This window comes from Gordonia prachuapensis (assembly GCF_036350515.1).
Classification (GTDB): domain Bacteria; phylum Actinomycetota; class Actinomycetes; order Mycobacteriales; family Mycobacteriaceae; genus Gordonia; species Gordonia prachuapensis.
Window position 1 is genome coordinate 57,672 of record NZ_JAZDUE010000011.1, and the last position, 57,671, is coordinate 115,342.

The following is a 57,671-nucleotide window of genomic DNA, read 5'->3' on the forward strand; positions in this document are numbered from 1 at the left end:
GGATGCAGCCGCACCGCCACCTCGGCGTCATCGCCGAACTGTTCGGCGATCTGCGCGGCGAACGTGGGGTCTTGGGTGAGGCGAGCGACCTCGTACTCGTCCTTGTAGGCCATGAGCTTGTAGAGGTTACGGGCGACGGCATCGGTGAACGCCGTGCCGTGGCCGGCGCGATGGACTCTGGTCACGAACTCGAGATACTCACGCGCATAACCCTCGTCCGCGTAGGCGATCAACTCGTCGTAGCGGATCGCGATCGTCCGGGCGAGATCGACGTCGAGCGATCCGATACCGGCCACCACGGACTGCGCCCGGCTGCTCGGCTCGACTTCGCCTGGTGCGGCACCGTGCAGTTCGGTGAGCGTGTGTGCCACCGCGTCGGGATTGTCCACCACCTGACGTCCACGGCGGAATGCTTGCGTGTTGGCCTCGACCGCAACGCCGTTCAACTCGATGGCCCGCTCGATGGACTCGGCCGAGATCGACAGCGCTCCTGCCTGATACGCGGCGCCGACCATCAGCATGTTGGCGTACTGCTCGTCACCGAACAGGTCGGTCGACAGCACGCCGGGATCGAGATAGACGGCTCGGCGAACCTTGTCGTCGATCGCCGAATGCACCTGCGTGTCCGCCGGGAAACCGACGGTGGTGTCGATGACCATCGCGCCCGTCGGGATCTTGGTGGTGGACACGACCGCAACGGTCTTCTCCGCCCCCGCGACCTTGAGGTTCGCGGGATCGGTGCCGACCAGCGGATCGCACACGAGGTAGAGGTCGCAGTCGTCGGAGGCGACCTTGCCGGCCTGCTCGACGATGTGCGGGGTGATCTTCACGTCGCTCACCACGGCGCCACCCTTCTGCGCCAGGCCGGTCATGTCGACGGTGCGCGCGGCGTGTCCGTCGAGGACCGCGGCCGTGGCCAGGACCTGGGACACCGTGACGACACCGGTACCGCCGATGCCGGTCACGCGGATGGCGAAGGAATCGCGCACGGCCGGAACCGGGGGAGTGGGCATCGTCGTCGACGCGATGTCGTCCGCGCGGCGACGTTGCCGCTTCGTGCCCGGCGTGACGGTCACGAAGGACGGGCAATCTCCCTTGAGGCAGGAGAAGTCGAGGTTGCACGAGCTCTGGTCGATGTGGGTCTTGCGTCCGAACTCGGTCTCGACCGGATGTACGGAGAGGCAGTTCGACTTCTCGCCGCAGTCGCCACATCCCTCGCAGATCCGTTCGTTGATCATGACGCGCTGATTCGGGGTGTCCATGGTGCCGCGCTTGCGTTTCCGACGCTTCTCGGCGGCGCAGTGCTGGTCGTGGACCAGCACGGTCACACCCGGAACCGAGGCGAGTTCGGTCTGGACGTCGAGCATCTCGTCGCGATGGCGGATCTCGACGGACTTCGGGAGGCCGAGCGACCGGGTGCGGCCGGGGTCGTCGGACGTCACGACGATCTTGGCGACGTTCTCGTCGATGAGCAGCGACGTGAGCCGGGGCAGGCTCATCGCACCGACGGGGTCCTGGCCGCCGGTCATCGCGACGGTCCCGTTGTAGAGCAGTTTGTAGGTGATGTTCTCGCCCGATGCCACCGCGGCCCGCAGGGCCAGGGAGCCCGAGTGCATGAAGGTGCCGTCGCCGACGTTCTGGACGAAATGCTCGGCGGTCACGAACGGTGCCATCCCGATCCATTGCGCGCCCTCGCCGCCCATCTGGGTGACTCCGGCGATGTCGCCCACCTGACGCGGATCCATCAGCAACACCATCGCGTGGCAGCCGATGCCCGCGCCCACGAGAGTGTCGTCGGAGACCTTGGTGGAGCTGTTGTGTGGACAGCCGGAGCAGAAGTACGGCGTCCGGACGGCAAGGGGCAGTTCGATGCGTCCGCGGCGCTTCGCTTTCCGATCGAGCCAGTCCTGTGCGGCGTCGACGTGATGATGGTGTGCCAGGCGGTTCGCGAGTCCGCGCGACACCGCATCGACGTCGAGCTCGCCGAAGCGGGAGAACAGCGTGGAACCGTCCTCGTTCGTCTTGCCGACGATGCGCGGTGCCCGCGGGTGCCGGAAGAGGATGTCGCGCATCATGGTCTCGATGAAGTCGCGCTTCTCCTCGACCACGATGACCTCATCGAGGTCGCCGGTGGCGGTGTCGAACATGAAGCGGTCCAGGACGTCTCGATCCAGCGGATACACCATGCCGAGCTTGAGGATGCGGATTCCCAGCCGGTTGAGGTCGGCGTCATCGATCCCGATGAGCCGCAATGACTCTCGCAGGTCGAGGTAGGTCTTGCCGGCTGCGACGATGCCGATCCGGTCGTCGGGGCTCGACGTGACGATCCGGTTGAGACCGTTGAGCCGTGCGTATTCGAGCGCTCGCGGGAGGCGGATGGTGAGCTGATTTTGTTCGAGCTCCATCAGGCTCGCGCCCAGCAGGCGTCCGCTGGGGATGTGCGGGCTGCGTCCGAGGTCCCCGTAGACGGGCATGATCCGGTTCGGGTCGACCTCGGCGGTCGACGCGCCGTCGGCGACGTGCGCCGAGATCTTCATCGACGTCCAGAGGCCGCTGACGCGGCTCATCACCGCGGCGTGCACGCCGAGGTCGAGGATGTCCTGGGAGTCGGCCGGGTAGAGGATCGGCATGTACAGGTCCGCCAGGGCCATCTCCGACGCGCACGGGATGGTGGAACTCTTCGCGCCCGGGTCATCGCCGACGATGGCGACCGCGCCGCCGGACGGGTGGGTGCCGATCATGTTGGCGTGTCGCAGGGCGTCGGTGGCGCGGTCGAGGCCGGGCGCCTTTCCGTACCAGTAGCCGACGACGCCGTCGCGAGCGACACCGTCGGTATCGGGAGACAGTTCCGCCACCTGCCCCGCCACCTGGGAGCCCATGACGGACGTGGCGGCCAGTTCTTCGTTGAGGCCGGGGCGGTGGACGATGTCGAAGGGTTCGAGGTAGGCGCGGCGGCGGGCGACCTCCAGGTCGTAGCCCGCGAGCGGGGACCCCTCGTAGCCGGAGATGAAGGACGCGGTTCGCAGATTCTGGCGGCGATCGATGCGGGCGCGGTCGCGCACCATGCGCACGAGCGCCTGGATGCCGGTGAGATAGATGGTCCCCGTCTCGCGCGTATAGCGGTCGTCGAGGGAGAACGAGGCACCGGAGAACGAGGTGGGTTCATCGGGCTGCGCACCGAGGCGGCGCGCGCGGTCGTCTGCGAGGGTCATGGGGTTACCTGGCCTTCTGTCATATGTCGGTCCGCCGTCACCGTGGGTGTGGGTGCGGCGGGCATCGGTTATAGGGGCCCGAGGGGTGGTGGGCCTGCCTTCACAGTACGCAAAGCACGTGAGGTGCGTCACGTTCGCTGCGACAATGAGATGGCGAGTCGACCGAGGCGTGACAAGTGACCCGGGAGTGACGTACGATTCGTTCAGTTAATGACCGCTAACTGAAAGGTCGATGGTGACCAGCACGTTCGGTACCGACGCGTCGACGGAAGTCGACGGCGAAGCAGGATTCCGGGCCGTCCACACCTCCAACGTGGCGGAGTTGAACCAGCGGTTGGCCCGAGCTCGTCGCGGTGGCGGCGACAAGGCCCGAGAGCGGCACATCTCGCGCGGCAAGTTGCTCCCTCGCGACCGGGTGGACCGGTTGCTCGATGTGGGCTCGCCGTTCCTGGAGGTCGCCCCGCTCGCGGCCCATGCGATGTACGACGACCGGGTCCCGTCTGCCGGCGTCGTCGCCGGAGTCGGTCGGGTGGCCGGACGCGAATGCATGATCGTCGCCAACGACGCGACCGTCTCCGGCGGCACCTACTACCCGATGACCGTCAAGAAACACCTCCGCGCGCAGGAGATCGCGGCGGCCAACCGGCTACCGTGCATCTACCTGGTCGACTCCGGCGGCGCGATGCTGCTGCAACAGGACGAGGTGTTCCCGGATCGCGAACACTTCGGCCGCATCTTCTACAACCAGGCCACCATGAGTGCCGCCGGCATCCCGCAGATCGCCGCAGTGCTCGGCTCGTCGACCGCCGGTGGTGCCTACGTCCCCGCGATGAGCGACGAGACCGTGATCGTGCGCAACCAGGGCACCATCTTCCTGGCCGGACCGCCGCTGGTGAAAGCGGCGACCGGCGAGGACGTGACGGCCGAGGAACTCGGCGGCGGCGCCATGCACTCCTCGGTCTCCGGCGTCACCGACCACCTCGTCGACAACGACGAACAGGCCCTCGCCAAGGTGCGCGAGATCGTCGCCACCCTGGGCCCGCGTGAACAGCCGCAGTGGGACACCGCCCCCGCCCGCGAACCGGTACGGCCACAGACCGATCTCTACGACGTGGTACCCACCGACTCGCGCACCCCCTATGACGTCCGCGAGGTCATCGAGATCATCAGCGACGGCGGCGAGTACACCGAGTTCAAGGCAAACTACGGCACCACACTGGTCACCGCGTTCGCGCACGTGCACGGCCACCCGGTCGGCTTCATCGGCAATAACGGCGTGCTGTTCAGCGAATCAGCCCTCAAGGGAGCGCATTTCATCGAGCTGTGCGACCAGCGGCGGATTCCACTGGTGTTCCTGCAGAACATCACCGGCTTCATGGTCGGGCGCGCCTATGAGGAGGGCGGCATCGCCAAGAACGGCGCCAAGATGGTCAACGCAGTGGCCTGCGCCCGGGTACCGAAACTGACGGTCATGGTCGGCGGATCGTTCGGCGCCGGGAACTACTCCATGTGCGGCCGCGCGTATTCGCCGCGCTTCCTGTGGATGTGGCCCAACGCGCGGATCTCCGTCATGGGCGGACCGCAGGCCGCAGACACCCTGGCGACGGTGCGACGCAACCAGATCGAACGTTCCGGCGACGACTGGTCGGCCACCGACGAGGAGGCGTTCAAAGCACCGATCCGCGAACAGTTCGCCGAGCAGTCCGACGCCTACTACTCCACGGCGCGGCTGTGGGACGACGGCATCATCGACCCCGCGCAGACCCGCACCATACTCGGATTGGCCCTCGAGTCATGCCGATACGCACCACTCACCGACCCCCGCTACGGCGTCTTCCGGATGTGATGAACGTGAACAGAACAGCCCCGACACCCGGCCGTCCCATTCGCAGCGTGCTGATCGCCAACCGCGGCGAGATCGCCTGCCGCGTCATCGACACGGTGCGCCGCATGGGAATCCGCAGCATCGCGATCTACTCCGATGCCGACGCCGATGCCCGCCATGTCCGGGAGGCGGACGTGGCCGTGCGCATCGGTCCGGCCGCCGCCACCCAGAGCTACCTCGACATCGACGCGGTGATCCGCGCGGCCCGCGACACCGGGGCCGATGCGGTTCACCCCGGCTACGGGTTCCTCTCGGAGAACCAGAAGTTCGCGGCCGCCCTCGACGACGCCGGCATCGTGTTCATCGGTCCGCCCGCCGAGGCCATCGCGACCATGGGCGACAAGATCACCGCCCGGGCCGCGGTCACCGAACGCGATGTCCCGGTGGTGCCGGGACTGTCGCGGCCGGACCTGTCCGATGACGACCTGATCGCCGCCGCCCCCGACATCGGCTTCCCGGTGCTGATCAAGCCCAGCGCGGGTGGCGGTGGCAAGGGCATGCATCGGGTGGAGGACGCAGCCGACCTCCCCGCGGCCCTGCAACGGGCACGGCGTGAGGCCGGGTCTGCATTCGGCGACGACAGCTTGTTCCTCGAGCATTTCGTGGACACCCCCCGACACATCGAGGTCCAGGTCCTCGCCGACGAGCACGGCAACGTCATCCACCTCGGTGAACGGGAATGCTCGCTGCAGCGCCGGCACCAGAAGGTGATCGAGGAGGCGCCGTCGGCGCTGCTCGACGCCGAGACCAGGGAACGGATCGGCGCGGCGGCCTGCGACGCGGCGCGCAGCGTCGGCTACACCGGCGCCGGCACCGTCGAGTTCATCGTCTCCGCCCACCGGCCCGAGCAGTTCTTCTTCATGGAGATGAACACCCGGCTCCAGGTGGAGCATCCGGTCACCGAACTCGTCACCGGCGTCGACCTCGTCGAACAACAGATCCGGGTGGCCCGCGGCGAGCCGATCGCCCTGACCCAGAACGAGATCACCCTGACCGGGCACGCCATCGAGGCCCGCGTGTACGCAGAGGATCCCGCCAACGGCTTCCTGCCGACCGGCGGCACCATCGCGCGTCTTGCGCACCCCGACACCGGTCCGGGCAGCGGCATCCGGGTGGACTCGGCGATGGCGGAGGGCCTCGTGGTCGGCAGCGACTACGACCCGATGCTGGCGAAGGTCATCGCGCACGGCAGCGACCGCGAAGAAGCCCTGGAGCGACTCGATCAGGCGTTGGCGCACACCCGCGTGCTCGGGGTGATCACCAACGTCGACTTCTGCCGGTTCGTGCTGGCGCGACCCGAGGTCCGCGACGCCGACCTCGACACCGAACTGCTGGACCGACTGGTCGGGGACTACGCGGTCGGCGAGCCGGATCCGGAAGCGCTGGTGCTGGCGGCCATCGCCCGCATCGGACCCCGCGATCGCGGCGACGTGTGGCAATCGGCCGTGGGCTGGCGAATCGGCGAAGTGGCCCCGGTGATCACCCGACTGACCTGGGGTGCGCAGCATTTCACCGTCTCGGTGGCCGTCGCCTCGGCAACCGAGGATGCGGTGACCGGTCGGGCGACGGTGACCTACGAGAACGAGGATCGCCGCCCGTGGCAGGCTGACGTCGAATACCGCCGACTGCGCCGCACCGACGGGCTCGAGGACACCCGCCGGCTGATCGTCGACGGCGTCAGCCAGTCATGGACGAAAGCCGAGATCGACGGCACGTGGTGGGTGTCGGGGCCTCGCGGTACCTGGCAACTCGACCTGGCACGGCCACTCCTCGACGAGGCGGCCGCGGAGAACGCCGGCGAGATCCTGAGCCCCATGCCGGGCACGGTTGTCGCCGTACCGGCCACGGCCGGCGAGACCATCGGCGAGGGTAAGCCGATCGTCGTCGTCGAGGCCATGAAGATGGAACACACCCTCACCGCGCCGATCGACGGCGTGGTCGCACTCTCGGTCCGCGTCGGTGACAAGGTCGCCGCCGGCCAGGCACTCGCACACGTCCACAAGGAGGACTGATGGAACTCGGCCAGGAGTACACCGACCTCATCCACACCGTTCGCGACTTCGCCCAATCCGTCGTGGCGCCGGTCTCCGCGAAACACGATGCGGAGCACAGCTTCCCGTACGAGGTCGTCTCCCAGATGGGGAAGATGGGTCTGTTCGGACTACCCTTCCCCGAAGAGTACGGCGGCATGGGCGGCGACTACTTCGCCCTCGCCCTCGCACTCGAGGAACTCGGCAAGGTCGACCAGTCGGTCGCGATCACCCTGGAAGCAGGGGTCGGCCTCGGTGCGATGCCCATCTACAAGTTCGGCAGCGAAGAACAAAAGCAGCGCTGGCTTCCCGATCTGACCTCCGGCGCCGCACTGGCCGGGTTCGGCCTGACGGAGCCGGGCGCGGGGTCGGACGCCGGAGCGACCGCGACCACCGCCAAACAGGACGGCGACAGCTGGATCATCAACGGCGCCAAGCAGTTCATCACCAACTCGGGCACCGACATCACCTCGCTGGTCACCGTCACCGCCGTCACCGGGACGAGAGATGGCGGTCGCAAGGAGATCTCCACCATCATCGTGCCGTCGGACACGCCCGGGTTCACCGCCGAACCGGCCTACAACAAGGTCGGCTGGAACGCGTCGGACACCCACCCGCTCACCTTCACCGATGCCCGGGTGCCGGCGGACAACCTGCTCGGCGAACGTGGCCGCGGATACGCCAACTTCCTGTCCATCCTCGATGAGGGGCGGATCGCGATCGCCGCGCTCGCCACCGGCGTGGCGCAGGGTTGTGTCGACGAGAGCGTGAAGTACGCCAAGGAACGGCAATCCTTCGGCAAGGCCATCGGCGAGTACCAGTCGGTGTCGTTCGCCATCGCCCGGATGGAGGCACGCGCGCACGTCGCACGCACCGCCTACTACGACGCGGCCGCGAAGATGTTGGCGGGCAAGCCGTTCAAGAAGGAGGCATCGATCGCCAAGATGATCTCCAGCGAAGCCGCGATGGACAATGCGCGCATGGCCACCCAGATCCACGGCGGGTACGGGTTCATGAACGAGTACCCCGTCGCGCGGCACTACCGCGACTCCAAGATCCTGGAGATCGGCGAGGGCACCACCGAGGTGCAGCTGATGCTCATCGCACGTGAGCTGGGATTCGCATGACCGAACCGAATCGCGTGGTGCAACGCGGCCTCTGGTTCGAAGAGTTCGCCGAAGGCACCGTCTACGAGCACCGGCCCGGCCGGACGGTCACCGAGGCCGACAACGTCCTGTTCACGACGCTGACGATGAACACCCAGGCGCTGCACCTCGACGCCGCGTGGTCGGCGCAGCAGCCCGGCTTCGGCGGCCAGCGGCTGATCAATTCGATGTTCACCCTGTCGACCATCGTGGGCCTGTCGGTGTCCCAGCTCACCCAGGGCACACTCGTGGCCAACCTGGGCTTCAGTGCGGTGGCGTTCCCGGCCCCGCTCTTCGCCGGGGACACCCTGTACGGGGAAACCGAGTGCACCGGCAAACGGGAATCCCGCTCACGCCCCGGCGAGGGCGTGGTGAACTTGACCCACATCGGACGCAATCAGCACGGCGAGGTCGTTGCGCGGGCTGCGCGGGCCACGCTGGTGCGCACGAGACCAGTGGAGTGATGATGCAACCCACCAACGCATGGACACCGCCCGGGCCGGCGCTGCTGTTCTGCCCCGCGGACCGGCCAGAGCGCTACCAGAAGGCTTTGGATCGCGCCGACGTGGTGATCCTCGACCTCGAGGATGCGGTGTCACCGGAGAATCGCGCCGCCGCCCGTGAGGCACTGATCGCCAATCCCCTCGATCCAGGCCGCACCGTGGTCCGGATCAACCCGGCCGGGACCGGCGACTACCGACGCGATCTGGCAGCCGTCCTCGAGACCAACTATCGCGTCGTCATGCAGGCGAAGGCAGAGGATGCCGACTCCATCATCGACACCGCACTGCAGACCATCGCGCTCATCGAGACGCCGCTCGGCGCGACCAGGGTCAACGAGATCGCCGCCGCGGTCAACTGTGTCGGGCTGATGTGGGGTGCCGAGGACCTTGTCGCCGGCCTCGGCGGCAAGTCGAGCCGATTCGGTCCCGACGAGGATCGGCCCGGGCAGTACCGCGACGTCGCCCGTTGGGTCCGGTCCACCGTTCGCATCGCCGCCGCGGCGCACAACAAGTTCGCCGTCGATTCGGTCCACCTCGACATCGACGACACCGCGGGACTCATCGCCGAGGTCCGCGACGCCGTCGCCCTGGGCTACACCGCGACGGCCTGCATTCACCCGTCGCAGGTGAACCACATCCGGGACGGCTATCGACCGTCCGACGACGAGGTCGACTGGGCCCAGCGCATCGTCGACGGTTCGGCCGAACACAAGGGCGGCGTCTTCAAGCTCGACGGCCAGATGATCGACGGCCCCGTGCTGCGGCAAGCGGAAGTCGTGTTGACCAGGGCCATTGCTGCCCAAACTGTTTCGGCGTCGTCCGAGAACCAGGCCTGAAACCTCGAGAGGAACCGGAGTTCGATCATGACTCAGCCCGCGTACGCCCGCGGCGAGAACTCGCCCGACCTGCTCACCGAGACCATCGGCGCGACACTGTCGCGCACCGTGGAGTCCTTCGGCGACCGCGTCGCCCTGATCGACCGGGCAGCCGGACGACAGTGGACCTACCGGGAGTTCCACCGGGACGTACGCGCCCTGGCCGCCGGGCTCATCCGCCTCGGCGTGACGCCCGGAGACCGCGTCGGCTTGTGGTCGCCGAACCGGTTCGAATGGGTGCTGACGCAGTACGCCGCCGCCGAGATCGGTGCCGTGCTGGTCAACCTCAACCCGGCTTATCGGCAGAACGAGATCGAGTACGCCCTCACCCAGTCGGGGACCAGCGTGGTGCTGGCGGCCGAACGGTTCAAGGATTCGGCCTACGCGTCGATGCTCGGCGAGGCACGGCCGAAGTGCCCGGAACTGCGCGAGGTGGTGTTGTTCGAGTCGCCGGAATGGACTGCGCTGCTGGCCGAACCGAGCGCAGCGGAGGCCGAACGCGTCGCCGCGATCGCGGACGGACTCCACCCGGACGACCCCATCAACATCCAGTACACGTCGGGCACGACCGGCCACCCCAAGGGCGCAACGCTCTCGCACCGCAACATCGGCAACAACGGGTACATGGTGGGCCAGCTGCTCGACTACACCGAGAACGACCGGATCTGCCTGCCGGTGCCGTTCTATCACTGCTTCGGCATGGTCATGGGAAACCTGGCGGCCACTAGTCACGGTGCGGCCATGGTGATCCCGGCCCCGGCATTCGATCCGGAGGCCACCCTGGCGGCCGTGTCCGAATACCGCTGCACGAGTCTGTACGGCGTCCCGACCATGTTCATCGCGGAACTCGCGCTGCTCGACGAGCGAGGCGACTCGCACGGCTTCGACCTGACGAGTCTGCGCACCGGCATCATGGCCGGGTCACCGTGTCCCGAGCAGATCATGCGTCAGGTCGTCGATCGGATGCACATGGGGGAGGTCTCCATCTGCTACGGCATGACCGAGACGTCGCCGGTGTCCACCCAGACCCGCGTCGACGACCGGTTGGAACTGCGGGTGGGCACCGTGGGACGCGTGGGCCCACACCTGGAGATCAAGGTCGTCGACCCCGGGACCGGAGACACCTTGCAGCGTGGGGAGACCGGCGAGTTCTGCACCAAGGGCTACTCGGTGATGAAGGGTTACTGGAACGATCCGGAGAAGACCGCCGAGGCGCTCGACGACGACGGCTGGATGCACACCGGTGATCTCGCGGTGATGGACGACAACGGATACGTGCGCATCACCGGCCGGATCAAGGACATGGTGATCCGGGGCGGCGAGAACATCTACCCCCGTGAGATCGAGGAGTTCCTCTACACCCATCCCGACATCCTCGACGCGCAGGTGATCGGGGTGCCGGACGACAAGTACGGTGAGGAACTGATGGCGTGGGTGCGGTTACGGGAGGGCGCAACCGATTTCACCGCTGACGACCTCCGCGAGTTCGCCTCCGGGAAGATCGCGCGGCACAAGATCCCCCGATATGTGCACGTGGTCAAGGAGTTCCCGATGACCGTCACCGGCAAGGTCCGCAAGGTCCAGATGCGTGCCGAGGCCGCCGACCTCCTGGGCCTCGGGCCCGGAGACGGTGGGGCGTGACGGTGACCGACCGAGATCCGGACGGGCAGATGCAGATCCAGTCGTTCACACGGTTCGCCGCCGATCGAAGCGGTCGCGAGTTCGCCGACTACCAGGAACTGTGGCGGTGGTCGGTGGACGAACCCGCCGCGTTCTGGCGGGCGGTGTGGGACTACTTCGATGTCGGAGCGATCGCCGGCGACTCGACGCCGGTCACGTCCGACACCGACGTCCTGGGCAGCACGGAGATGCCGGGTGCGCAGTGGTTTCCGGAGGTATCGCTGAACTACGTGTCGGCGGTGCTGCGGCACCGTGACCGTGCCGGTGCCGCCGTCGTCGGCCTCGACGAGGACGGACGCCGGACCGAGATGTCGTGGGCCGAGCTGGCCGACGCGGTCACCGGGTTCGCTCGCACCCTGACCGACCTCGGCGTCGGCCGCTCAGATGTGGTCGCGGCATACCTCCCCGACATCCCCGAGGCGGTCATCGCCTTCCTCGGCACCGCCCATGTCGGCGCGATCTGGTCGGGCTGCGGGCAGGACTACGCACCCGAGGGCGCGGCGGGAAGGCTGGCGCAACTACGACCCAAGGTACTCATCAGCGCCGCCGGCTACCGGTACAACGGCAAGGACGTCGACAAGTCCGCCGACAGCGCCGCGTTGGCCGAGCTGCTCCTCGACCTCGACGCCCACATCGTGGTGTCCGACGTCTCGGCCCCCGACGCCGACGACGTCGGCGCGCGGCGACGGATCACCTTCTCAGACGCCGTCGCCGCGGACGGCTCCGCCCTCGAACCCGTTGCCGTGCCCTTCGATCATCCGCTCTGGGTCCTGTTCAGCTCCGGGACCACCGGAAAGCCCAAGGGAATCGTGCACGGCCACGGAGGTGTCGTCCTCGAGCACCTCAAGGCGGCCGGACTGCACGGCGACCTCGGCGCCGACGACGTCTTCTTCTGGCAGACCGCGCTGAGCTGGATGATGTGGAACTACCAGGTCGCCGGGTTGCTCTGCGGATCCCGGATCGTCTGCTACAGCGGCGCCCCGTTGTATCCCGACGCGGACCGGCTGTGGCAGATCGTCGAGTCGGAAGCCGTCACCTACTTCGGCACCAGCCCCGGTCAGCTCCAAGCCTCCCGCAAGGCCGGCCTGGTGCCGGGCAAGGAACACGACCTGACGCCGCTACGCACCCTGGGCAGTACGGGGTCGACGCTGGCCGCCGACCTGTTCACCTGGGTCGACGAGAACGTCAAGGCGGGGCTACCGATCTCGTCGATCAGCGGCGGCACCGACGTCGTCACCGCGTTCGCCGGGGGATCGGCCGGGGTTCCGGTCGTCGCGGGTGAACTGTCGGTCCGCTACCTGGGTGTCGCGCTGGAGAGCTGGGCTCCCGACCGCACGCCGCTTGTCGACGAGGTGGGGGAGATGGTGATCACCCGACCGATGCCGTCGATGCCCGTCTCGTTCTGGGACGACCCGGACGGCGCCCGGTATCGCCGGGCGTACTTCGAGCACGAGTGGGATGTCCCGTCCGACGCGCCGGTGTGGCGCCACGGTGACTGGGTGACGGTGACCGACCGCGGCTCGCTGGTCATCCACGGCCGCAGCGACGCGACGCTCAACCGTCATGGCATCCGGATGGGATCTGCCGACATCTACGAGGTCGTGGAGGGGATCGACGAGATCGCCGAGGCCTTCGTGCTCGGTGTCGACGGACCCGACGGTGCGTACTGGATGCCGTTGTTCGTGACATTGGTGGCGGGGGCCGCTCTCGACGACGACCTCCGTGGGCGCATCGCCGGCGAGGTCCGCGCCCGGTTGTCGCCGCGGCACGTGCCCGACGAGGTGATCGTGGCGCCGGGGATACCGCACACCAGGACCGGCAAGAAGCTCGAGGTGCCGGTGACCGGCATCCTCGCAGGTCGCAGCGAGGTCAACATCGATCCCAAATCGGTCGACGACTACGGCCTCATCGACTGGTACGCGGAACAGGGTCGCGCGCATCGGTGGTAGTGAGGACTGACCGCCGCCCACGGAACGCGTCCCACGGAGGCCGCTCGGCCATGTACTAGCGTGGGGCGCGACACGTGCGCTCAACGCGGGGGCAAGGACGACCGAGCAGGAGATGCGATGACCTACCAGCAGGGCGGCTACGGCCAGCACGGCCAGGGCCAGCAGCAGGGGTACGGCCAGCAGGGCTACCCGGGCTACGGACAGCAGGGCGGCGCAGGACAACAGGGCGCAGGACAGCAGGGGTACCCGGGATACGGACAACATGGTGCCGGCCAGCAGGGATACGGTCAGCCCGACAGCGGCGCGGCCCAGCAGGGGCAGTCCGGGTACGGCCAGTACGGCTACGGCCAGCCCGACGCAGGCCAGCAGGGCTACGGCCAGCCCGGTTACGGACAGCAGTACCCGGGCTACGGCCAGCAGCCGCAGCAATACCCCCAGCAGGGATACGGGCAGCAGTATCCGCAGCAGGGATACGGCCAGTACGGCTACTCGGCTCCCAAACCGGCCGGACAGGGACTGCCGGCCAACATCGGCCAGCTCCTCGCCATCGCGGTCGGGTCGATCGCGGCCGTCGACGCACTCGTCAGCTTCTGGAATCTCGGCGCATACCTGCCGTACCTGGTGTTCATCGCCGTGCTCTCGTTGCTGACGCTGCACCCGAAGGTGCAGACCACCCTCGCGGTCCCGGTCATCGCCGCCGGCGCGCTGGCCACCGTCATCTCGCAGCTCTACGACGTCATCTACACCGCAACCAAAGGCGGGCGCGTCATCACCAACTCCGGGGTCGACTACGCGCAACTGACGTTGTCACTGATCGTCGCGGCCGTGGCGGTGTTCTGGTTGCTCGTCACCTTCGGCATGGTGAAGGTCGCGACTGCCGAGGACGCGGCGGCGGCGTCGGCGACGGCACCGGAGCAGCCTCAGACCGGATCGCAGGCAGCCGTTGCACCCCAGACCGCTGCCTTCGGGGATGCGCAGAGCGCCGCCTACGGCAGTTCGACGGCCACCTCGGGCGCCGCAACGCAGCACACCTACGACCCGTCCGTCTACAGCCAGTCGTCGCAGCAGGCGGCGTCGCCCGGACCGAGCTCGTACACCCCGTCCGCGGGTGCCGCGGAGTCGACGTCGCCGTCGGCGCCGGCGCCGGGATATCCGTCCGCCGGCGAGGGGTCCGGGGAGGCCACCACCAAGATCAACCGCCCGGATCAGCAGAGCGGTCACTGACGCGCACGTCTGACGCCCAACCCGTTCGATGCCCCGTCGTCATGGCGGGGCATCGTGCTGTGGATATCCGTGCTGGGGACACTCGTGCTGGGGACAAGCTGTCACACGGGTGACTCCTGAGACTCCAGTCGCTTTCTGGGGTCGGACGGCGCGTCTGCCCGGTGAGCGAGACGAGTCGTGTCACGCTCGTACCGATGCCTTCGCCGACAACCGACAGCCTTGCGTCGCGTCTCCGCCAGATGCGGCAGGTCAGCCGTGCGCAACGCACGGGGACCGAGGGTTCGGCCCGTGAACTGATCGTCGTGGCGTTCGCGGTGCCGGTTGTCACCATGATGACGGTCGCCGTGCTCACCCTCACCGCGTTGCTCGCCGCGGGCAGCGGTCTGGAAGGTCTCGGCCCGGCGGTCGGCAGCATCTGGTTGGCGATCCATCAGGTACCGGTCACGATCAGCGGCGTCACCATCGGCGTACTGCCCCTGTTGCCCACCATCGCGGTCGCCGCGGGGACGGCGCGGATGACCGCGTCGGCGGGCGGACAGCGGCCGGTGTCCGAACTGCTCGCCGTGCTGTTCTCGGCTCTGGGTGGGCCCCTGCTCGTCACGGCGCTGTCGGTGGCCGTGGTGATGGACGGGACCTCCGTGCTGCCGCTCCACAGCCCGCCTGCGCTCGCCGCCTTCGGCGCGACGTTCGCGGTGCACGGCCTCGCTGCGCTCATCGGACTCGGCTGGAGTCGGCGCCACGACCTGTACGACCGGTTCGCGGTCACCTCCTCGGTGCGGCGAGGTGTGCGCTACGGCGCGTTTGCCACGGTCGCGTTGCTCACCTGCGCGGCAGGCCTTGTCGTCGTGCGGCTGGTCATGCGGTGGCAGGTCGTCGGCGACCTCATCGCCGGAGGTCACGACTTCGACGGCTATCTGGGACTGACCGCGATGTCGCTGCTCTATCTGCCGAACGTCATCGTCGGTACCGCTGCGGTGCTGGTCGGCTCGGATATCCATGTCGGTACCGCGTCGGTGGATCTGTTCGACGCCACCGGGGGGCCGGTTCCGCCGCTGCCGTCGCTCGGCGTGCTACCGGACGACGGAGTCGGTTCGCTCGGACTGCTGGGCTATGTGATCCCGGCGTCGATCGCGCTGGTGGTCGCCCTGCGATGTCGCGACGTCGATCCCCTCGCGGGCGTCCGCTCGGTAGTCCTGGCCGGGGCGATCGCCGCCACCGCGATGGTCGGCCTCTGCGCGCTGGCGGGCGGTGAGCTCGGCGAGTTCGGCGACGTGGGCATCACGTTGCCCACCGCCGGGGTCTTCACCCTCGGCTGGATCGTCGTCGTCGGACTGGTGGTGGCGCTGGTTCATGCCGCACTGCCGTCCACTCGCGCCGCCCGGCGACAGCTGCTGCTCGATGGCGACGACGAGTACGCCCTGGGCGACGAGGCGGGCTACGACGACGAGTACACGACCGACGAGTACCTCACCGACGACTACCTCACCGACGACTATGCGTTCGACGACTCCACGACCGACGCATTGGACGACGAATACTTCGATGTCGACGGGGAACTCGGCGCCGAGATCCACCCCGACGACGTCGACCCCCACCCCGGCGATGACGCTCACCACGATGACGATCTGCGCGACGACGACGGAGAACACTTCGTGATGGCCGACGCCGACGACGACGCAGCTCACTACACCGTCGACCGGCACTGAACGGCCTGCCCCGGCGATCGGTCACACCGCCTCGACCACTAGGCTGCGAACTGTGAACGCAGCTGCTGGGCCACCCGTGTCCGCAGTTCGCGTACCCATCGTCGTCATGGCATCCGGCACCGGTTCCCTGCTCTCGTCACTGATCGACCGGGCCGACGACGGGGCCCCGTTCCGGATCGTCGCCGTCGCCGTGGACAGACCGTGCCGGGCTGCCGACATAGCCCGCGACCACGGCATACCGACCGTGCTCTGCCGGGTCGCCGACCATCCCGATCGCGCGGGCTGGGACGCGGCGCTGACTGGGCAGATCGAGGCTTTCGAACCGGAGTGGGTGGTCACGGCCGGCTTCATGAAGATTCTCGGTCCGGTCTTCCTCTCGCGATTCGGGCGACGGATCGTCAACTCGCACCCCGCGCTGTTGCCGTCCTTCCCGGGTGCCCATGGCGTCGCCGACGCACTTGCGCACGGGGTGAAGGTCACCGGCACAACGGTCCATCTCGTCGACGACGGCGTCGACACCGGGCCGATCCTCGCGCAGGAGCCGGTTGCGATACACCGGGACGACACCGAGGCCACCCTGCACGAACGAATCAAATCGGTGGAGCGACAATTGCTCGCCGATGTGGTGACGGCACTGGTCACCAAAGGTGTAGTGATCGACGGACGAAAGGCCGACATCCCGTGAACACTCAGAGCCCCCCCGGCGACGCCCGCAGGCCGATCCGTCGCGCACTCGTCAGCGCCTACGACAAGTCGGGTCTGACCGACCTGGCCGCGGTCCTGCACGCCGCCGACGTCGAGATCGTCTCCACGGGTTCCACCGCCAAGACCATCGCCGACTCAGGGGTACCGGTCACCGAGGTGTCGTCGCTGACCGGGTTCCCGGAATGCCTTGACGGACGAGTGAAGACGCTGCACCCCAAGGTGCACGCCGGCATCCTCGCCGACACCCGCAAGGACAGTCACGTCGCCCAACTCGCCGAACTCGGTGTGGCCGCTTTCGATCTCGTCGTCGTCAATCTGTATCCGTTCACCGAGACCGTCGCGTCGGGCGCCTCCCCGGACGAATGTGTGGAGCAGATCGACATCGGCGGGCCGTCGATGGTGCGTGGCGCGGCAAAGAACCATCCGTCCGTCGCGGTGGTCGTGAATCCCGGGGACTACGACCTCGTGCGCGACGCCGTCTCCGCGGGCGGGTTCACACTCGAACAACGTCAACAACTGGCGGCGAAGGCTTTCCGGCACACCGCCGACTACGACGTCGCGGTCGCCTCGTGGATGTCGAGTGTGGTGGCGCCGCCGGCGGATTCGTCGCCCTTCCCGGATTGGGTCGGTGCCACCTGGGAACGGGCGTCGGTCCTGCGCTATGGCGAGAACCCGCATCAGGCGGCTGCCCTGTACCTCAGTGCCGAGGGCGGCGGTCTGGCGTCGGCCCAGCAGCTGCACGGCAAGGAGATGAGCTACAACAACTACACCGATGCCGACGCCGCCTGGCGCAGTGCGCACGACTTCGACACTCCCGCCGTCGCGATCATCAAACACGCCAACCCGTGCGGCATCGCGGTCGGCGCCGACATCGCCGAGGCGCACCGCAAAGCCCACGCCTGCGACCCCGTGAGCGCCTACGGCGGCGTGATCGCGGCGAACCGGGAGATCACCGTCGAGATGGCCGAGCAGGTCGCCGAGATCTTCACCGAGGTGATCATCGCCCCGGGATTCGCCGACGGCGCGTTGTCCGTCCTGACGCGGAAGAAGAACATCCGGGTCCTGACCGCGGCGGCGCCGGTCCGTGCCGGCGCCGAGATCCGCCCGATCTCCGGTGGTCTGCTGATGCAGCAGCGCGACGTCCTCGACGCCGAGGGGGACAGCCCGCAGAACTGGACGCTGGCGGCCGGGGCTCCGGCTGACCCGGACACTCTCCGTGATCTCGACTTCGCTTGGCGCGCATGTCGTTCGGTGAAGTCCAATGCCATCCTGCTGGCCCACGACGGCGCCTCGGTCGGTGTCGGGATGGGGCAGGTGAACCGGGTCGACTCCGCACATCTCGCGGTCAATCGCGCCGGTGACCGCGCTGCGGGCAGCGTCGCCGCATCCGATGCGTTCTTCCCGTTTCCCGACGGCCTGCAGGTGCTCCTCACCGGAGGGGTGCGCGCGGTGGTCCAGCCCGGCGGCTCGATCCGGGACAACGAGGTGATCGAGGCCGCGTCGGAGGCCGGGGTCACGCTGTACCTCACGGGTGCCCGCCATTTCGCACACTGAGTTCGTCGGCCGGTGAGCCCGGCCGACGTCGTCTTCCTGATCCTCGCCGGCTTCGGTGCCGGATTGATCGGCTACATCACCGGTCTCGCCTCGGTGGTGAGTTACCCGGCGTTGCTCGCGGTGGGACTGAGTCCCATCGCCGCGAACGTCACCAACACCGTGTCATTGGTGGCCGTCGGGATCGGCAGCACGAGCCAGTCGGGCCGCGTCCTGCTCGACGGGGACCGACGCCGGCTGATCGGCGGCGCGATCGCATCGCTCGTCGGCGGCACCATCGGGGCGGTGACGCTGTTGCTCACCCCGCCCGATGCGTTCGAGGCAATCGTTCCGTACCTGGTGGCGCTCGCGGCCGTCGCGTTGCTCGTGCAACCGGTGCTGCGGCGATGGGCCACCCGACACGAGGATCGTCCGGCGGTGTGGCTGATGGCGCTCGTCGTGATCTCCATCTACGGCGGCTATTTCGGCGCCGGCGCCGGCATCATGGTGCTCGCTCTGATGCTGGTGCTCACCAGTGAACCGCTGTGGCGGGCGGCGTTGTCGAAGTCGTTGTTCCTGGGAATCGCGAACACCGTCGCCGCAATCGGATTCATGATCTTCGGTCCGGTGCATTGGACGGCGGCCCTGGCGATGGCCGTCGGCTGCCTCGCCGGCGGATGGTGCGGACCGCCGGTCGTGAAACGGCTTCCGGCCGAGCCGCTGCGCATCGTCGTCGGACTCGGCGGTCTCGGGCTGGCCGTGTGGCTGGCCGTCGGCTGATCGCCGACGGAACCCGGAATCGCGCCGACAGCACCCCGGGGGTTGTGCTCATCGTGGCTCCAACCCTGCTCAGCGGAGCATTCTGCGCTACAAATTACGAGTGATCTCCTTCGACTCGCCCGCGTGCCGCCAGCGCCATGTGCTGGATTGGTCGGACGGGTCGCATCATGGTTCACCGCCCGCGGCGTTCGAACTCTTCTCCATTCGAACCGATCCGCAAAGGAACCATCATGACCATTTCACCTGTATCCATCAGCTCTGCTGAGTCAACCTCCGTCGCTGCCGACGGTCAGTTCGCCACTGCCGGTGCGGAACTCGACATCGACGAGTACGGACCGTCGTTCGGTGCCGAGATCCGCGGCATCGATGTGGCGAACGCCTCCGACAAAGTGATCCGCGCCGTCCGCAGCACGCTCATCGACCACAAGGTCGTCGTCATCCGCGACCAGTACATCGACGACGCCGCGCACATCGAGTTCGGGCGGCGTCTCGGCGACCTCACGATCGGGCATCCGGTGTGGAACAGCGGCGACGTGCCGGACGAGGTGTATGCCCTCGACAGCGCCGACGACGGTTTCGCCGATGTCTGGCACACCGACGTCACCTTCATGCCGCGTCCGCCGATGGGATCGATCCTCCGCCCGGTTGTGTTGCCGCGCAACGGTGGTGACACCAGTTGGGCCGACGCCGAGTTGGCGTACCTGTCGCTGTCGGAACCGGTCCGCCGGCTCGCCGACGACCTCACCGCGCTTCACGACGGCAACCGCGCGTTCGGGTACTACCTGCGTCAGCGTCGAGGTGGACGTGGAAACACCTGGGAGGGTGAGGAAGTCACGCAGCTGGTGCCGGTGAGTCACCCCGTTGTCCGCGTCCATCCCGAGACGGGACGCAAGTCGCTCTTCGTGAACCCGGGCTTCACCTCGCACATCGAGGGCGTGTCGGACGCCGAGAGCCGCGGGATCCTCGATCTGCTCTACGCACACCTCACGAAGCCCGAACACATCGTCCGACACCGGTGGCGGCTCGGTGACCTCGTGCTGTGGGACAACCGCAACACCCTGCACTACGCGAACCGTGACTACGGAGACACCCGCAGGGTGATGCATCGGATCACCCTGCGCGGCGATCTGCCGGTCGGCCCTGTCGGCTGAGCGGCGCGACTCGTCGTCTTTGCTCGCCATTTTATTCAACCAAGGGGTTGACAATCACGACGGCGCGGCGCAAAGTCGTATTCAACCAAACGGTTGAGGAGGTTGGATGTCCGACGAGCTGTCGAAGATGTTCGCCGCACTGGCGGACCCGACCCGACGCGACATGGTCGCCCGATTGGCGGTGTCCGACGCGACGGTCAGTCAGCTCGCCGAGCCATACGACGTGAGCATCCAGGCGGTGTCCAAGCACCTGAAAGTGCTGGCCGACGCCGGCCTGGTGACCCGAACCCGGGAGGCGCAGACGCGCCCGGTCCATTTGGAAGCGGAGGTATTCGACCTCATGACCAAATGGATCGAGCGGTATCGCCGGCAGGCGGAGGAGCGCTATCGGCGCCTCGACGCCCTGCTCGCGGAGATGAACGACGGCCCCGCAGCGCCAGGCGGCGAGGACGAGTCAACCACGAAGAAAGGAAAGGCGTCATGACTGCAGTGCAGACCCGTTACACCGAGGCCGCCATCGAGGCCGACAAGGAACTGCCGATCATCCGGATCACCCGCGACTTCCGCGGCACACCCGCCCAGCTGATGAAGGCACACACCGACCCTGAGCTGTACATCCGTTGGATCGGCCCGGACGCCACCAGCAGCCGCATCATCGAATGGGATGCGCGCGATCTCGGCAGCTGGCGATACGTCTCGACCCACGAGGGTCAGGAGTTCGGCTTCCACGGCTGCTTCCACACCGTGTCCGACGACAAGATCGTGCAGACCTTCACCTTCGACGGCATGCCCGACGATGTTGCGCTGGAGACACTGTGGTTCGAGGACCTCGGTGACGGCACCACCCGCTTGCACGCCCAATCCCTGTGCGACAGTTTCGAAGCCCGCGACGGCTGGCTGGCCTCCGGTATGGAGGTGGGCGTCAACGACGGCTATGCGGCGATCGACCGGATGCTCGAGTCGGGGGAGCTCTGATCAGTGATGTCAGAACCATTGACTGGTCTCGATGCTGCCGAGCGTCACCGCCGGGTCGCGGCCGCGTTCGCCGACGAGATCGCCGCGGTGACCGATTGGGATGCCCCGGCACCGGTCGACGGGTGGGTGGCGCGCGACGTCGTCGCACACCTCGTCGAGTGGTTTCCGGGGTTTCTGGCCGGCGGGGGAGTGGAGTTGCCGAAAGGCCCGTCGGTCGACGACGATCCGGCGTCGGCGTGGAAGGCGCACTCCGATGCCGTCCAGGGTCTGCTGGACGGTCCGACGGCCGACGACACCTTCGTGCATCCGATGGCGGGCGAGCATCGACTCGCCGATGCCGTGGACCGGTTCTACACCGCGGACGTGTTCATGCACACCTGGGACCTCGCCGTCGCGGCCGGCCGCACGGCGACGCTCGATCCGGAGTTCGCCCGCGAACTGCTCGACGGCATGGTCGGCATCGAGGACCTGCTGCGCTCGTCCGGGCAATACGGCCAGGCCGTGCCGGTCTCCGAGGACGCCGATGCGGTGACCAAACTGGTCGGGTTCATCGGTCGTGATCCCGCCTGGCGGGCGCCGGCCTGAGGCGATTCGGTCCCCACGTGCGCGTGACGGTCACCGGAGTACCGTGGACAAGGTGCCAGAGGAGAACTTCACCACCCACACCTCCCAGACCACCGAAACCCGCCACCCCTCACCCCGAACCCTGGGTGAGCTGCGCGCGAGCGGCCACGTCCAACGCAGCGTGCGCGACGAGATCCGCAACAACCTGTTGAGCGCGCTCCGCGAGGGCCGTGATCCGTGGCCCGGCATCGTCGGTTTCGAGGCGACCGTCATCCCGCAACTCGAACGGGCGCTGATCGCCGGCCACGACGTCGTGATGCTCGGCGAACGCGGCCAGGGCAAGACCCGCATCCTGCGCACCCTGGTGGGGCTGCTCGACGAGTGGACCCCCATCATCGCCGGTTCCGATCTCGGTGAGCACCCGTACGAGCCGATCACGCCGGCGTCGATCCGGAAGGCCGCCAACCTGCTCGACGACCTGCCGGTCGAGTGGCGTCACCGGAACCAGCGCTACAGCGAGAAGCTGGCCACCCCGGACACGTCCGTCGCCGACCTCGTGGGCGACATTGACCCGATGAAGGTCGCCGAGGGGCGCAGCCTCGGCGACCCGGAGACCATCCACTTCGGTTTGATCCCCCGCGCCCACCGCGGGATCGTCGCGATCAACGAACTGCCGGATCTGGCCGAGCGCATCCAGGTGTCGATGCTGAACGTGATGGAGGAACGCGACATCCAGGTGCGCGGCTACACCCTTCGGCTGCCGCTGGACGTGCTGGTGATGGCCAGCGCGAACCCGGAGGACTACACCAATCGCGGGCGGATCATCACTCCGCTCAAGGACCGGTTCGGAGCGGAGATCCGCACGCACTATCCGCTGGAGCTCGACGACGAGGTCTCGGTCATCGAGCAGGAATCCGACCTCACGGCCACGGTGCCGACCTTCATCACCGAGATCCTCGCCCGGTTCACCCGCTACGCCCGCGATCACCCGTCCATCGATCAGCGTTCCGGTGTGTCGGCACGTTTCTCCATCGCCGGCGCCGAGACGGTTGCCGCCGCCGCATTGCATCGCGCGACCGTCACCGGAGAGGACGTCGCGGTGGCCCGCGTGGTCGACCTGGAGTCGGTGATCGAGGTGCTGCGCGGCAAGATCGAGTTCGAGTCCGGCGAGGAAGGCCGCGAACTCGAGATCCTCGAACACCTCATGCGCAAGTCGGTCGCGGACACCGTGCGGGCGCATCTGGGCGGCATCGACATGGCGCGACTCGTCGAGGCGATGGAGGCCGGGGAGCCGGTGGTCACCGGCGACCGCGTCACTGCGGGCGACTTCCTGGGATCGATCCCCGACCCGGACACCACCGGTGAGGTGCTCGACGAGATCGCCGAACGCCTCGACGCCGAGGCCGAAGGTGAACGCGCCAGCGCCGTCGAGCTCGCGCTGGAGGGTCTGTTCCTGGCTCGACGGATCGGCAAAGAGGCCGACGAATCCGGGCAGACGATCTACGGCTGACGCGCGGTCATCCGCCGAGTCACGCCGACTGACGAGAGGGGAGGCGAACGCCATGGCTCGCAAGTCTTTCCACCGTTCGCGATATCAGCGGTACACCGGTGGCCCCGATCCGCTCGCGCCACCTGTGGACCTGCGCGAGGCGCTGCGCGACATCGGCGACGACGTGATGGCCGGCGCATCCCCGCAACGGGCGCTCCGCGAGTTCCTGCGACGTGGGTCCCAGGACATGCGCGGACTGGACCGGCTTCGCGAACAGGTGAACCGCCGACGGCAGGAGATGCTGAAGAACCGCAACCTCGACGGCACCTTCGCCGAGATCCGCGAACTGCTGGACCGTGCGATCCTCGAGGAGCGCAAGCAACTCGCACGTGACCTCGACGACGACGCCAGGTTCGCGGAGATGCAGATCGGGAGTCTGCCGCCGTCGACGGCGCAGGCAGTCGAGGAACTGTCCGAGTACAATTGGCGCAGTCCGCAGGCTCGTGAGGACTACGACAAGATCAAGGATCTGCTGGGCCGCGAACTGCTCGATCAGCGATTTGCGGGCATGAAGGAGGCGCTGGAAGGAGCGAACGAGCAAGATCGCCAGCGTATCTCGGAGATGCTCAAGGACCTGAACGAGCTGCTGGATGCCCACAACCGTGGCGAGGACACCACCGAACAGTTCGACGACTTCATGCGCAAGCACGGCGAGTACTTCCCCGAGAATCCGCGCAACACAGACGAACTGATCGACTCCTTGGCGCAACGAGCCGCGGCGGCCCAGCAGTTCTACAACTCGCTGACGCCCGAGCAGCGCGCCGAACTCGATCAACTCGCGCAACAGGCGTTCGGATCTCCCGATCTCATGAGTCAACTGGCCCAGATGGATTCGTCGTTGCGGCAGGCTCGGCCGGGTCTGGACTGGGACAACGCTCAGTCGTTCTCCGGCGATCAGCCGATGGGTCTCGGTGAGGGTGCCGCCGCGCTGCGCGACATCTCCGAACTCGAAGCGCTGAGCGAGCAGTTGTCCCAGCAGTATGCGGGCGCGCAGATGGACGACATCGACATCGATGCCCTCGAGCGGCAACTCGGGGAGCAGGCCGGGGTCGACGTGCGCACCCTCCAGGAGCTCGAGAAGGCCCTGTCCGAGCAGGGGTACTTCGACCGCACCGCCGACGGTCAGCTGCGTCTGAGCCCGAAGGCCATGCGGCAGTTGGGGCAATCGATCTTCCGCGACATTGCCGAACAGCTGTCCGGGCGAGGAGATCGGCAGACGCGGCGGAGCGGGGCGCTCGGTGAGCCGACCGGGGCGTCGCGGGAGTGGGAGTTCGGCGACACCGACCCCTGGGATGTCACGCGCACGGTGTCGAATGCGGTGCTGCGCACCGTCGCCGAGACCGACGAACCGTCGTTGGCGACGAGCGACATGGCACGGTCCGGTGTGCGAATCGACGTGCGGGACGTGGAGATCGCGGAAACCGAGGCCCGCACGCAGGCGGCCGTCGTCCTCCTCGTCGACACCTCGTTCTCCATGGAGATGGAGGGCCGATGGACCCCGATGAAACGGACCGCCATCGCGCTGAATCATCTGATCTCGACGCGCTTCCGCAGCGACGAACTGCACCTCATCGCCTTCGGTCGCTACGCCCGGTCCATCGACATCGCCGAGCTGACCGGATTGCAACCGCGGATGGAGCAGGGCACCAACCTGCATCATGCGCTGTTGCTGGCGCAACGGCACCTGCGGCGCTTCCCGAACGCACAGCCGGTCGTCCTCGTCGTCACCGACGGTGAGCCGACCGCCCATCTGGACCCGAGCGGCGAGCCGTTCTTCTTCTACCCGCCGCATCCTCAGACGATCGCGCTCACCGTGCGTGAGCTCGACCATGTGTCCCGACTGGGCGCCCAGGTGACCTTCTTCCGGCTCGGCGAGGATCCGGGTCTCGCGCACTTCATGGACCAGATCGCCCGGCGGATCGGCGGGCGGGTGGTGGCACCCGACGTCGACGGCCTGGGCGCCGCCGTCGTCGGCGACTACCTGCGATCCAGGAAGGGCCGTCGGCGCTGACGGTCGGCCGGATTCAGGGTTTCCCTCAGGGTTTTCCCTATCGGTCAACCGGTGGAGGGCAGGGAAGTTCAGGGTGGTTGCGCTGCGGGTTCGCCACTACGCTCAATTGATGTGAGCTCCCCCGACGACCTACCCCGCGACCCTGCCCCGGCTCCCGACGATCTGCCCGTCCCGGCCGACCCGCGATCCCGTCTGCGTGCAGCGGACGCCGACCGTGAGCTCGTGCATCAGATCCTGTCGGCGGCGATGGAACGCGGCAGCCTCTCGCTGAGCGAGTACGAGGAGCGGTCCGGAAAAGTGGTCGTGGCGAAGACATTCGGTGAACTCGACGATCTCACCGACGACCTCCCGGTGGGGCAGTTGGGCGTGCCGATGCCCTTCGTCGGGGAGACCACGGTCAGCCGCGTACAGCCCGCGTCGGGTCGATCACCCGTTCAGAATCGACTCGCGCTGATGTCGGGAGTGGAAGTACGCGGCAACGTCACCGTCGCGGACACCCTCAACGCCGAGGCGATCATGGGTGCCGTCGACATCGACCTGCGCGAAGCCGAATTCACCGCACCGGTGTTGACGATCCGGTGCGCCGCGATCATGGGCGGCATCGACATCACGGTGCCGCCGGATGTGGGTGTCGACGTCGGCGGGTGGGCCGTCATGGGCGGTTTCGGCGGCAAGGCGTCTGGTCCGGGAGCTCCCGGTGCGCCGACGATCCGTGTCGTCGGATTCGCGCTCATGGGTGCGGTCGAGGTCAAGCGTAAGGAACGCAAGCCGCACTCGTGATAAGTGGCGGGATGGTCACGCGAGCAGCAGGGCGATGACCGCGATCGCGGGCACCGATCCGAGCGTCGTCAGCAGGGTCGTGTCACGAGCCATGATCTGGGCCCGACGGTAACGCGTCGCGTACACGAGCACGTTCTGGGCGGTGGGCAGAGCAGCGATGACCACCTGCGCGAACAGCTCGTGCCCCGTCTCACCGAAACCCCATCGCGCGATGGCATAGGCCAGCAGCGGCATGGCGACGATCTTCAAGACGCACGCGAGGGCGATGTCGCGCCGCGGGCTCTCGCCCTTCTTGAACACCGCGGCACCGGTCAGCGACAGACCGAACGCGAGGAGGGCGCAGGGCACCGATGCGTTGCCGAGCATGTCCACCGGCTCGAGAATCGCCGCCGGTGGTTGCAGCCCGAGCGCCGACACGATCAGACCGGCGACGCCGCCCAGCACGATCGGGTTCGTCAGCGGTGCGACGACGGCGTCGCGCATGGCCGCCGCTCGCGACGCGCGGCCGAGGACCGGGTCGGTGACCGTCACGTCCAGGGTGATCAGCGCGATCGGGGAGTAGATGAGGATCTGGAACAGCAGGAGCGGTGCGATGAACGACGCGTCGTCGAGGACGAAGATCGCGATCGGCAGACCCAGGTTGACGCTGTTGACATAGGAGGAGGCGAGTCCGCCGATCGCCAGCTCGGGAACGGCGCGGCGCAGCCACAGCCGGGCGGTGATCACGTAGATGATGCCGATCGCGAATGCGCTGCCCCCGGCGATGACGAGGGTCTTGGAGAAGATCACCGAGAGCTCAGAGGTCACCAGCGCGTGGAAGAGCAGTGCCGGTGTGCAGACGAAGAACACCAGCCGAGAGAGCACCTCGTGCGCGCTGTCGCCGAGGACTCGCGTTCGTCCGAGGACGTAGCCCGCGCCCACCACGATGAAGATGACGGTGAAGCCCGATACCACTCCTGACACTCGGACGAGTGTATGCAGCCGTCAGCCGGCGCCCGCGGACGGGCGACGCCCGGGAGCCGCCCTGCCGTCGTCGACGATGCGGCTTGTCGCGGTACCGTGTCATCGGCGCAGCGCCCTCGGGCCGATCGGCTCACGCCCGCGTTTTGGAGGTTCCGGCCCTGGCCGGTAGTCTGGTGAGGTTGTGTGCCGCGGCCGACCGGTCGAAAGTCCGTGAACGACGCGCGCACCGATTGGCGGGTTCCACCGATCACGATCGGCGGAACCGAAGCGGACTTACACGTAGGAGAAGGGCTCAACCATGGCTGTACCGAAGCGCCGGATGTCGCGGGCGAACACCCGCAGCCGCCGTTCGCAGTGGAAAGCGGACAACCCGGCACTGCAAGAGGTGAAGGTGAACGGCGTCGCGCAGCGCGTTCCGCGTCGGCTCGTCAAGGCCGCGCAGGCCGGCGTCATCGACCTGGATCGTCGCTGACCTACGTCTGCTGACCCCACGGGGTCGCGACACAACTCCGACATTTCACGACGACCGCCTCGGATCTCCGAGGCGGTCTTCGTGCTGCTCCGGACCCATGGAAACCTGAGTCGATGCTGCAAGAGATCCTGAACGACGTCGGCATCGCCGTGTTCGCCGCGTCGGGCGCGTTGCTCGGCGTGCGGAAGGATTTCGATCTCTGGGGCATCGTCACCGTCGGCGCACTCACCGGCGTCGGCGGGGGCATCCTGCGAGACGTGGTGCTGGGCATCACGCCGCCGACATCGATCCAGAACTGGCCGCCGATCGTCATCGCGGCCGTCGCCAGCCTCGTCGTCTTCATCTTCCACCCGACCTTCGCCCTACTGCGCCGGAGTGTGCTGATCTTCGACGCCGTCGGTATGGGCGTCTTCGCGACGAGTGGGGCCGCGATCGCTGTCGATCACGGCGTCAGCGCGTTCGCCGCGACGCTGGTCGGACTGCTGACCGCGGTCGGTGGTGGAATTCTGCGCGACGTCATGGCCAACGAGATCCCACTGCTGCTACAACCGGCCGACCTCTATGCCGTGCCGGCGTTGCTCGGCGCCGCGGTGGTCGCTGTCGGCGGCATCCACACCCCCGCACCGATCTGGGTGTGGCTGGTGACCGGCACGATCGTGGCCACCGGACTGCGGATCGCGGGTCTTGCATTCGGGTGGCGGCTGCCGACGGCCCCGCGGCCTCGGGCCCGCCGGCACTCCTGAGAACCCGGTCCGGTCGCACCGGCGGTCATCCGTCCGCGACGGCGTCAAGGGTCGGTGCCGCGATCGGGGGCACCACAAGGTCTGTCGGCGCTGCGATGGACGCGTCGAGAACGATGCGTACCTGGTCCAGAAAGGTCGCCATCGTCGTCCGACCGGTCGAGGTGTCCGGATAGCGGGTGCGGATCGACAGACCTCCCCGGGTCCGGGACACCCAGAACTGGGCGTCGTCAGCGGTCGTCACATTCGAGATGTGGTGGGCGTCGATCTCGTCGCGCAGCGTCGCAGCGGGCAACGTGCGGTAGTCGACGTAGGAGACCATGAAGATGTCGTCGCGTTCGCGTCGGAGTCCGCCGAGTGCCGCGATGACCTGGGGCACGGGTACGCCGCCGAGCTCCACGGCGCGACGGAGTGCCGGACCGGTCTGCTGCAGCGTCGCCGCCGGGCCGTCGCCGGCGACGACGCGGATCGGTGCATTCGTGGTGAACCAGCCGACCGCGTTCCGCCACGGCTCGCTGCGTCGGGTGTGCATCGGGAACAACAGCGGTAGCTCGGACCCTCCGCCGAGGTCACGCACGGCGAGCGCCATCGCCGACAGGATGCCTCCGTAGATGCTGGAACCATTGCGACGGCAGAATGCGGCGAATCGGTCGGTGTCCGATCGTCCGAGAAGCGGTCGGACGTCGGCGGCCTGTGGCGCCGCATGCCCTGGCGCGACGCCGAGGTCGAGCGGGAATGTGGGTGGGCGTCGCTCGCACTCGTCGAAGAATCGGAGCCAGGCCCGCAGACGCGGATCGGAGTCGGAGATGTCGGTCATCTCGGCTTCCGCGGCGCAGTAGTCGACGAAGCTGCCGCTCATCATGAGACTTTCGGCCGAGAAGCCCCGGGGCATCCGGCGATATCCGTGGTAGAGGCGATGGAGGGCGTCGACGATGATGGACATCGAGTATGCGTCGACATGTGCGTGGTCGAAACCGCAGATGATCGTCGACTCGTCGCGCCGGTCGATTGCACCGAGCAGATAGGCGGGGAATCCGAACGGATGACAGGCCGCGTCCAGCGACGCCCACAATGCATGTTGCATCGCGCGATCGTCGGTGGCCCGCACGCCCGGGTTCTCGACCAAGCGGAGTGTCGACGGGTCGTACTCCATGCGCACGATCCGGTCGTCGCGGCGCGTGAACGAGCTGTGCAGCGTGCCATGTCTCGTGATCAGGGCGTGGTAGGCGCGTGACAGTGCGCGGCGGTCGATGCTGCCGGGAACCCGGAATGCGGTCGCCAGCCAGGTGCTGTGTTGCTCGGCCCCGGCCAGATGCACACTCTGATTGAAGGACGGCGGAACCCGCGAGACCTGGGGTCCGCCGACGGAATCGACAGACCAGGTCAGGAAGTCGCCGGCTTGCGGCCGGAAGCGGTCAATGGTCGTGACGTGCAAGGGCGCACTCCGGGGGTCGTACGTCGATACGAGGCAACGCATCCGCATCGTCGGGCGGCGAGATGACGTGGTCGCCGTGACGGGCGACATCGGCGACCACGGCGCACAGGCGATCGAAGTACCGCCGCACCTGGCGTTGTGCGAAAGGGGTGTCGGGGGTCTGGCTACCCAGGTACAGGCTGTCGTGGTCGCGGTTGATCCATACCGACGCGTTGGCGGTGCGGCCCTCACCGGTGAAGATGACACCCCGGTCGAACGCCGGCTTCCCGTTGCCGGGGAACCAGCGAAAATCGATGTAGGAGAGCAGGTTGGGTGCAGTCACCACCGCTGTGTCGGGTGCACCCGCCGCGACCATGGCGGCCATCGCCGCCTGCACCGGCACGGTGGCGAGCCGTTTCGACTCCTGCTGGGCGGCGTACGCGGCCGGGATCAGAGAGGTGAACCCGGTGGCCGACGCGATGTCGATCTCGACCGGTGCGAACGAACAGAACCATCCCTGGGCGCCGGCGAAGTCGGGATGCATGGCCCGTGTGTTCGAGACGATCATGCCGTAGTGATGCGTGTTGCCGCCGAGCTCGTATCCGGCGATCGCCATCGCGGCGTGGATACCGGAGAGGAAGCTGCCGCCGGCGGTCTTGCATGCTGTGTCGAAGGACGCGACACCGTCGCGGTCGAGCATCGACATCTCCAGTGGCCGGACCGGGGCGGTCTCGCCGGGTGCGATGCCCAGGTCGAGCGGAAAGCCGGGCATTCGTAATCCGTTTCGGGAGAAAGTGTTATGCCAAGCATCCGCTTCTGGTGAGTTCATGTGGTGGCCGGCGGATATCGCATCGAGTTGCGCGTGGTCGAAGTACGAATCGTCCAATCCGCCGACGAGATCGGCCGGACCGTCGATGATCCCGGTGTACAGGTCGGCGATCTCGGTGAGTGCCAGCGCCTGAGAGGCGCCATCGCTCAGCGCGTGGTCGCAGCCGAAGTAGATCGCGAATCCGCCGTCGTGCGCGACGGCACCGAAGGCGAAGCCGGGAAATCCATCACTGATCGTCTCCTCACCGAACCGGTCGCACAGGTGTTGGTGAAGGTGGTCGGCATCGTCGATCGAGCCGAGTGGCTCGCTCTCGAATGCCACCTCCTCCGGCGCGACGAGATGATGGCGGACGGCGCCGTCGTCGCAGGTGAACCAGCTCCGAAGGATCGGGTGGCGTCGGACGAAGGCCTCGAGGGCAGCTGTCATCGCCTCGACGTCGAGGTCTCCGTCGAGTTCGGTTCCGGAGCCCAGATAGGAGCGGTGCGGCTGGCCGTTCGCTCGAGCCATCTGTGAACTGCGCACATGGTTCTCGGTCAGAAACGTCAGTGGACGACCAGTGGGTGGTGCGCCGGCGGCGGCATCTGCGCACCGGGTGGTGGGGAGCCACCCGATGGCTGCGCCGGGGCGGGGCTGCCACCTGCTCATCGCGGTGATCTTCACGTTCAGCTCCTTCTCTGGTCACGCCAGGCGACGTTCTTCGTGTCCGGCCGACGTGCCGGAGTCGAAGTCGTGTGTGGTCCGGGGACGGCTATCGGCGTCGGAGGCCGAAGCGTCCTCCAACACTGCGGTGGCAATCGAGCACGCGGTGGTGACGAGTCGTCGGACCTGTGCCGCGATGACGTCGTTGGCGGGGTACCGCGACGACACGGTGATCCCGGTCGGGGTTCGCGCGATCCAGATGTACACCTCGGAATCGGAGCGCGCGGCCCCGCGCAAGGTGCGAGCCTCCCACTCCGGCCAGTCCTCGGCGCCCGGGACGGCCCGCAGGTCGAGGTACGAGATGACGAACTGGGGTACCGCATCGGTGTCCAGCAACTGCGCGACCCGGGGGAAGGGTAGTAGGGAAAGGCGTTTGGACTCGCGGATTCCGCCTGCGGCCGCTTCCAGCGCGTCGACGACGGTCTCCGCATGGGTGAGATCGACCTCGAGTGGTCCGAGCCCCACGAACCACCCGACCGATTCGACGAACTGGCGGTCGTGGCGGGTATGCATCGGCATGGCGGCGCGGAGTCGGTTCTCTCCGGTGAGATCCTGGTATGCGAGTGCAAGAGCCGCGATGATGGCGGTCTGTGTCGAGTGGCCTGTCGAACGGGACAGACGGTTGAGGGCGGTCACCTGTTCGTCGGTGGCGACATGTTGCGCCCAGCCGTCCTGCGCGGGCGCTTCCGAAGCGACCTCGTCTTCTCCCGATTGGGTTTCGACGGGTGCCAAACCGAACCGTGGGAAACCCCCTGCATCATCCAAGAACTCACGCCAACGCCGGACGCCCGGGTGATCGTCAGCGATTTCTGCCGCACTCATCCGATTGTGTGAACTGAAGTCGACATGGCTCCCGACCTCCGGCAACACAGGATCCAGGTACTGTTCCTCGCTGTCGTAGATCTGACGTAACTCGTTGACGGACAGTAGCATCGAGTAGGCGTCCATGATCGAGTGATCTGCGGCGAAGACGAGGTGGAAGCCGTCGGGGCCGGCGGAGGGATCGTCGGCGTGGGCGATCGTGGCCATCAGGCAATGGGGCCAGGCCAACGGGGTGAGTCGGCTGTCGAAGAGGTCGACGAGATGTTCTCGGATGCGCTCGGGACCGAACCGTCCGGCGCCGACCCTGCGAATGGATACCGACGACGGGTCGCATGAACGTCTGACGAACCGCGAGTCGTCCTCGGCATCCGGTACGTCCAGCGCCGCGGAGGTCCGTTCGCGTGAGACTGTCGTGCGGAACGCCTCGTGACGACGAATCCACTGGTGCAACGTACGGTGCATCGCGGCCGGGTCCAGTGGCCGGTCGATACGGAAAATCGCACCGAGCCAGGAGGTCTGGCGCAGATCATCGTGTGCGGCCGTGACTGCCCGATGCAGGTGATCTTCGTGTTCGTAGGTGATGCCCCGGGCATCGACCGGCCACCGGTCGGTGGACTGCTCCGACTCGGGTATCCAGGCGGTCACTTCCCCGCCGGGCAGCCGATAGTCGTGCAACTCGGTGAACTTCATTGGCGTGTATCCGCTTCCCACTGCCGCTGTTTGGATGCGCGTCGCGAGACGATCAGGTCGATCATCACTTGGTTCCAGCGCATTTCGGTCACACTGTGTGCCCGGGATGTCCGTGCTGTGGGGAGTCGGAACCCGCAACGTGCACAGCGGGTTCCAGATGGATGATAGGACGATTCCGCAGCCGGGCACACCACCGAACCCTCGTGTCGTTGATCACAATGATACGGTCGTACACATCTGGGTAACAGTTCGAAGTGCTTGCCGCTACGTAGTTTGTGCTAATCGCCCAACGATTTCACCGTGGATGCAGAGTTTCCGCTGTGTTAATCGATGCGATCGACGACGTCTCTGAACTGTCCGGTTGTGCAACGGAATCGGTCGTCAGCAGTGTTCTGGCAGCGGAATACGATTGTTAACAGCACATCTCGAGCTCTCCGCGGATCCGGTCGGTCCATCGGAATCGGTTCTCTGTTGACGTTGCGGACATTCGAACCGAGGCTAGGCTGAATACGTTGTCGACACGCGGGATGCCCAGGGGAGTGGTACTCGCGCCGACGACGGTCACGGGCGATGACGCCCTCGGGGGACTCGTAGGACAATGACCGAAGTGATTGCGCTCTACGCTGTTCCGACAATTCTGGCAGTGACGATTCTGGCAATGAACGAGCGCTATGGGGTGTGCTGATGTCCGATGCAGCGTTGGCGATCCACACGGAAGGTGTGACGAAGTCGTATGGCGCAACCAGAGCCGTCGACGGTGTCGATCTGCGCGTGCCTGCGGGAAGCGTCTACGCATTGCTCGGGACCAACGGCGCGGGAAAGACGACGACGGTGCGAATGTTGGCGACCTTGACCCGGCCCGATGCGGGGACGGCGGAGATCTTCGGCCTGGACGTCGTCCGGAACGCAGGGTCGGTTCGGTCGTTGATCGGCGTCACCGGCCAATACGCCTCGGTGGACGAGGATCTCACGGCTCACGAGAACCTGATGGTCTTCGCACGTCTGATCGGCTCGACCCGGCAGCGGGCGCGACGGCGCGCGGACGAACTGCTGGCCGAGTTCGGTCTGACCACCGTCGCCGGACGCGCCGTCCGGCATTTCTCCGGAGGCATGCGCAGACGCCTCGACCTCGCTGCGTCGATGATCACCCGTCCCCGTCTGCTCTTCCTCGACGAGCCGACGACCGGACTCGACCCGCGCACGCGGGTACAGATGTGGAACACGGTGCGGGACATGGTGAACGGTGGGACAACCGTGCTGCTGACCACTCAGTATCTCGAGGAGGCCGACCAGCTCGCGGATCACATCGCGGTGATGGATCGTGGGCGGGTGGTCGCCGACGGGTCCGCCGACGAACTGAAGGCCCGCGTCGGCGACATCTGCGTTCGACTCGATCTGTGTGACCCGGAACTCGCACCGCGTGCGGCGGCTGCCTGTCGATCCTTCACGCAGGAGGATGTCCTGATCGAGGGACCCGAACGCCGGGTGGTGGTTCCGGTGGCGAACCTGGACTCGTTGCCCGAGCTTCTCCTGCGCATGCGCGCACATGACATCGATCTGAACGCGGTCAATGTCGAGCGTCCGACCCTCGATGAGGTCTTCTTCGCGCTCACCGGCGAGACCGAGGCAGGCGCGGCGTGATCGTGGCGGTCGCATCGTCCGGGCGCGCACCGGATCTCCTCGACGTCGAACAGCGCCACGTGCGCAACCGGGTTCCGGTGCGCGCCGCCATCTCCCAGTCATTGACGATGGCCGGCCGCGGATTGCTCAAGATCAAGCACAATCCCCAGCAACTCTTCGACGTCATCGTCCTGCCGATCGTGTTCACGGTCATGTTCTCCACGATCTTCGGCGGAGCGATCGTCGGTGACGTCGCGACCTACCTCCCGCTGCTGATCCCCGGCGTCCTGGTCCAGGTCGCGGTGGCCGCGTCGGTCACCTGCGGGGTACAGCTACGCGAAGACCTCGATCGCGGTGTGTTCGACAGGTTCAAGTCCTTGCCGATAGCGCGGATCGCCCCCCTCGCAGGCGCCCTGCTCGCGAACGCGGTCCGGTATGTCGTGGCCACCGCGATCACGGTCGCGGTCGGCTTCGCCATGGGATACCGACCGGGCAGCCTCGTGGGACTGGCGATCGCATGCGTGCTCGTCGTCGTCGTGGCATTCACCCTGAGCTGGATCTTCGCCCTGATGGGAGTGCTGTTGGACAAGGCTTCCACCGTGCAGGGAGTGTCCATGCTGGTCCTCATGCCGCTGACCTTCGTCTCCAACGCCCTCGTGCCGATCGACACGATGCCGGGCTGGATTCAGGCCTGCGCCAACGCCAATCCGGTCTCTCACCTGGTGACCTCCGCCCGATCGCTGGCGGCCGATGGGGCCGCGGGCGTCGAGATCGGCTACACGCTGCTCGGGGCGGCAGGCATTCTCGCGATCTTTGTTCCGGTGACCCTGCGAACCTACATGCGAAGGACATGACGTGTATCAGACTCTGCCCGGTTCTCACGATGACGACGGTTCAGGCGAGGCCGGACCACCGACGCTGTCGGTGGTCGTTCCGGTCTACAACGAAGAGGACACCATCGGCGAGTGTCTGCGGCGGCTGACGTCGCAGACCGGCCGGGTGGCCGAGATCGTCGTGGTGGACAACAACTCCACGGACGCCACCACGAGCATCGTGGACGAGTTCGTCGCCGCTCACCCTGCAGTGCGGGTCATCCGGGAATCACGACAGGGGCTGGTGTACGCGCGGAACACGGGCATGGATGCTGCCACCGGCGACCTTGTTGCACGCATCGATGCCGACACACGTGTGGAACCGGACTGGGCGCAGACGATCATCGACTTCTTCGTGTCCGATATCGACGGGCACTGGTCTGCCCTGTGTGGTCGGGGGGAGGCCTATGGTGTTCCGCTGGCCGGGCGGTTCGACCGGTGGAAGATCTGGATCCACCCACTCGGTCGGCGGCGAGCGCATCGCACCGTCACCGAGATCCCGGTTCTGTACGGGTCCAACATGGTGCTGCGGCGGGACGTCTGGCGGAGCATCCGGCCCCGGGTGAGTATGCGGCGTGACATCTTCGAGGATGTCGACATCGGACTGTGCGTGTCCGAAGCCGGCGGCCGGAACGCCTTCCTGGCCTCCCTCACCGTCGGCGTGTCCGCCCGCCGGATGCGATCGGGGCTCCCCGCCTTCGTGACGTACATGAGCTTTCTGCCGAGGACGTTCGCGATTCACCGCCGATACGCGCTCACCGCCGGCTCGGCACTGGTCTATGTTCCCGCCCTGACCGCCATGCATGCGCTGCGACTGGCCGCAATCAGCCTCTACGACAGCGACACCGGCGCGTGGTCGCCGCCCGGTCGGCGACCACGCGTATCAGAACGAGTGCTCCCGTGACCTGCCCTCGACCACGCGTTCGGCGATGTCGGCGGCAGCCGCCACCGCCTCGCCCGGGCTGATCAGTTCACGCGCCAAGTGTGCCGCAGCACGTCGGGTCGGAACCGTCAGCGCTGCGGACAATGCGTCGACGAGCCGGGCCGGCTGCACCTGTGACATCGGAAGAGAGGTTCCCACATGCGAAGCCGTGACCGCGCGACCCCAGATCGGCTGGTCGGCACCGATCCACGTGATGACCGACGGAATGCCGGCGCGCAGGACTGCAGCAACCGTGCCCGCGCCACCGTGATGTACAGCCGCAGCGCAGCGCGGGAGGATCGCGTCGTGGTCCACGTGATCGACGACGTGAATCCGGTCGTCGGCAGCTCCCGCCATGAATCCGCTCCAGCCGCCGGCCACCAGCAACCGCACATCGAGATGCTCGGCGGCCACCTGTATCGCCGTCGCGAGAGCGTCGGGGTCCGCAGGAGCCATGCTGCCGAACCCGACGTAGACCGGCGGCGGTCCCGCGTCGATCCATCCGGCCACGTCGTCGGAACTGCTGTCACCCACGCCTTTCCGCAGACGGCCTGGCAGCGTGAAGAAGCCGACGAGAGGCCGCCGGGTACCCCACTCGTCGACGAGACCGGGAAACATTGCCGGATCGTACGCCTGGATCTCCGGAACACCGGTCGCGGCGATCTGATGGGCGAAAGGTGCTCGGGCGGGCGTGATCCCGAGATCATCGCAGAGCGTCTTCTCGGCCGATCGGCCCGCCAGCCACAGCGTCCACTCGAGCGCGCGCCAGCTCAGCCGTGCCAACGGCGGGGGTGGGTCGATGCCGAGATGGGCGAGCATCGAGGTGGACCCGTTGGTGCGGAGGGGGCAGAGATGCAGGGGAATGTGCGGGAGACCGCGCGCACGCGCGACGTTGTGGGCGCGTTCCTGCCCGACGCTCCCCGCGACGATCGCGTCGGCCGTGGTGCAGGCGTCGAGCAACTGCTGCTGCATCGTCCGGCCGCCGCGCACGGTGAGGTCGGCGACGGCGCGCAGCCGGGTCCGTGGGTTGCGCGACCGGAGATCGTTGCGAACGAGGTCGGAATCCAAGACGTCCTTGGTGTTTTCGCCATAGGAAATGGCGGTCAAGCCGGCGCCCTCAACGAACGCGGTCAGATTCGGTGGCACCATCATCGTCACCACGTGCCCACGGTCGACGAGTTCGCCACCCAGGGCCACCGCAGGCTGGACGTCACCCCGGCTGCCTCCGGCTGCCACCACGAATTCCATCGATCTTCCTCCGCTCGACTGGGGATCAGTTTATGCGGACGGGTGCACGCCGTCATGTCGAGGATCGGACAGCGGAAATGAGAATTGCGTTCGCTGTCAACGGAACTCGCGGAGACGTCCAACCGGCCATGGTGCTCGCCACCGCTCTGCTGGCGCGCGGCCACGAGGTCAGGTTCGGTGTCCCGCCGAATCTGGTTCCGTTCGCCGCCGACACGGGTCTCGATGTCCGTCCGATCGGGCTCGACACCCGAGTCCAGATGCAATCGGTGACCAGGGCGCGCGCCGCAGCGGGACGCAATCCAATCCGGCGACTTAGGGCCCTGGCCGATGTCCGTGATCTCGGCTGGAACGAGATCGTCGACGACACAGCGGAACTCATGCGAGATTGTGATGCCGTCGTGGTCGGTTTCACCACCGAGCAGGCAACCGCTGCCCAGGCGGAGCGACTCGGCATACCGATGATCTCGCTGCACCACGCACCCGTGCGCCCCAACGGGAGAGTCGGGCCGCTGCCGTCGGTGGGCACGCGGGGACCCGCGGCGATGCACCGCGCCCAATGGTCGCTGGTGAACGGTGTGTTCACCCTCGCGACCCGGGGTCGGGACGCCCGCCTCCGCGCGCAGCCGGGATGTTCGCCGGCCACCGGCTCGTGGTTGTCGCGGATCAACCGCACCCCCGGGATCGAGATCCAGGCATACGACCCCGTGTTCGCGCCCGCAGCGGATCGGCGCTGGCAGCGTGACTCCCGGTCGCGACCCCGTCCGGTCACCGGTTTCATCGACCTTCCCGACGAACTCCGACGCCGCATCGAACCCGAATCCGCGAATTCCGGCGGCGGGGACCTGCGCGCGTGGCTGCAGCAGGGTTCGCCCCCGCTCTACATCGGCTTCGGAAGCATGCCGATCCGGGATCCGGACACGGTGTTCGCCACTGCCCTCGAGGTCGGACGACGCGTCGGCCGCCGAATGCTCATCTGCATAGGGTGGAACCATCTGTCCGCTGACCTCCTCGCCGGGGCCGCGGCGGACGACGTGAAGGTCGTCGAAACTGCCGATCACGGGCTGTTCGCGGACTGTGCCGCCGTCATCCATCACGGCGGCGCGGGCACGACCGCCACAGCGTTGCGTGCCGGTGTCCCGTCGGTGATCTGCTGGTTCGGTTCCGACCAACCCTTCTGGGGCAACGAGCTCCAGAAGCTGGGCCTCGGCGTCTCGATGCCGTTTCGACGATTCGACGCCGAAAGACTGGAGGCAGCCGTGCACACCGCGCTCGAACCAGAAGTGCGCAGCCGCGCTGTCGCCTTCGCCGCAACATTGGTTCCCGGCGATCGTGCCGTCGCCCGCGCGGTGGCCGAGATCGAGTCGGCGACCGGCGGGATCGGCTCCCACCAGGAGGTGGCGGCATGAGCGAGGTGACAGCTGCTCCGGGGACCGGAACTCCGACGACGCGCGCGATGTCGCGAGCGGAAGCCCCGGAGGTTCCGGCGCGCCTCGCCGACGAGGACGCCACCTACTGGTTCCTGCACCGCGGACTGGGATGGTCGGTGGTTCTCCAACTGGTCTGGGTGTTCGACGGGCCGGTGCAGACCGCCACACTCACCGCGATGAACCGGGCGCTGTCGCGTGGTGTCCTACATCGGCACCTCATCCGGGCCGGGATTCCCGGCGCCCGTCCGCGATGGACACCCGCGGCGTCGCAGCCCGAGTTGGGCATCGACGACCGGACCATCTCCGCCGACCGGATCGATGAGTGGGCGGCGGACGAGATGGCCACCGTCGAACTCGACCCTGAGTCGGGCCGATGCTGGCGGATGCGCGTGGCGCGCTGCGATTCCGGCGACACCGCGATCTCGCTGTGTGCACTGCACCTGGTCGCCGATGGCCGCACGATGGTGCGGGCAGCGGCCGACGCGATGGCCCGCGCCGGGACGGCCGACCCGGACGTGTACCGGCGGGACGGTCACGACGGTCCGCCGCGGAGTCGTAGGCGGCACCGCGTCGACGACGTCATCGACGCCGCCCGCCAGGTTGGCAGGGCCGCAGCCGGTATCGTCCGGGCCATCAACTCCTCGAGGCAGCAGGACGATCCGGCGGCGCCGGGTGCCCTGGACCGTCCGGTTCGCGCCCCGATGGCGCAGCGGGCACCGCAGGCCCGGTGGGCGCGGGCAACGGCCGCGGTTCCCGCCCACGACTGGGATCGAGTCGCGGCCGAGTGCGGCGGCACCGCCAACAGCCTCTACATCGCAGTGGTCACCGGACTGCTCAGATCGAGCGGATACGCCCCGCTCGGGGACACCGTGAAGGTCGGCGTACCCGTCGACATCCGTTCCGGTGCCGACGACACCCGCGCCAACGCCACCGCCGGCGTGTCCATCATGCTGACCGACGACCCACTGCCTGCAGGCGACCTCGGCCCGATTCGTCGCGCGGGAAAGATGGCCTATCAACGACTCTCGGACGGTCGCCGCCCGGCGATGGCCCACCTGTATCCGCTCGTCTGGCTGTTGCCCGCGAACTGGGTGACGAAAGTCGTCACCGCCGGCTCCGGTATGCCGGACGCGGTGGTGTCCAATCTGGGCGATCTGCCACCAATGATGCTGGAGCTCGACGGATGCCGTGCCCGCCGAAGCCAGTTCCGCGGCGTGGCGCAGGGCGTCGACGCCGCCATGCCCCACCGATTCGGCGACGGTGTCCAGTCCTGGCTGGTGCGCACCCCGGATCGGGTGACGTTCTCGGTCTTCGGTTGTGATGAGGAGCGATTCGAATCCGACGAGCGACTTCGGAACCTTCTCGAACAGGAACTGTCCGCATGGTCTCTGCCGTACGAGGTGTGGTGAAACCGATGAGAATTCGCGAAACACAACAGGCCATTCCCCGGGTGACGGGCGCCGACGAGTCGTACCTGATGGCCGAAGAGCTTCTGGGGATGAGCGCTCCGATCCAGTACCTGTGGGTGTTCGAGGACGATCCAGGCCCCGAGGCGGTCGACGGTCTGCGGCACGCGTTGGCCACCGGATCGCTGCACCGGGCGGTGCGACGAACCCGCATCCCGGTGGCGCGGCACCGCTGGGTGGCCTCGACCGAGAAACCCGTGCCAACCCCGGGGGAGACGATCGATGACAGCGATATCGGAACCTGGGCCGACCGATGTCTGCGAGCCGCGGAACTGCGGCCGGTGGACGGACGGGGATGGCAGGTGGATTCGGCGATCACCGACACGGGCGGCCGGGTCGTGTCACTACTCGTCTCCCACATGATCACCGATGGCCAGGGGTTGTATCACGCACTGGCGGAAGCGCATTCCGGCCGATCGCGCATTCTTCCGGCCGCCGACACCGCCCGTGGCGGGCGCGCCCTCATGGCCGACGTGGTCGACGCCGCACGACAGCTCGCCGCGGCGGCGAGATCGCTGCGCATCCTCGCCGGTACGGCCATCCGCAATCGGGGCGGTGCACAGGGGAACACCATGCATCCACCGACTCCGACGCCGCCGAACGACGACGTCGCGGCGGACACGACGCTGGCCATCGTCGACGTCGACCGCCAGGTCTGGCACGACCGTGCCAGGGAGCATCAGGGGACGGCCAACGGACTGTTCACCGCGCTGCTGGGTGGGGTCGTGCAGCGTTCCGGATTCCCGGTCGGCGAGCAACTCCGGGTGTGCATCGCCGTCGACAACCGAGCCGACGAACTCGACGACCGGGCGAACGCCTCCGGAGGGGTCTGGATCCGGTTGTCGGAGCCGATCGAGCCGGGGATGGCTCTCGATGGAATTCGCGCCATGAGCAAGCAGGCGTTCGTCACCTACGCCGAGTCCGGGAGCGAACAGGCCGCGGACAACCTGCAACCCGTGGTGCGTTTGCTTCCGCGCCGGGTGATCGCACGGATGATGCGGACGATCCCCGGGCCGGACACCACGGTGTCCAATCTCGGGGTGGCACCATCGGACGTGCTCGAGCTCGGCGGCGTCACCGCGTCACGGTTCGGCATCCGCGCCATCATGCAGGGGGTCTCGGCGCAGCAGCGGCGCCGACAGGGCCCGGCGATCGCCGCCTGGGCGGTCGAGTACGGGGATCGGATCACGCTGACGTTCTTCGGTGTCGACCCCGATCACTTCGGCGACACCGATCTGTTGCGCAAACTGGTCGGTAACGAGTTGTCCGCCTGGCGCCTCGAGCACAGGTTCTGGTGAGGTGCTCGATGTCGGCGATCCGGGATTCATCGGCCCTGCACATCGCGATGATCCTGTACGGCAGTCGCGGCGACATCCAACCGGGGGTCTGTCTGGCACTCGAACTCCAGCGCCGTGGCCATCACGTCACCCTGCTCGCGCCGCCCGACTTCGTCGACCTCGCGACCAAGGCCGGAGTCGCCGCCGTCCGGCCGGTCGGGCTCGACGCCCACGCCGCCTGGACGTCTGACGCGGCCGCTGCGGCGCAACAGAGTCGGAATCCGCTGCGCAGGTGGAGGTTCGCACTCGAGACCGTCCGCGGTGGATTCGCCGCGTTCGATGACGACCTGGTCGGCGCACTCGTCGGCTCTTCGGCATCGGCGCGCCACGTCGACACGATCGTCGTCGCGCCACTGTGTCAGGACCGAGGCCTCGCGCTCGCCGAGCGGCTGGGTGCGGGACTGGTGGTGTTGCGCTACGGGCCGATGTCGGAGAACGGGATGATGGGCGCGATTCCCGGATTGTCGGATTCGCTGTCGCCGCACTGGAAGAGGCGGACGTGGCGGATCGCCGATCGGATCACGTGGACGGCGACCGGCTGGAACGAGAACAGGTTTCGTCGGCGACTGGGACTGCCGCGTGCACGGGCGCCGCTGCCGCGTCGGCTGAGCACGGCAGGCATTCCGCAGATCCAGGCCTATGACGAGGCTCTGATCCCCGGGCTCGCCGACGAATGGGGTGACGCGAAGCCCGTCGTCGGGTTCTTCGACCTGCCCACGTCGCGCCGGCGGGCGATGGGTGAGATCGATGGCCGCGACACCGAACTCGGACGGTGGCTGGCCGCCGGCGCGCCGCCACTGTTCATCACCTTCGGCAGCATGCCGCTGCGCGATCACGACAAGGTCATCGCCACCGTCCGCGCGGCAGCCCGCACCGCCGGTCTCCGCTGTCTGGTCGCCGGCCGCGAGCACCGGGGAGTCGGTCCCGACGACGATACGGTCTTCGTGTCCGGCCCGCTCGATCACGGCTCGGTCCTCCCGAAATGTGCTGCTGCGCTCCATCACGGCGGCGCGGGTACGACTGCCGCGACGCTTCGGGCCGGGCTGCCGACGTTCGTGTGTCCGATCACCGCCGATCAGCCGTTCTGGGGGCACCGCGTGCAGACCCTGGGAGTGGGCTGCAGCGTCCGGCTGTCCGCGCTCACGCCGGAGGCTCTGACCGCGGGATTGCGGACGCTGATGTCCGCGCCGGTGCGGGCGGCCGCCCGCGACGTCGCCGAACGGATGGTGGAGTCCGACAAGGCCGTTGCGGCAGCCGCCGACATCGTCGAGACGGGCGGACAGCGAGCGTGAGGGCCGTTACTGCGCGAGCATCTTGTTGACCGCCCGATTGAGGAAGTTCGGGATGAACTTGGCGGCGTTGCCGAGTACGAGGGTCTGGGTGCCGACCGCATAGCTGGTGCGGTGGAGCAGCTTGTCCTGACGGGTGGGATGCACCGACTCCCAGACCTTCTCGGCCACCTGCTCCGGTGTGATGCGCACACCGAGCGTCTTGGTGGTCTTGGCGTCGTTCATGGCCAACGCGGTCTTCGCCCACAGCGGCCAGATGCCGACGACCCGGATGTCGTCGTGTTCCCACTCCAGTTCCAGGGCTTCGGTCAGGCCCGCGACGAAGAACTTGGTCGCGCTGTAGGTGGCGATCCCGGGCTGACCGTAGATCGCCGAAGCCGACGCGATGTTCACCAGGTGCGCGCCCGGCGTCTTCCTCAGGTACGGATAGGCAGCCTGCGCGCCGAGTGCCACGCCCAGGGCGTCGATGTCGATCTGTCGGCGAACGGCCTCGGGGGAGATCTCGTGCAACGGTCCCTCGACCAGGATGCCCGCGTTGTTGTCCAGGACGTCCAGGGTTCCGCCGGTGTGCGAGGTGAAATCCGCCAGTGCGTCCGACCACTGTTCCGGGTCGCGGACGTCGAGCGTTCCGGTGATGAATCCGGGATGATTCGCCTTCACCTTGGCGAGCGCGTCGGCATCGACATCGTAGACACCGACCGTCCATCCCTCGCGCCCGAAGCGCTCCGCTGTGGCCAGCCCGATTCCTGCGGCCCCGCCGGTGATGAAGATCGATGACATGCTGCTCTCCTGCATTTGACCTGCGATTTTATGCCCCCTCAAGGAACTTACTGGCGAGTATATAACCAGAGCTGTTCACTTCGGGACGCCCCGATGCTATCGTGACAACACGCATTGTCATAACAGTGCGCGTTGTCATGAAAGAACAAGTGTTCACCGATGGCCTGGAGGGCTAGAGCCGATGACTGCAGCGATGGACCGGACATACGGCGAGAGTGCTCGCGCCGGCGCCGCTCACCCCGACAACGTGGTCAGCATGCGCGATCAGGGGACCGACGAGGTCTCCGAGCGACTGCTCGCCTCGGCGGCGCGGCTCTCCCGCAACGCGATGACCGAGATCGACTGGTCCGCCCCGATGGATCCCACCAAGTACGGGTGCAGCCCCGAATGGTCGTCGCTGTACGGCACCGCCTACTGGGATGAGCTCACCGAGGAGCAGCGGATCTCGGTGACCCGGCACGAGTTCGCGTCGATCATGAACATCGGCATCTGGTTCGAGATGATCCTGCAGGAGATGGTGATCCGCGATCAGTATCTCGGCGCCTACCACAGCCCGGAGTTCCAGTTCGCCCTCACCGAGGTCGCCGACGAGTGCCGCCACTCGATCATGTTCGCCAAGGCGTCCGAGAAGATGGTCGGTACCTCGTACAAGCCCACCAAGAAGGTCGGGCGGCTGGGCAAGCTGTTCAAGCGCACCGCCAAGAACGAGGTCGCCTATGCCGGCATCCTCGTCGCCGAGGAAGTGCTCGACGTGTTCCAACGCGGCTGCATGCGCGACGACCGGGTGCTGCCGTTCATCCGGACGGTCAACGAGATCCACGTCCTCGAGGAATCGCGGCACATGAAGTTCGCCCGCGAAGAGGTGCGCGAGTCGATGGACGGTGTCGGCTGGGCGCGGCGACAGTTCAGCGCTCTCTACGTTGCGCTGGGCGCCTACTTCATCGTCACCAGCCTGGTGCAGAAGCAGGCCTTCGCCGACGCCGGACTCGACGCCGACCGGGCGATGGCGCAGATGCGCTCCAACTCGCACTTCCAGTCCATGATCCGCAGCAGCTGCGCCCACCTCATGGAGTTCCTCGACGAGGTCGGTCTGTTGACTAAGCCGGCCATGTACTACTACCGGAAAGCGAACATGCTCTGATGTTCGTCATCACCCAATCCTGCTGCAGCGACGCGGCATGCGTGTCGGTGTGCCCGGTCAACTGCATCCATCCGACACCCGAGGAGCGTGGCTTCGGCAGTTCGGACATCCTGCACATCGACCCCGAGGCCTGCATCGATTGCGGTGCGTGTGCCGATGCGTGCCCGGTGGACGCGATCTATCCCGCCGACAAGCTGGGCACCCGCGACAAGGTGTTCATCGACATCAACGCGGACTATTACAAGAACAACCCGGACGTGACGTCGGGTTGGGACCCCGTGGACGACGCCGAGCGGCGCGACAGTGGACCATCGGTGACCTATCCCGACATTCCCAAACTTCCTGCCGGACTTCGTGTAGCGCTGGTCGGGACGGGTCCGTCGGGTGGATACGCCCTGCGCACCATCCTCGATCGCACCGAGGCATCGGTGACCGTCATCGACAAGCTCCCGACCCCGGGCGGTCTGGTCCGCGCCGGTGTCGCGCCGGATCATCCCGGCACCAAAGGGGTGCTGCGTGGTTTCGATCTGCTGTACCGCGACCCGCGGGTCACGATGGCCACCAACGTCGTCGTCGGCGAAGGCCCGAACGAGATCACGCCGGCCGAACTGGCCGAACACTTCGACGCGGTGTTCTACGCCGTGGGCGCCAACGAGTCACGCCGCCTGGGCATTCCGGGCGAGGACCTGCCCGGATCCACCTCCGCCACCGATCTCGTCGCCTGGTACAACGCGGTTCCGGGTGTCGACGAAGGGCCGCCGATCAGAGGCCGCAGCAGCGATGACCCGGCGACCGGTCGGGCCGTGATCGTCGGTACGGGCAATGTGGCGCTCGATGTCGCCCGCATCCTGGTCTCACCGCCGGATCTGCTGGCCACCACCGACATCGCCGACCGGGCACTGGACATCTTGCGTGAACAGAACGTCCACGAGGTCGTCCTCCTGGGCCGTCGCGGGCCGGAAACCGCGGCGTACACCGCAGCGGAGTACCGCGCACTGTCGGAGATCCCGGGCGTCGAGGTCGCGGTGTTCGACGGCTCGGATGGCGAGGTCCCCGACTTCGGGGCGCCGGCCGACCCCGCGAAGCGCCGGATCGTCTTCCTGTTCCACTCATCGCCCGAGGAGATCATCGGTACCACCAACGTCGAGTCGGTGGCGGTGCGGACCGGCGGGGACAACCACAAGATCGCGACCGACCTCATCGTGCGGTCCATCGGGTACCGCTCAACCCCCATCGCCGGACTCGCCTTCGACGACGAGCGCGGTGTCTTCCGGAACGACGACGGGCGGATGCTGGACGACGCCGGGTCTCTGGTGCCCGGTGGATACGTCCTGGGATGGGCCAAGCGTGGCCCGCGAGGCGGGATCGGCGCGAACAAGATGTGCGCACAACAGACCGTCGAGCACTTCCTCGACGACGCCGCGTCGGGCCGTCTGACACGCAGCGCGCGCCGACCCGGAGAATTCGCGTCGCTGCTGGCGCGCCGCACCCGGCACGTGATCGGGTACCGCGGAATGCGCGCGATCGATCGCCGGGAGCGGCGACTCGGGGCCGAGCAGGGCCGCCCGCGGGTGAAGTTCACCCAACTCGCCGACATGGTCGGCGCCGCCGGCCGCCGCAAACGCTGAACCATCACCGATCCGGGGAAATCGCAGCACACCCGTACGGATGGTGAGAGGCTGGGCGGCGCGACGACTCGGAGGGGGCAGTGTGGTCACATCATCCGGCGGTGGGGCGGCAGGCGGTGGAACGAGCGGACGGGAGAAACCGCTCTTCGCGCTGTTCATCGCTGCGTTCATCACCCAGAATGCGATCGCGCTCCCATACGTCAGGGAGAACGGACTGCGTTCGACCCAGGACTTCTTCGTCGGCGACATCCTGAAGACCACGCCGGGCCGATTCGCCCTGGTCGATCTGGGTTTCGTGAGCATCAGCTTCCACCTCTGGGCCTTCGCCGAGGCGCGTCGCCTCCGAATCGTGCCGTGGTGGATCGCGTCGTTCGTCCTGACATGCGGTGTCGGCATCGCGACTGCCATCCCGTTCTTCCTTCTGGTCCGGGATCGCGCGATCGCGGGGTGGTGATCAGCTCTCACTCGCAGCGCATGCGGAGTGAGGTCCTGACAATCGCCTTGTAACACTCAGGCAAGAAGCGATTCACGCGCGGTCGCGATAGTGGCCGTATGTCCAGCACACCGCGGTTCCTGCAAGGCGTCTACGCGTTCACCGGAACGGGGCTGACGAAACCGGCACCGATCGATCCGTCCCTGACCTACGTGGTGCCCCCGGGTATGACGGCACAGCCCCTCTACTTTCGTGGCGGGAACAGCTCGGGCGAACTGATCTACGTGACGCTGATGCGGGACGGCCAGCCCATGCGCATTTTCCCGATGGGGGCGCGGTCCTCGGTCAACGTCCCACTGCGGGTGGTGGAGGACGTGGACCCGGATACCACCTTGGAGTTGGTTCTGGCGGCACCGGAAGCGACGAGCGGTGAGGTCGTGATCGACTTCGGAATGGTCATCTTCTGATGCCTGTCGACGTCACGCCGCACGACGATGCGACCACCGCCAAGCGGAAGCTGGTGGTGGTCGGCAACGGTATGGCCGGCGCACGGACCGTCGAAGAAATCCTGTCGCGCGGCGGCAGTGAACTGTTCGACGTCACGATGATCGGTGACGAGCCCTACGGCAATTACAACCGGATCATGCTCAGCCACGTGCTCTCCGGCGAGGCGACCCTCGACGACGATGACCTGATGCTCAACCCGATGGCGTGGTACCGGGAGAACGGGGTCACCCTCTATTCCGGCGACAGCGCCGAGGGCATCGATCGGTTCGCCAAGACCGTCACCTGCGCCAGTGGTCGTGTCATCGATTTCGACGTCCTGATCATCGCCACCGGGTCCAACACTTTCTTCCCCAACATGGATGGGCTGCGCGAGTCCGATGGGCGGCTGGCACGCGGCGTCTTCGGATTCCGGACCATCGAGGACACCAACGGCATGCTGCAGATGGCGACGTCGCGCGACGACGTCCGTGCCGTGGTCATCGGTGGCGGTTTGCTCGGCCTGGAGGCCGCATACGGGCTGAAGACCCAGGGTGTCGACGTCGACGTGGTGCACTCGCCCGGCCACCTGATGAATCAGCAACTCGACGAACGCGGCGGAAAGGTGCTGCGCAACAAGATCGAGGAACTCGGGGTCGGCGTGCACACCGGTAAACGCACCACCGCCGTGCTACGCAACGACGACGGCACCGTCAGTGGAGTCGGATTCGCCGACGGCGAATCCCTGCCGGCAGACATGATCGTGGTCACCGCCGGCATCCGGCCCAACGTCGAGCTGGCACGCAGCTCGGGGCTCGTCATCGAACGCGGCATCGTCGTCGACGACCAGATGCGCTGCGAGGACGAGGGTTCCATCTACGCCGTGGGAGAGTGCTGTCAGCACCGTAGCGAGGTGTACGGTCTCGTCGCGCCGCTGTGGGAACAGGCGGTGGTGCTCGCCGACGTCATCACGGGTGCGAATCCCCATGCGGAATACCACGGTTCGCGACTGACCACCAAGCTCAAGGTCGCCGGCGTCGACGTCGCGGCCATGGGCGTGAAGGGCCCCGAGCGTGAGGACGACGAGTTCGTCCAGTTCTACGAACCGCGTAGCGGCATCTACAAGAGCGTGGTGGTCCGCGACGACAAGCTCATCGGGGCGATGCTGCTCGGCGACATCTCGAAGGCCAACTTCCTCACGCAGGCCTTCGACGAGAAGGTGCCGCTGCCCGAGGAACGTATCTCGATGCTCTTCGACATGGGTACTCCGAGCGCTGAGACCGGCGCGGCAGAGCTCGCCGACGATGTTCAGGTGTGCAACTGCAACGGTGTCACGAAGGGGGACATCGTCTCCTGCGTGCGATCCGGATGCACCAGTGTGAGCGAGGTGTGCGCAAAGACCCGCGCCGGCAAGGGATGTGGCTCCTGCAAGCCACTCGTCGGTGACATCGTCGAGTTCGCCGCGGGTGATGCGCTGACCGTCGACAAGTCGGCGGACTGGTATGTGCCGTGTATCCCGCTGACCAAGCCGGAGTTGATCGACGCCATCAAGCGGCAGGATCTCCGTTCGGTGTCCGAGGTCTTCGAGAACCTGGCGCCCGACGGTGAGGACGCCACCGCGAAAATGCCGCTGTCGTCGCTGCTTCGGGTCATCTGGGGCACCGGGTGGAATCGCGAACCGGGCGCGCTGTTCGTCAACGATCGCGTGCACGCCAACATCCAGCGGGACGGCACGTTCTCCGTCGTACCGCAGATGAAGGGCGGCGTGACGTCGCCGCAGCAGTTGCGCAAGATCGCCGACGTCGCGGAGAAGTACGACATCCCGATGATCAAGGCGACCGGCGGCCAGCGCCTCGACCTGCTCGGCGTGAAGAAGGAAGACCTGCCGAAGGTCTGGGACGACCTGGGCATGCCGTCCGGGTATGCCTACGGCAAGTCGTTCCGGACTGTGAAGACCTGTGTGGGAACCGACTACTGCCGGTTCGGGCTCGGGGACTCGACGGCGCTGGGCATCGCGATCGAGACGCGCTATCAGGGCCTGGAGTCGCCGGCCAAACTGAAGCTCGCGGTCACCGGCTGCCCCCGCAATTGCGCTGAGGCCCTGTGCAAGGACTTCGGTGTGGTGGCGATCGGCGACGGCAAGTGGGAGATCCTCGTCGGCGGCGCGGCCGGCGCACACATCCGCAAGGGCGATCTGCTCGCGACGGTCGATTCGCCCGAGGAGGTGATCCGACTGTGCGGCATCTTCATCCAGTACTACCGTGAGCAGGCCAAGTGGCTGGAACGCACCTATGCGTGGGTGCCACGCATCGGTATCGAGGAGTTGCGGGCGATTCTGGTCGATGACCGCGACGGCATCGTCGCCGGTCTACAGGAGCGCATCGACGAGGCGGTGGCCGATTACGTCGACCCGTGGCTCGATCGCGAGGAGCCCCGGTCGCCTGCCCAGTTCACCTCCGCATTGCCGTTGCTTCCGCTCCCACAGGTTCCGGTCCGATGACCAGCGTCGACGCCGGTGTCCCGGTGGGCTCGATCGATGATCTTCTCCCGGGGGAAGGGCGGGCCTACCCGGTCGACGGTCGGCAGGTGGCGGTGTTCCGGATGACCGACGGCACGCTGCGGGCCGCCGACGCGGTCTGCCCCCATCGGGGAGGCCCGATCGCCGATGGCCAGTTCGATCTCGGCCACGTGGTGTGTCCGCTGCATCAGTACGTGTTCCGTTTCTCCGACGGCGGCTGTACCGCCGATGGGATCGGCTCGCTGGGCGTGTACCGCGTGGAGGATCGCGACGGACGTATCGTGGTCTGGCCGTGAGACGAGTTCCCTGGTGGGTGTCCGTGGCTTGAAGTGTGCGCACCAGTTCGACGATGCCCTCGTCGTGCAAGCACTTCGGCGCATGCCGCAGCGCAACTGCGAGTTCGTCACCAGAGGCGATCTCCGATTCGGGATGGCCGTACTGTTCGCACAGCGACGCGCCTGGCGCGCGGTGCGCAGGAGCGGGCGAGGGTGTGGACTGTATCGGATGTGCCGGGGAACCCAGACGTCGAGCAGCCGTAGCGCCGACAGGCAACTCAGCACCCGCCGGCCACAGCCGACAACACAGTGGCTATTGGCCCACGGTGTCGCGTACCCCCCGCCGCAGACGTCGTGGTGTGCCGCTCGTGAGCGCGACCCGGAGTTCGGTCCGAGTCACGCCGGTGCTCGGCTGACGGTGTGGTTGCTCGTGGTGAGATCGGCGTCGGGATGTGCTCTGTCGGGACAGACTCAGCGATCCGCCGTCAGCAGCAGTGACGCATGGTGCGGGACCCCGAGTGCCGTCACCATGCCGACCTCCGCCCCGGGCACCTGTCCCTCGCCGCGCTCGCCCCGCACCTGGCGCACCGCTTCGACGACGTGGTTGGCACCGAGCATGAAGCTATGTGCCAACAATCCGCCGTGGGTGTTGGTGGGGAGGCGGTCGTCGAGCCCGATACCCTTCGTCATCGCGAAATCGGCGCCCTCTCCCTTTGCCACGAACCCGAGGTCCTCGTACTGCAGGATCGTGTTGATGGAGAAGCAGTCATAGGCTTCGAGGAGATCGACGTCGGCCGGACTCAATCCCGCATCACGGAAGGCCTGGGGCCCGGAGATCGCCGCCGGCGTCACGAGATAATCGGTGTTCTGGGTGAACCATTCGACGCCGGACACCGCCGATCGACCCAACCCGACGCCGGCCACCCGGACCACGGGCCGAGGGAGGTCGCGGGCACGATCGACGGTCGTCATGACGAAGGCGGTCGCCCCGTCGTTGACCAGACAGCAGTCCGCGGAGCGAAGTGGCTCGGCCACCATCGGGGTCTCGAGGTAGCTCTCGAAGGTCATTTCTCGTGGTCGCAGCGCGCCCGGTGTGGTGAGCGCGTGTCGGTGGGCTTCGGTCGACACCGCGGCCAACGCATGCGCCGGCAGACCGAACTCGTGGTCGTAGCGCTGGGCCATCGCCGCGAAGTAGACCGGCTGTCCGTACCACCCGGCAGGCATCTCGAAGGTGGCCTTCACCTGGTCGTTGGCATGAACGGAGCGTGGACCGTCGTGCTGGGCGCTGAGACGGTGGCCGAACCAGCACACGACCACCGAGGCCTGCCCGCTCGCCAGCGCCAACTGCGCCAATCGTGGCGCGCTGACCAATCCGGCCCCGTAGCCGACCCCGTACGCCAGGAAGCCGAGATCGGGGCGAATGCCGGCTGCGTGTGCCACGTCCTCGGCCGGCGCCGTGTGCGGCATCTGCGCGGATTCGCTGACCATGCCGTCGACGTCGGCGGCGGTCAGCCCGGCATCGCGCAGCGCGGCGCCGACGGCCTCGGCGATCATGGACGTCAGCGGACGATCATCGCGCCGGGCATACTCGGTCTCACCCACCCCGACGATGGCGATGTCGCCGGCGATGGAAGTGTCCCAGCCTGTCATGTCACCCATCTAAAACTCCGATGTTTTGTGGTATCTCAAGGCTACGTCATGTCGCGGCATGACGGTATGTGGTTCGTCGAGCCTGTTCGCTGGACAAACGGATATGTGCAGTTACTGTCGGGCGCCACCTGGGCGCGGTAGCATGCGAGAAAGCAAATCATTCGATGTAGGGGCGGTTGGATGGACAGGAGTGATGCCGTGACATCCGGGTTGACCGGTGACGATGCCTCGTCACCGCTGACGTCGGCGAAACTGGATGTGCGCCCGATCCGATCGTCGTACCTCCAGGTCGCCGAACAACTGCGCGACCTGATACGGGGCGGTGATCTCACTCCCGGTCAGCGGCTCCCGGCCGAACCCGACATGGCCGCCCTGTTCGGCGTCAGCAAGGGCACCATCCGGGAAGCGTTGCGCATCCTGAGTTCTGAGGGAATGGTGACCACGCGTCGCGGTGTGCGAGGCGGGACCTTCGTGGTCGAACCCGATGCGAGCAAGGTCGAGGGCACCTTGAGCAACGCGTTCAACATCCTCGCCGTCACCAACAAGGTGACCGCCGACGACTTCCTCAACGCGTGGAAGGCCATCGACGTGCCGGCATCGGGCCTGGCCGCTCGGCGTCGCGGCGGTGAGCACGCCGATGCGCTGCTCGCCGCGTGCCAGGCGCCCGATGTGGACGGGTCACGAGAGCAATCTCTGGAGTTCTCCGCAGATTTCCACAACCTGCTGCTGAGGGCGTCGGGTAACCAGTTGCTGGAGTTGATGGGTCGTCCGGTGTCGGCGGTCGCCCGCGCGCGGTTCTCCGGCACCTCGCCGACCGAGGAGTTCTGGCACACGAACTGCACAGAGCATCGACGAATCGCGGAGGCGATCATCGCCGGCGACAGCGAGGCGGCGGAGGCGGCGACCGCCGAGCACATCGAATCGCTCCGTCCCTATTACCGCGCGCAGCGCGAGAGCTGACCGCGGTGGCAGTGCCTTCCGGCCACGGGAGGCACTGCCACCGCGGATCTTTCAGCCCAGTTCGAGCGAACGGCTGATCAGGTCGCGCATGATCTCACTGGTGCCCGCCCAGATGCGGGTGACGCGGGCATCCTTCCAGTCCCGGGCGACCTGCGATTCGTTCATGAACCCGTAGCCGCCGAACATCTGCAGACAGGTGTCGGTGACCTTGCCCTGGACCTCCGAGGTCCACAGCTTGGCCTTGGACGCATCCACCGCGGTGAGATCACCGTCGGTGCTGGCCGCGATGCAGGCATCTACGTAGGCGCGGGTCACGTCGATGCTGGTACGTAGGTCGGCCAGCATGAAGCGGTTGTACTGGAACGAACCGATCGACTGGCCGAAGGCCTGACGCTCGCGCGCATAGGCCAGCGTGGACTCCAGCACCAGGTCCGCATGCGTGATGTTGCAGACGGCCGAGGCCAGACGCTCCTGGGCCAGGTGCTGCATCATCAGTCCGAACCCGCGGTCCAGTTCGCCGATGATGTTCGACGACGGCACGCGGACCTTGTCGAAGAACAGCTCGGCGGTGTCGCCCTCGGTCTGCCCGATCTTGTCGAGTTTGCGGCCGCGACTGAAACCCGGTGTGTCCGTGGGGACACCGAACAAGGTGATGCCCTTGGACCGGGTATCCGGGGTGGTGCGGGCGGCGACAATGAGGAAGTCGGCGCTGTAGCCGTTGGTGATGAAGATCTTCGAGCCGCTGATCAGCCAGTCGTCGCCGTCGCGTTCGGCCTTGGTGCTCAGCGACGCCAGGTCCGACCCACCGCCGGGCTCGGACATGGCCACGCCGGTGATCATCTCGCCCGAACAGAAGCCCGGCAACCAGCGCTTGCGCTGCTCCTCGGTGGTGCGCTCGACCAGGTACGGGGCCACCACGTGGGTGTGCACACCGAGGGCGCACGAGTAGGCCAGTCCGGCGCGAGTGAGCTCCTCGTCCATGACGGCGTTGAAGCGGTAGTCCTCGGCGCCCGAGCCGCCGTACTCCTCGGGCACGCACAGTCCGAGCAGGCCGAGTGCACCGGCACCGCGCCAGACGCTGCGACCGATCATCCCTTCCTGTTCGTACTCCGCGCTGTTCGGGATGATCTCCCGGTCGACGAAGTCGCGGACGGACTTTCGGAAGTCTTCATGGTCTTGGTCGTACAGGGTTCGACGCACGGTGGATCACCTCTCAGAGATTGCTGGTGTGGAGTTCGAGCGCGTCGGCGAAACGCTCCTGGGCGTGGGCCCGCATCGACGGAACATGCTGCGAGGGCACCTCGCTGGGCTCGTACTCGCGCAGGATCCGGCGGGCCACCGTGGAACGGTGCACCTCGTCGGGGCCGTCGTAGATCCGCGCGGCACGGGCGGCGCGGTACATGTACTCCAGGGGCAGGTCGGTGGTCAGGCCGAGCGCCCCGTGGATCTGGACGGCCCGGTCGATGACGTTGTAGAGCACCTGCGCGCCGTAGAACTTGATCAGCGAGATGTCGGTGAGTGCGGCCTTGACCCCATAGGTGTCCATCTTCCAGGCCGCCTGCAGCGTCAGCAGTCGTGCGGCCTCCATCTCGGCCTTCGAATCGGCGATCCAGTTCTGGATGGTCTGCTTGTCGGAGAGATTCGATCCGTGCGCGTACCGCGACAGCGACCGCTCACAGAGCATGTCGAAGGCCCGCTTGGACTGACCCAGCCAGCGCATGCAGTGGTGGATGCGGCCGGGCCCCAGGCGCTGCTGGGCCAGCAGGAATCCCTTGCCCTGTTCGCCGACGAGGTTCTCCACGGGCACCCGGACGTTCTCGTAGAGGATCTCCGAGTGCGCACCGAATCGGCCGAAATGCGGCTCGGGGTGTTCCATCGTGGGGACGTCACGCAGCACCGTGACGCCGGGCGTACCGGCGGGCACCACGATCATCGAGCTGCGCTGGTGCGGGGCGGCCTCGGGATCGGTCACGACCATCACGATGAGGATGTCGGCCACCGACCCGTGCGAGGTGAACCACTTGTGGCCGTTGATGACCCACTCGTCACCATCGCGCACAGCAGTGGTCGACAGCAGCGTCGGATCCGACCCGGCACCCGGTTCGGTCATCGAGAACGCGCTGCGGATGTCGCCGTCGAGCAGCGGCTGCAGCCAGCGCTGCCGCTGCCACTCACTGTCGGGAGCCTGTTCGATGCCCAACGCCAACAGCTCGGCGTTACCTGAGTCGGGGGCGTTGTTGCCGAACACCAGCGGCGCCAACCGCGACTGGCCGACGATCTCGTGCAGCAGACCGAGCTTGACCTGACCGAAACCGCCGCCGCCCAGGGCCGGCGGCAGATGAGCGGCCCATAGTCCGGCCTCCTTCACCCGCGCCTGCAGCGGACGCACCAGCTGGTTCATCTGGTCCTCGGTGAGGTCGAGGGTGTCCAGCGGGAACAGCTCGTCGCGGACGAAGTCCTGAGCCCAGTCCAGCTTCGCCTGGTATTCGGGGTCGGTGGAGAAATCCCACGCCATGGTTGTCTACCTTTCGTGTCAGCGACCGGACAGCACCGGCGCGAAGAAGTCCTGGTTCGCCTGCGCGAACTGCTCGATGGCGGCAACCGCCTTGCTGCCGCGCACCCAGGGGCGGATGACGAGACGATCCACACCGACGTCGCGGTACTCGTCGATCACCGCGCGGGAGACGTCCCCGGTCACGTGCACGCTCACCTCGAAGGGCACGGCCTCCCGGCCGGCGGCGGCGCGCCGCTCGTCGAGATCCCGGATACCGCGCGCGACCTCGTCGGGCGAGAGGTCCGAGGCCAGCCATCCGTCGCCGCGGGTGGCAGCGCGGCGCATCGCGGCCTTGGAGTGGCCGCCGAACACATACGGCGGGTGCGGACGGGTCGCGGGCTTGGGAGTCATCGACACCGGCGGCACCTGCAGCTGCTCGCCGCGGTACTCGGTGACGTCGTCGTCGAAGAGGCTGTCGAGGACGTCGAGGCTCTCGTCGAATCGCTTGCCCCGGCTGGCGAAGTCCTTGCCCAGGATCTCGAATTCCTCGCGGAGCCATCCGGCGCCCATGCCCAGGATGAAGCGTCCACCCGACAACTGGTCGACGGTCGCCACCGATCGGGCGATGTGGAACGGATCATGCAACGGCACGAGCGACACCGACACGGCCAGCCGCAGACGGGAGGTGCGGGCCGCGAGGTGGCCGAGCACCGCATACGGGTCGTAGAAGGGCAGATTGGCGTGGAAGGCGTCGTGGCCGCTGTCGCCTTCTCCGGCGTACGGGAACGACGAATCGTTCTGGACCGGCGTCACGGTGTGCTCGCCGACCCACACCGAGTCGTAGCCGAGTTGCTCGGCGCGTTCGGCGACATCCACGAGCTGGTGGGGCCGAAGGGGGAACAGTGCGATCCCGAACCTCATCTCGCACCTCGAAGTCTGTAGTAGGGGTAGGGAGCTGGGCCGGTGTCGGACGTCTCGTCGGACCGGGTGAAGCGCAGTTCCAGTGCGGCGTCGCACCGTAGGTGGACACCGTCGGCGATCACCGCTGCGACCCGGCACCGCGGGGCGTACTCGGGTAGCACCAGGCCGACGACATAGGGCTCGGTGTGTCCGGGTATCAGGGACCGCTGCACCCGCGTGAAGCTGAAGAGGGTGGCCGTGGCGCCCACGTGCTCCCAGAGGTAGGTCGCGTGGTGGCACGGTGAGCGATCGGTCAGCGGATACCAGCACCACTGCGCGCATTCGGAACAGCGCGGAAGGCGCAGTTCCCGCTCGGACAGGCCATCCCGATACGGACGAAGCCATTCCACGTCAGGCGGTTGCCACAGCGGTGCGGTCGGCCGGGTGTCGGTCACCATGGTGAGTCGGCGACCCGATTGTGGACCGGTCGGGCCTCGCGCCAGTCGGGTACGCCGAACTCGGGTGTACCGAGCAGGGTTTCGCCGTTGGTGACTTCGGCCCAGTGGGCGTGATTGAGCTGGTGCAGCGAGAAGCACGCCTGCAGCGCGTTGTAGAAGCCCATGTTGTCCACGGACTGGTTGACCGAGTCCTTGATGAGCAGGGCGGCCATCGTCGGGCGCTCGGCGATGCGCCGGGCGAACTCGACCGTCTTGTTCTGCCGTTCCTCCGGAGCGAAGACCTTGGACACCATTCCGATCTCGTAGGCCTCACGCGCGCTGATCGAGTCACCGGTCAGCAGGAGTTCCTTGGCACGGCGGGGGCCGAATTCCCAGGGGTGTCCGAAGTACTCCACACCGCACATGCCGAGGCGTGAGCCGACCACATCGGCGAAGGTGGTCTCCTCGTCGGCCACGATGAGATCGCAGGCCCAGGTCAGCATCAGACCGGCGGCGTACACCGTGCCGTGGACCTCGGCGATGGTGATCTTGCGCAGGTTCCGCCAGCGGCGGGTGTTCTCGAAGAAGAAGTGCCACTCCTGCAGCATCCGGTTCTCCGTACCCAACCGGGTGCCGCCATGGCTGGTCATCGTCGGATGCTGATCGGGACCGGGGGTCCGCTCACGCACGTCGTCGGAAGAGCCGAGATCGTGACCGGAGGTGAACATCGGGCCCGTGCCGCCGAGAATGATCACACGCACCTGGTCGTCGGCTTCGGCCCGTGCCAGTGCGTCGTCCAACTCCACGAGGAGTCCGCGATTCTGCGCATTGCGTGTGCGTGGCCGATCGAGCAAGACGCGGGCGATCACGCCGTCGTCGAGCAGCTCGTAGCTGATGTACTGATAATC

At 67.2% G+C, this 57,671-nt stretch carries 48 protein-coding genes (2 of these 48 cut by a window edge); 35 read left to right on the forward strand and 13 right to left on the reverse strand.

Annotation, left to right across the window (positions count from 1 at the left end; translation table 11 throughout):
- Positions 1 to 3,212, reverse strand: partial view of an indolepyruvate ferredoxin oxidoreductase family protein gene (locus tag V1Y59_RS14185; protein ID WP_330505612.1) — the 5' portion only. It extends 352 nt beyond the left edge of the window; 3,212 of the gene's 3,564 nt are visible here — the first part of the coding sequence; the start codon lies at positions 3,210 to 3,212; the stop codon falls past the left edge of the window.
- A 232-nt stretch (positions 3,213 to 3,444) separates the two neighbouring features.
- Here V1Y59_RS14185 and V1Y59_RS14190 point away from each other — a divergent pair, with 232 nt between their 5' ends.
- The 19 genes from V1Y59_RS14190 (at position 3,445) to V1Y59_RS14280 (ending at position 26,254) form a co-directional block, all read left to right on the forward strand.
- Complete coding sequence (locus V1Y59_RS14190; protein ID WP_330505613.1) at positions 3,445 to 5,058, forward strand: carboxyl transferase domain-containing protein; 1,614 nt, start codon at positions 3,445 to 3,447, stop codon at positions 5,056 to 5,058.
- Between the two features lie 5 nt (positions 5,059 to 5,063).
- Positions 5,064 to 7,109, forward strand: a complete 2,046-nt coding sequence (locus V1Y59_RS14195; RefSeq protein WP_330505614.1) for an acetyl/propionyl/methylcrotonyl-CoA carboxylase subunit alpha — start codon at positions 5,064 to 5,066, stop codon at positions 7,107 to 7,109.
- Positions 7,109 to 8,254 (forward strand): acyl-CoA dehydrogenase family protein, encoded by a 1,146-nt coding sequence (locus V1Y59_RS14200; protein ID WP_330505615.1) that lies wholly within the window; start codon positions 7,109 to 7,111, stop codon positions 8,252 to 8,254. The genes V1Y59_RS14195 and V1Y59_RS14200 overlap by 1 nt, the downstream gene beginning before the upstream one ends.
- The gene (locus V1Y59_RS14205; protein ID WP_330505616.1) at positions 8,251 to 8,736 is read left to right on the forward strand and encodes a MaoC family dehydratase; all 486 of its coding nucleotides are present in this window, start codon (positions 8,251 to 8,253) and stop codon (positions 8,734 to 8,736) included. The genes V1Y59_RS14200 and V1Y59_RS14205 overlap by 4 nt, the downstream gene beginning before the upstream one ends.
- Positions 8,736 to 9,611, forward strand: coding sequence for an HpcH/HpaI aldolase/citrate lyase family protein (locus tag V1Y59_RS14210; RefSeq protein ID WP_330505617.1), 876 nt, complete (start codon positions 8,736 to 8,738; stop codon positions 9,609 to 9,611). Before V1Y59_RS14205 ends, V1Y59_RS14210 begins: the two co-directional genes overlap by 1 nt.
- A 27-nt stretch (positions 9,612 to 9,638) precedes the next feature.
- Positions 9,639 to 11,291, forward strand: a complete 1,653-nt coding sequence (locus V1Y59_RS14215) for an AMP-binding protein (protein WP_330505618.1) — start codon at positions 9,639 to 9,641, stop codon at positions 11,289 to 11,291.
- A 29-nt stretch (positions 11,292 to 11,320) separates the two neighbouring features.
- Positions 11,321 to 13,279: an acetoacetate--CoA ligase gene (locus tag V1Y59_RS14220; protein ID WP_431309177.1), complete on the forward strand. Its 1,959-nt coding sequence runs from the start codon at positions 11,321 to 11,323 to the stop codon at positions 13,277 to 13,279.
- A gap of 117 nt (positions 13,280 to 13,396) precedes the next feature.
- The gene (locus tag V1Y59_RS14225; protein ID WP_330505620.1) at positions 13,397 to 14,503 is read left to right on the forward strand and encodes an energy-coupling factor transporter transmembrane component T family protein; all 1,107 of its coding nucleotides are present in this window, start codon (positions 13,397 to 13,399) and stop codon (positions 14,501 to 14,503) included.
- Between the two features lie 194 nt (positions 14,504 to 14,697).
- Positions 14,698 to 16,209: a cell division protein PerM gene (locus V1Y59_RS14230; protein ID WP_330505621.1), complete on the forward strand. Its 1,512-nt coding sequence runs from the start codon at positions 14,698 to 14,700 to the stop codon at positions 16,207 to 16,209.
- A 106-nt stretch (positions 16,210 to 16,315) separates the two neighbouring features.
- Positions 16,316 to 16,894: a phosphoribosylglycinamide formyltransferase gene (gene purN, locus V1Y59_RS14235; RefSeq protein WP_330505727.1), complete on the forward strand. Its 579-nt coding sequence runs from the start codon at positions 16,316 to 16,318 to the stop codon at positions 16,892 to 16,894.
- Positions 16,891 to 18,468 (forward strand): bifunctional phosphoribosylaminoimidazolecarboxamide formyltransferase/IMP cyclohydrolase, encoded by a 1,578-nt coding sequence (purH, locus tag V1Y59_RS14240; protein WP_330505622.1) that lies wholly within the window; start codon positions 16,891 to 16,893, stop codon positions 18,466 to 18,468. Before purN ends, purH begins: the two co-directional genes overlap by 4 nt.
- A gap of 12 nt (positions 18,469 to 18,480) precedes the next feature.
- Positions 18,481 to 19,224 carry a sulfite exporter TauE/SafE family protein gene (locus V1Y59_RS14245; protein WP_330505623.1) on the forward strand — a complete coding sequence of 248 codons (744 nt, stop codon included), beginning with the start codon at positions 18,481 to 18,483 and terminating at the stop codon, positions 19,222 to 19,224.
- Between the two features lie 230 nt (positions 19,225 to 19,454).
- The gene (locus tag V1Y59_RS14250) at positions 19,455 to 20,375 is read left to right on the forward strand and encodes a TauD/TfdA dioxygenase family protein (RefSeq protein WP_330505624.1); all 921 of its coding nucleotides are present in this window, start codon (positions 19,455 to 19,457) and stop codon (positions 20,373 to 20,375) included.
- Between the two features lie 106 nt (positions 20,376 to 20,481).
- The gene (locus tag V1Y59_RS14255; RefSeq protein WP_330505625.1) at positions 20,482 to 20,859 is read left to right on the forward strand and encodes an ArsR/SmtB family transcription factor; all 378 of its coding nucleotides are present in this window, start codon (positions 20,482 to 20,484) and stop codon (positions 20,857 to 20,859) included.
- Positions 20,856 to 21,350, forward strand: coding sequence for an SRPBCC domain-containing protein (locus V1Y59_RS14260; protein ID WP_330505626.1), 495 nt, complete (start codon positions 20,856 to 20,858; stop codon positions 21,348 to 21,350). Before V1Y59_RS14255 ends, V1Y59_RS14260 begins: the two co-directional genes overlap by 4 nt.
- A 6-nt stretch (positions 21,351 to 21,356) precedes the next feature.
- A complete protein-coding gene (locus V1Y59_RS14265; protein ID WP_330505627.1) occupies positions 21,357 to 21,935 on the forward strand; it encodes a maleylpyruvate isomerase family mycothiol-dependent enzyme in 579 nt (192 codons plus the stop codon).
- Between the two features lie 43 nt (positions 21,936 to 21,978).
- Positions 21,979 to 23,424 carry a sigma 54-interacting transcriptional regulator gene (locus V1Y59_RS14270; protein WP_330505628.1) on the forward strand — a complete coding sequence of 482 codons (1,446 nt, stop codon included), beginning with the start codon at positions 21,979 to 21,981 and terminating at the stop codon, positions 23,422 to 23,424.
- A gap of 52 nt (positions 23,425 to 23,476) precedes the next feature.
- The gene (locus V1Y59_RS14275; RefSeq protein ID WP_330505629.1) at positions 23,477 to 25,474 is read left to right on the forward strand and encodes a vWA domain-containing protein; all 1,998 of its coding nucleotides are present in this window, start codon (positions 23,477 to 23,479) and stop codon (positions 25,472 to 25,474) included.
- A 111-nt stretch (positions 25,475 to 25,585) separates the two neighbouring features.
- The gene (locus V1Y59_RS14280) at positions 25,586 to 26,254 is read left to right on the forward strand and encodes a DUF1707 SHOCT-like domain-containing protein (protein ID WP_330505630.1); all 669 of its coding nucleotides are present in this window, start codon (positions 25,586 to 25,588) and stop codon (positions 26,252 to 26,254) included.
- A gap of 15 nt (positions 26,255 to 26,269) precedes the next feature.
- Here V1Y59_RS14280 and V1Y59_RS14285 read toward each other — a convergent pair whose 3' ends face one another.
- A complete protein-coding gene (locus V1Y59_RS14285; protein WP_330505631.1) occupies positions 26,270 to 27,217 on the reverse strand; it encodes an AEC family transporter in 948 nt (315 codons plus the stop codon).
- Positions 27,218 to 27,515: 298 nt separating this feature from the next.
- Between V1Y59_RS14285 and rpmF the strand changes: the two genes are divergently transcribed.
- Together rpmF and V1Y59_RS14295 are read left to right on the forward strand one after the other, a co-directional pair.
- Entirely contained in the window at positions 27,516 to 27,689 is a 174-nt protein-coding gene (gene rpmF / locus V1Y59_RS14290; RefSeq protein ID WP_330505632.1) for a 50S ribosomal protein L32, read from the forward strand.
- Between the two features lie 113 nt (positions 27,690 to 27,802).
- On the forward strand, positions 27,803 to 28,432 hold the full coding sequence (locus V1Y59_RS14295) for a trimeric intracellular cation channel family protein (RefSeq protein WP_330505633.1): 630 nt from the start codon (positions 27,803 to 27,805) through the stop codon (positions 28,430 to 28,432).
- A 25-nt stretch (positions 28,433 to 28,457) separates the two neighbouring features.
- Here the strand turns inward: V1Y59_RS14295 and V1Y59_RS14300 are convergent, their stop codons facing one another.
- The 3 genes from V1Y59_RS14300 to V1Y59_RS14310 are packed head-to-tail and all read right to left on the reverse strand — an operon-like array spanning position 28,458 to position 32,883.
- Positions 28,458 to 29,864, reverse strand: a complete 1,407-nt coding sequence (locus tag V1Y59_RS14300) for a condensation domain-containing protein (protein WP_330505634.1) — start codon at positions 29,862 to 29,864, stop codon at positions 28,458 to 28,460.
- Positions 29,845 to 31,332, reverse strand: coding sequence for a condensation domain-containing protein (locus V1Y59_RS14305; RefSeq protein WP_330505635.1), 1,488 nt, complete (start codon positions 31,330 to 31,332; stop codon positions 29,845 to 29,847). The genes V1Y59_RS14300 and V1Y59_RS14305 overlap by 20 nt, the downstream gene beginning before the upstream one ends.
- 18 nt (positions 31,333 to 31,350) lie before the next feature.
- Positions 31,351 to 32,883 carry a condensation domain-containing protein gene (locus tag V1Y59_RS14310; protein WP_330505636.1) on the reverse strand — a complete coding sequence of 511 codons (1,533 nt, stop codon included), beginning with the start codon at positions 32,881 to 32,883 and terminating at the stop codon, positions 31,351 to 31,353.
- A 684-nt stretch (positions 32,884 to 33,567) separates the two neighbouring features.
- Here V1Y59_RS14310 and V1Y59_RS14315 point away from each other — a divergent pair.
- Genes V1Y59_RS14315 through V1Y59_RS14325 form a run of 3 tightly spaced genes read left to right on the forward strand, consistent with a single transcriptional unit; the run spans position 33,568 to position 36,279 of the window.
- Positions 33,568 to 34,524: an ATP-binding cassette domain-containing protein gene (locus tag V1Y59_RS14315; protein WP_330505637.1), complete on the forward strand. Its 957-nt coding sequence runs from the start codon at positions 33,568 to 33,570 to the stop codon at positions 34,522 to 34,524.
- Positions 34,525 to 34,583: 59 nt separating this feature from the next.
- The gene (locus V1Y59_RS14320) at positions 34,584 to 35,357 is read left to right on the forward strand and encodes an ABC transporter permease (protein ID WP_330505728.1); all 774 of its coding nucleotides are present in this window, start codon (positions 34,584 to 34,586) and stop codon (positions 35,355 to 35,357) included.
- 1 nt (position 35,358) lies between these two features.
- Positions 35,359 to 36,279 (forward strand): glycosyltransferase family 2 protein, encoded by a 921-nt coding sequence (locus V1Y59_RS14325; protein WP_330505638.1) that lies wholly within the window; start codon positions 35,359 to 35,361, stop codon positions 36,277 to 36,279.
- Here V1Y59_RS14325 and V1Y59_RS14330 read toward each other — a convergent pair.
- Positions 36,259 to 37,545, reverse strand: a complete 1,287-nt coding sequence (locus V1Y59_RS14330) for a glycosyltransferase (protein WP_330505639.1) — start codon at positions 37,543 to 37,545, stop codon at positions 36,259 to 36,261. The two genes, V1Y59_RS14325 and V1Y59_RS14330, sit on opposite strands and share 21 nt — an antisense overlap.
- A 77-nt stretch (positions 37,546 to 37,622) precedes the next feature.
- Here V1Y59_RS14330 and V1Y59_RS14335 point away from each other — a divergent pair, with 77 nt between their 5' ends.
- From V1Y59_RS14335 to V1Y59_RS14350, 4 genes are read left to right on the forward strand one after another with little or no spacing between them, the layout of a single operon-like run.
- On the forward strand, positions 37,623 to 38,951 hold the full coding sequence (locus tag V1Y59_RS14335) for a glycosyltransferase (protein WP_330505640.1): 1,329 nt from the start codon (positions 37,623 to 37,625) through the stop codon (positions 38,949 to 38,951).
- Entirely contained in the window at positions 38,948 to 40,381 is a 1,434-nt protein-coding gene (locus V1Y59_RS14340; protein ID WP_330505641.1) for a hypothetical protein, read from the forward strand. Before V1Y59_RS14335 ends, V1Y59_RS14340 begins: the two co-directional genes overlap by 4 nt.
- A gap of 5 nt (positions 40,382 to 40,386) precedes the next feature.
- Entirely contained in the window at positions 40,387 to 41,736 is a 1,350-nt protein-coding gene (locus tag V1Y59_RS14345) for a hypothetical protein (protein ID WP_330505642.1), read from the forward strand.
- Positions 41,737 to 41,744: 8 nt separating this feature from the next.
- Positions 41,745 to 43,067, forward strand: a complete 1,323-nt coding sequence (locus V1Y59_RS14350; RefSeq protein ID WP_330505643.1) for a glycosyltransferase — start codon at positions 41,745 to 41,747, stop codon at positions 43,065 to 43,067.
- Positions 43,068 to 43,073: 6 nt separating this feature from the next.
- Here the strand turns inward: V1Y59_RS14350 and V1Y59_RS14355 are convergent, their stop codons facing one another.
- Positions 43,074 to 43,844, reverse strand: a complete 771-nt coding sequence (locus V1Y59_RS14355; protein WP_330505644.1) for an SDR family oxidoreductase — start codon at positions 43,842 to 43,844, stop codon at positions 43,074 to 43,076.
- Positions 43,845 to 44,025: 181 nt separating this feature from the next.
- On the opposite strand from V1Y59_RS14355, the gene V1Y59_RS14360 reads away from it, so the two are divergent.
- The 6 genes from V1Y59_RS14360 (at position 44,026) to V1Y59_RS14385 (ending at position 50,343) form a co-directional block, all read left to right on the forward strand.
- Entirely contained in the window at positions 44,026 to 44,985 is a 960-nt protein-coding gene (locus V1Y59_RS14360; protein ID WP_330505645.1) for an AurF N-oxygenase family protein, read from the forward strand.
- Positions 44,985 to 46,613: a 4Fe-4S binding protein gene (locus tag V1Y59_RS14365; RefSeq protein WP_330505646.1), complete on the forward strand. Its 1,629-nt coding sequence runs from the start codon at positions 44,985 to 44,987 to the stop codon at positions 46,611 to 46,613. The genes V1Y59_RS14360 and V1Y59_RS14365 overlap by 1 nt, the downstream gene beginning before the upstream one ends.
- A gap of 82 nt (positions 46,614 to 46,695) precedes the next feature.
- Positions 46,696 to 47,067 (forward strand): DUF2834 domain-containing protein, encoded by a 372-nt coding sequence (locus tag V1Y59_RS14370; protein WP_330505647.1) that lies wholly within the window; start codon positions 46,696 to 46,698, stop codon positions 47,065 to 47,067.
- Between the two features lie 98 nt (positions 47,068 to 47,165).
- Positions 47,166 to 47,513, forward strand: a complete 348-nt coding sequence (locus V1Y59_RS14375) for a molybdopterin oxidoreductase (RefSeq protein WP_235724710.1) — start codon at positions 47,166 to 47,168, stop codon at positions 47,511 to 47,513.
- Entirely contained in the window at positions 47,513 to 50,029 is a 2,517-nt protein-coding gene (gene nirB, locus V1Y59_RS14380) for a nitrite reductase large subunit NirB (RefSeq protein ID WP_330505648.1), read from the forward strand. Before V1Y59_RS14375 ends, nirB begins: the two co-directional genes overlap by 1 nt.
- Positions 50,026 to 50,343, forward strand: a complete 318-nt coding sequence (locus V1Y59_RS14385; protein WP_330505649.1) for a Rieske (2Fe-2S) protein — start codon at positions 50,026 to 50,028, stop codon at positions 50,341 to 50,343. The genes nirB and V1Y59_RS14385 overlap by 4 nt, the downstream gene beginning before the upstream one ends.
- A gap of 450 nt (positions 50,344 to 50,793) precedes the next feature.
- Here V1Y59_RS14385 and V1Y59_RS14390 read toward each other — a convergent pair whose 3' ends face one another.
- Positions 50,794 to 51,981: a thiolase family protein gene (locus tag V1Y59_RS14390; RefSeq protein ID WP_330505650.1), complete on the reverse strand. Its 1,188-nt coding sequence runs from the start codon at positions 51,979 to 51,981 to the stop codon at positions 50,794 to 50,796.
- Positions 51,982 to 52,170: 189 nt separating this feature from the next.
- Here V1Y59_RS14390 and V1Y59_RS14395 point away from each other — a divergent pair, with 189 nt between their 5' ends.
- Positions 52,171 to 52,932: a FadR/GntR family transcriptional regulator gene (locus V1Y59_RS14395; RefSeq protein ID WP_330505651.1), complete on the forward strand. Its 762-nt coding sequence runs from the start codon at positions 52,171 to 52,173 to the stop codon at positions 52,930 to 52,932.
- A 51-nt stretch (positions 52,933 to 52,983) separates the two neighbouring features.
- Here the strand turns inward: V1Y59_RS14395 and V1Y59_RS14400 are convergent, their stop codons facing one another.
- The 5 genes in view from V1Y59_RS14400 to V1Y59_RS14420 are tightly spaced (at most 18 nt apart) and all read right to left on the reverse strand, a layout consistent with a single transcriptional unit that may run on beyond the window.
- Positions 52,984 to 54,132: an acyl-CoA dehydrogenase family protein gene (locus tag V1Y59_RS14400; protein WP_330505652.1), complete on the reverse strand. Its 1,149-nt coding sequence runs from the start codon at positions 54,130 to 54,132 to the stop codon at positions 52,984 to 52,986.
- A 13-nt stretch (positions 54,133 to 54,145) separates the two neighbouring features.
- A complete protein-coding gene (locus V1Y59_RS14405) occupies positions 54,146 to 55,447 on the reverse strand; it encodes an acyl-CoA dehydrogenase family protein (RefSeq protein WP_330505653.1) in 1,302 nt (433 codons plus the stop codon).
- An 18-nt stretch (positions 55,448 to 55,465) separates the two neighbouring features.
- Positions 55,466 to 56,347, reverse strand: coding sequence for an LLM class F420-dependent oxidoreductase (locus tag V1Y59_RS14410; RefSeq protein ID WP_330505654.1), 882 nt, complete (start codon positions 56,345 to 56,347; stop codon positions 55,466 to 55,468).
- On the reverse strand, positions 56,344 to 56,784 hold the full coding sequence (locus V1Y59_RS14415) for a Zn-ribbon domain-containing OB-fold protein (protein WP_330505655.1): 441 nt from the start codon (positions 56,782 to 56,784) through the stop codon (positions 56,344 to 56,346). The genes V1Y59_RS14410 and V1Y59_RS14415 overlap by 4 nt, the downstream gene beginning before the upstream one ends.
- Positions 56,778 to 57,671, reverse strand: partial view of an enoyl-CoA hydratase gene (locus tag V1Y59_RS14420; RefSeq protein WP_330505656.1) — the 3' portion only. Its footprint extends 12 nt past the window's final position; 894 of the gene's 906 nt are visible here — the last part of the coding sequence; the start codon falls outside the window, past its right edge; it ends in the stop codon at positions 56,778 to 56,780. The genes V1Y59_RS14415 and V1Y59_RS14420 overlap by 7 nt, the downstream gene beginning before the upstream one ends.

What these genes read in the sequence shown, in the direction of transcription:
- V1Y59_RS14190 (WP_330505613.1), top strand. Translation starts at nt 3,445, where the DNA reads ATGGTGACCAGCACGTTCGGTACCGACGCGTCGACGGAAGTCGACGGC.
- V1Y59_RS14200 (WP_330505615.1), top strand. Translation starts at nt 7,109, where the DNA reads ATGGAACTCGGCCAGGAGTACACCGACCTCATCCACACCGTTCGCGAC.
- V1Y59_RS14205 (WP_330505616.1), top strand. Translation starts at nt 8,251, where the DNA reads ATGACCGAACCGAATCGCGTGGTGCAACGCGGCCTCTGGTTCGAAGAG.
- V1Y59_RS14210 (WP_330505617.1), top strand. Translation starts at nt 8,736, where the DNA reads ATGATGCAACCCACCAACGCATGGACACCGCCCGGGCCGGCGCTGCTG.
- V1Y59_RS14215 (WP_330505618.1), top strand. Translation starts at nt 9,639, where the DNA reads ATGACTCAGCCCGCGTACGCCCGCGGCGAGAACTCGCCCGACCTGCTC.
- V1Y59_RS14220 (WP_431309177.1), top strand. Translation starts at nt 11,321, where the DNA reads ATGCAGATCCAGTCGTTCACACGGTTCGCCGCCGATCGAAGCGGTCGC.
- V1Y59_RS14225 (WP_330505620.1), top strand. Translation starts at nt 13,397, where the DNA reads ATGACCTACCAGCAGGGCGGCTACGGCCAGCACGGCCAGGGCCAGCAG.
- V1Y59_RS14230 (WP_330505621.1), top strand. Translation starts at nt 14,698, where the DNA reads ATGCCTTCGCCGACAACCGACAGCCTTGCGTCGCGTCTCCGCCAGATG.
- purN (WP_330505727.1), top strand. Translation starts at nt 16,316, where the DNA reads ATGGCATCCGGCACCGGTTCCCTGCTCTCGTCACTGATCGACCGGGCC.
- V1Y59_RS14250 (WP_330505624.1), top strand. Translation starts at nt 19,455, where the DNA reads ATGACCATTTCACCTGTATCCATCAGCTCTGCTGAGTCAACCTCCGTC.
- V1Y59_RS14255 (WP_330505625.1), top strand. Translation starts at nt 20,482, where the DNA reads ATGTCCGACGAGCTGTCGAAGATGTTCGCCGCACTGGCGGACCCGACC.
- V1Y59_RS14260 (WP_330505626.1), top strand. Translation starts at nt 20,856, where the DNA reads ATGACTGCAGTGCAGACCCGTTACACCGAGGCCGCCATCGAGGCCGAC.
- V1Y59_RS14265 (WP_330505627.1), top strand. Translation starts at nt 21,357, where the DNA reads ATGTCAGAACCATTGACTGGTCTCGATGCTGCCGAGCGTCACCGCCGG.
- V1Y59_RS14275 (WP_330505629.1), top strand. Translation starts at nt 23,477, where the DNA reads ATGGCTCGCAAGTCTTTCCACCGTTCGCGATATCAGCGGTACACCGGT.
- rpmF (WP_330505632.1), top strand. Translation starts at nt 27,516, where the DNA reads ATGGCTGTACCGAAGCGCCGGATGTCGCGGGCGAACACCCGCAGCCGC.
- V1Y59_RS14295 (WP_330505633.1), top strand. Translation starts at nt 27,803, where the DNA reads ATGCTGCAAGAGATCCTGAACGACGTCGGCATCGCCGTGTTCGCCGCG.
- V1Y59_RS14310 (WP_330505636.1), bottom strand. Translation starts at nt 32,883, where the DNA reads ATGAAGTTCACCGAGTTGCACGACTATCGGCTGCCCGGCGGGGAAGTG.
- V1Y59_RS14315 (WP_330505637.1), top strand. Translation starts at nt 33,568, where the DNA reads ATGTCCGATGCAGCGTTGGCGATCCACACGGAAGGTGTGACGAAGTCG.
- V1Y59_RS14330 (WP_330505639.1), bottom strand. Translation starts at nt 37,545, where the DNA reads ATGGAATTCGTGGTGGCAGCCGGAGGCAGCCGGGGTGACGTCCAGCCT.
- V1Y59_RS14335 (WP_330505640.1), top strand. Translation starts at nt 37,623, where the DNA reads ATGAGAATTGCGTTCGCTGTCAACGGAACTCGCGGAGACGTCCAACCG.
- V1Y59_RS14340 (WP_330505641.1), top strand. Translation starts at nt 38,948, where the DNA reads ATGAGCGAGGTGACAGCTGCTCCGGGGACCGGAACTCCGACGACGCGC.
- V1Y59_RS14345 (WP_330505642.1), top strand. Translation starts at nt 40,387, where the DNA reads ATGAGAATTCGCGAAACACAACAGGCCATTCCCCGGGTGACGGGCGCC.
- V1Y59_RS14350 (WP_330505643.1), top strand. Translation starts at nt 41,745, where the DNA reads ATGTCGGCGATCCGGGATTCATCGGCCCTGCACATCGCGATGATCCTG.
- V1Y59_RS14355 (WP_330505644.1), bottom strand. Translation starts at nt 43,844, where the DNA reads ATGTCATCGATCTTCATCACCGGCGGGGCCGCAGGAATCGGGCTGGCC.
- V1Y59_RS14360 (WP_330505645.1), top strand. Translation starts at nt 44,026, where the DNA reads ATGACTGCAGCGATGGACCGGACATACGGCGAGAGTGCTCGCGCCGGC.
- V1Y59_RS14365 (WP_330505646.1), top strand. Translation starts at nt 44,985, where the DNA reads ATGTTCGTCATCACCCAATCCTGCTGCAGCGACGCGGCATGCGTGTCG.
- V1Y59_RS14375 (WP_235724710.1), top strand. Translation starts at nt 47,166, where the DNA reads ATGTCCAGCACACCGCGGTTCCTGCAAGGCGTCTACGCGTTCACCGGA.
- nirB (WP_330505648.1), top strand. Translation starts at nt 47,513, where the DNA reads ATGCCTGTCGACGTCACGCCGCACGACGATGCGACCACCGCCAAGCGG.
- V1Y59_RS14385 (WP_330505649.1), top strand. Translation starts at nt 50,026, where the DNA reads ATGACCAGCGTCGACGCCGGTGTCCCGGTGGGCTCGATCGATGATCTT.
- V1Y59_RS14390 (WP_330505650.1), bottom strand. Translation starts at nt 51,981, where the DNA reads ATGGGTGACATGACAGGCTGGGACACTTCCATCGCCGGCGACATCGCC.
- V1Y59_RS14405 (WP_330505653.1), bottom strand. Translation starts at nt 55,447, where the DNA reads ATGGCGTGGGATTTCTCCACCGACCCCGAATACCAGGCGAAGCTGGAC.
- V1Y59_RS14410 (WP_330505654.1), bottom strand. Translation starts at nt 56,347, where the DNA reads ATGAGGTTCGGGATCGCACTGTTCCCCCTTCGGCCCCACCAGCTCGTG.
- V1Y59_RS14415 (WP_330505655.1), bottom strand. Translation starts at nt 56,784, where the DNA reads ATGGTGACCGACACCCGGCCGACCGCACCGCTGTGGCAACCGCCTGAC.